Below are 57,671 nucleotides of genomic sequence, written 5' to 3'. Positions count from 1 at the left end.
CGTTGGTCGCTACTACTTCATCGAAAGTCATAATTGTGGTGAAGTAGCTTTCGTTATCAGCGAGCATAAACGTGGTAAAGGAATGGCAAAAACCTTATTAGATGAAATAATAAAAATTGCTACCCTACGTAAGCTAGACAAGCTCATTGCCTGTGTAAGACGAGATAATGCGCCAATGTTAAAGGTCTTTGAAAAAGCAGGATTTCTTCGAAAATATTCTGAAGAGATGGACGAACTCAATTTAGAATTACAATTAACAGCATCAACAATAGCAGAAATAGAGGAACAATCATGACAGTAGGTGTAATTGGTCATCATAAATGTAATGGGCACAGTATGGGGGATTATCATCCAGAAAGCCCAAAAAGACTGGGGGCGATTCAAGATCAGTTGATCCGCAGTGGTCTTGAATATGTTATCCGCCAATATGATGCTACACCTATCGACCGAGATCTCATTTCACTTGCTCACGATGACAAGTATATCCAATATATTTTTGATAATGCTCCAAAAACAAGCGATCAAGATGCCATTTTTCGCCTTGATGATGATACCAGCATGAATGCTGATACCTTACCAGCTGCCTTATTATCGGCTGGTGCAGCGATTAATGCCGTTGATTTAGTGATGGATAAAACCTTAACGGCCGCTTTTTGTGCTACGCGCCCTCCTGGGCATCATGCTGAATATGATAAAGGTATGGGGTTTTGTTTTTTTAATAATATTGCTATCGCAGCCGCTTACGCAAAGAAAAAATATAAACTAGAACGTGTCGCGATCGTAGATTTTGACGTACATCATGGTAATGGCACCGAAGATATTATTAAAAGAGCCACCGCTAATGGCAAAGAACAAGGTTACTTATTTTGTTCAAGCTACCAGTACCCTTTTTATCCTTTTGAAATGCAAGAAAGTGATACGCCACCTATTATCAACACCCCCTTACCTGCCACTTGCAAAGGCCCTGAGTTTAGAGCGGCGATAAGTAAGCATTGGTTGCCGGCTTTAGAGAAATTTAAACCGCAAATTATTTTCATTTCTGCTGGTTTTGACGCTCATATCGAAGATGAAATGTCGCAAATTAGCCTGACTGAGTGTGATTACCGTTGGGTAACGGATGAACTTAAGACCATTGCTGATAAGTACAGCGAAGGTCGAATAATATCAATGCTTGAAGGGGGCTATGCTTTAAGTGCTTTAGGACGAAGTGTCGTTGAACATATGAAAGGTTTAATCAGTAATCAGTAATCAAGCATGTAGCTGAATATTTTTAAACATCAGCTACATTAAACTAACCACAGAAAACATATTAATGGGCTTTTTTAAGTGACTTTACTAATGTTACGACTAATAACACTAAGCCTCCGGCAATAATACCTATGATACCTTCGGTTAATATCGGTACTATAATTTCAGCGATCGCCCCAAAAGTGTTCGCCAGAAATTCAACCAGATGATGTACCTGCTTATGCAACCATGAAAAACTATGGACCAAAATACCACCGCCTACCAAGAACATTGCAATAGTACCAACCACTGTCAGCGTTTTCATTAATGCCGGGGCAAAAATAAGTAAACCGCGCCCTAAAGCTCGTTGAATGGCATTAAAGCGCCCCGAAACAGACTTTCTTAATAAGTATAAGCCTAAGTCGTCAAGTTTAACGATAGCGGCAACAAGCCCATAAACACCAAAGGTTATTGCTAGGGCAAGTCCAGAAACGACCGCAACTTGAACTTCAAAGGCAGCCTCTTGAACTGTGCCTAAAGCAATAACAACAATTTCTGCTGATAATATAAAATCAGTACGGATGGCACCTTTAATTTTTTTCTCTTCAAAGGCGACTAAATCTACTTTTTCATCGGCTAAAGCTAACAACTTTTTTTGATGTGCCTCTTTTTGATCTTGAGATGAATTATCATTATGTTGGAAGAATTTATGGAAGACCTTTTCAAAACCTTCAAAGCATAAAAACAGCCCGCCAATAACAAGCAAGAGAGTAATTAAGGGCGGCGCAAAAGCACTAATAACTAAAGCGGTAGGCACAATGATAAGTTTGTTTAACAGCGACCCTTTAGCAACAGCCCAAACTACCGGTAATTCACGTTCAGCTTTAACTCCTGAGACCTGCTCAGCATTCAGTGCTAAATCATCCCCTAATACGCCAGCTGTTTTCTTTGCTGCGACTTTTGATAAGATAGCGACATCATCAAGTACTGTTGCAATATCATCGAGTAAGGTTAATAAACTTGATCCGGCCAATGGTTTCTCCCTGTTTACGCTGCCAGTTATAGACATCATCGTTATTTACCATCCACAATGGAAGGTCTAAATTTGTCGGCAGCTAAAATAACGTGCAACAAGCACTATTGCAGCAAAGACTAGGATGCCTAAAGCTGTTATCAACATTTTCCTGAACATAAAAAAGGCTGCTCATAGCAACCTTTGTTAAGATAATAAACTAATTCGATTACATTTATTCCACAGGTAAAAATGCATCTGATTGTTCAACTTCATATTTTTTATGTAATTTTGCAGCTAAGACACCTTTGCGGTGAGCGAGGGCTGCTTCCATCTTTTTAGCGGCACTTGCAATAGCAGCGTACAACTCTTTTCCTGATGCCGTTACGGAGATCTCATTACCTTCATAGTGAGTAGAAACTTCTAATTTTTGTTGATGAGGCTCGACGGTAATAATTGCGCTAATAGAAGTGAGACTTGGGTAATGCTTAGCAACTTTTTTAAACTTGTCCTCAATTGACTGCTGGATACCTTCAGTAATTTCAACATGGTGACCGGAAATATTTATTTTCATAATGTTACCTTTTACTAAGAGAAAATTGTCTTCACTTAATATACTCGGGGTTATCTCGGTAAAACACAATGGTAATTTTGTAAAAAAATGAAAAAAAATTGTAACCATATTGAAATATAAATAAATTATTTCTTAAGCATTGATTTCAAGTCAGCAAATGGATTATAGGTTGCCGTATCTTGATTAGTATCACCGGCAATAACTTCTGTTTTATATTTAGCGTGATCTGTATATTTAGCGTGTTCGTTATCGTGACAGTAAATACATAACAGTTCCCAATTACTTCCATCATTTGGATTATTAGTATGGTCGTGATCAACATGATGCACAGTTAACTCCATAAGGTTTGAATAAACAAACTCACGAGCACAGCGGCCACAGACCCAAGGAAATAATTTGAGGGCACGGTCACGATAACCCTTTTCTTTGGCTTTGTAATTGAGGCTTGCGCCTAAGGTATCAGAGGACATAATTAAGCAATATGAAAGTAAACATAAACCATTGTAAAATGCTGCTTAAATATGTTCAATGTCTATTTCAATTCAATTCAATTCAATTCAATCAAGATAACGCTTCAAAGGCTTAACGCATTTAAATGACTTCAATCTTATATTCAATATCCTGCATCATATGTCCATGTACCGAATTATCATGATGGTACTGGGCATTAAACTTTAACGTATGAACACCTTTAGCTAAGGGGCGCAACATTAACCAATAGCCATCAGTAGCAGAAGGATAAACTTTTTCTGTTGCTTGTGTTTTCGCAAGTAATGCGTGTAAATCAAAACACTCTTTTGATTTTATTCGATTATTACGGATATTGGGAATAGATTGGCCATCGAGTTCAGCATAAACAAAATACAACTCTCCATTGTTTAATGCCGCTTCTTGTTTTACTTCATCACAGGTTTTACTGACATTTTGTTCTGGCCAATACGCCATATTAATAATAGGAAAGAAGATATGTTTACCATAAGGAATAATGCAATGCCGCTTTATTTTCGAGGTGCCATAACCACCGGCTAAAAACCAAACATTCCCTTTTTGATTAACACCGCAAAACTCTCCCGTACTATCACGCACCGGAGAGCTTCTATCACTCATTGTTTGGGTCCATTGCCACCAAGTATTCGCATATTGATCAAGTGATTTACCGGCAATGCTCTCATTAACGCCAACAACTATCGGTTGATAATTATTAGCTAAGCCACTGAAGGTGAAAAAACTATAAATAAAACAAATAAAACTTAATGTTTTAATACACATATCAATTCCTTTTTAAATGTAAAACCAGTCACAACTCCACAGTATTGTTTTTAACATTGTTGACACTACTATTACAAGATAATTGCAGTGAAATAGTCATGCTATTGAAATACTTTTTCAGCCCAGCGCGCTAAGCCAACGGTTACACTGCCAAAGTGATCGCCAGCAATCACCGGCGTATTTGGCATTTGCTCACGTAAAAATTGGTTTAACACCGGTGACTTTGCTGAGCCTCCAGTAACAAAAATCACATCAGGTTGGCAATTAGCTTGCACCACACATTCATTCATCAATTGAGCAATTTGCTTCAATTGTGAAGAGCTTGCTTTCAACATCAAGGCACGATTAACTTCTACTTTTAAATTATCAGCTAATTCATCTAGGTATATTGGCTGAGAGTCTTGTTCGGTTAAGCCTATTTTTGCTTGCTCTGCACCATTAACAATAAGATGACTTAATTTTTGCTGGTGAACCTTTAACAAACGTGAGAATACCTCAGGCTGTTTAGCATCGCGTTGCAGCGTTTGCAAATAACGATAATTGGCTTGACTGTAAAAATTAGTTTGCTCGTTAATATTATTAATGGCCACAGCTTGATTAAAACTATTAACAGGCATAGGTTTACCCGTTTTTAACGTATCATTCATCCCTAGGCTTGGCATTATTCCCTTGAGCGCTAATTGAATATCGAAATCATTACCACCAATACGAACACCGGTGTGCGCAAGCAAGTGTTGCTCTCTTGAAGTACTGCTTTTAAATTGTGGTCCCATCAATAACATTGAGCAATCAGTAGTACCACCACCTATATCAACAACCAAAACTTTCGTTTCTTCTTGCAAACTTGCTTCATATTCAAAACCAGCGGCAACTGGCTCATATTGAAATTCTACACTCTTATAACCGACGCGTTTAGCTGCATTAGTTAATATCGTTAACGCTTGACGATTACTTTCTTCACCTTTTAAGCCTTGAAAATTAATCGGTCTGCCAATAACAGTCTGCGTTATTTCTTTTTGCTGGTTTTCTTCAGCCAATGTTTTTATGTTGCTCATCATTGCAGCAACAATATCTTCAAACAAGTTAATTTGGCTATCAACCAAACCACTCGCCCCTAAAAAGGATTTTGGTGACTTAATATAATAACCTTCTTCAGGATCTTCTAAGTATAGATTCAGCGCCGCTTGGCCAAACGATAATTCACTAGGGATGCCATCGAGCTTTAGCTCTCGTAATACATTCTGACCCCTTTGTAACGGACCAACCCGTTGTTGTTTGAACAGGAGCTGTTGCTCTTCACTTAATTGTTGACATAACCAATGAGAAATAATGTCTCGACTTGGTGCGTATAGTGTTGAAGGAATATACTTACCATGTTCGCCTAAAGATAATATCTTCGGCTGGCCACTTTCCATTACTGCGACAGCACAATTTGAAGTACCGTAATCAAAACCTATCATTGTTTATTTATACCACTGAGTCTAAAAGGGGTCGCGTAGCATACTGGGCAAGTGAGTAATTTTCAACTCATTAATAAATTTCAGTGATGTAATCGGTTTAATAACGCGGGTATTTACATTTTATTCAGTTGGTACCAATGACATTAAATAATAATCTTCAGTACAATTAAAAATAACTTTATTTATCTAATACTTTTGTTTAAAAACGCCTTAGTTAATTAACTGTCTCTTTTGAACATGATTATTACGACTATCAAAATATATTTTTCTCAGTGGATATAAATGTGCCACACCGTATGTTTTACCCACTAAGTCCTGCGCATTAGGTGCTCATTTGCAAAATGCGCTACTTAATAAAAAAAATGAGCTTAATAGTACATTTACTTTTTAGTATTTTCATCGGGGTATGCTCTAATAATAAAATGGCTATTAGTTCACTAACTTGCTGATATTTATTTACCCTCGAAAATTTTTAAACGTGAGGATAAAGTGATCATACTCCAAATTTTTGTTTTAGATCATGTGAATACAGACGCTTCTTGTTATAATGCCTTTAAGATTTATGACTCTATTTAATAAGGAAATAAAATGCCTATCTCACGTTCTCGTAATAATCAGCATAAAGTATACATTCCGTCATCTGCGCGTACTAATCACTACTTGTTAGTTAAATTCCCACTGACTGACGAGTTAATCAGCCTAAACAATCAATTAATTGATCGAACTAGTGAGCAGCCCTACCAGCGTCTATATCAACATTTAGCTGACAGTTTCTTTGACGTGAATAATAAATTAGACATAGAAAGTGGACAATTTATTGCTAACGGAAAATTTGCTCGTATCCGTTATAGCCCAGAAAAATTAACCGTACAAACTGATGAAGAAATTCTTTTTTTGTACAGTCCACGCAACCATTACAGCCAAAACACTTACATTAATGGCAAAAAGCGCGTGCGAGTTATTACACTGGTATTTTTAGCTAATGGTGACGATGTTCGCCAAACCTCAGCAGAGTTTCATAAGAATGTTCTGCTCGCTTTAAATGAGTTTATTGACGTTAACCACATTAATAAATCAACAGTAAGAGTCTGTGATCACCAACATTTTACTTATGATTTATTCTCTAAAGATAAAGGCGTTACGGGTACACAAACCCATAAATTACGTACTTTAAAAAATCGCTATGCCGCTGATGATATTAGCTTGCCAGACAAAAGAGATGTACTTACTTATGTAGTGGCTGATTTACCTATTAACCGCCGCATCAAAGAACTACTTAATATTGATAAATCAAAAGAGCAACCTTATCAACCACTCTATGATTTAATCAGCCATGCTTTTATTGAGTCGGCTAATAAGCAACATTTATTCGAAGGTGCTATTTTAGCTAATGGTTTAATACCTATCGTCAGAAGTCGTTTGGAAGAAAAGCATAAAGCTGCAGGTGAGTTACAAAAATTAAGCTTCAACCCATTTGAACCTAATAATAACTTCACCTTACATTTTGCTGGCGATTGCTTAGTTGATTCCATACAATTTGTTATCATAGCAACAGAAGATCATAAAACGAGTCAAGGCTATGGTAAATTCCTTAATTTAGCTGAACAAGCACTGCGTTCAACTGCTGTAAAACTAGGCTATGTTAATTCGAAAGAAGAATTAGTCATCCGCTTACACCAGCACCTAGGTTATGACCTTTAAACCACCCAAGTAAAGATGATGCTATTGACGTTTGTCGTATAACCTTTATATACGACAAACTTATCATTTATTATCATGTGGCATGGCTATAAAGGAAATGTTAAAATGTTAGGGATATTTATTTGTAGAGAAAATTCGTGCCATTAAAACAAAACCTTCATCCAAGCAACCGCCATAACAACGGTTATGATTTTTTAGCACTGTGCCAGTCGTTACCGACATTAAAACCCTTTGTTCATACCAATAAATATCAGAACTTATCTATTGATTTTGCCAATGCAAAGGCGGTAAAAGCACTTAATCAGGCATTATTGAAATATCACTATCAAGTAAATCAATGGGATATACCTACGGGGTATTTATGTCCACCTATCCCTGGCAGAGTCGACTATATTCATTATCTTGCTGATTTATTAGCAATATCACTCCCTGCAACTTCAACCTTAAAGGAAAGCAAAGTATCAGTGCTTGATATAGGCGCTGGGGCAAGTTGCATTTATGCTATTTTAGGTCAACGTGAATATCAATGGCAGTTTACTTGCACCGATATAGATCCGACGTCCATTAAAGTTGCCAAGCAAATAATCGCTGCTGACAAGTCGTTTAAAAAATCGATTACTTGTCGCTTACAGCCGAATTCATCACAAATATTTAATGGCATCATTGAAGAAGATGATCGCTTTGAATTAACCATGTGTAACCCTCCTTTTCATCGTTCATTGGCTGAGGCAACAAAAGGGTCAGCTCGGAAAGTCAAAAATTTAGCGGCAAATAAAAAAACGTTCAACCCCTCGCTAACAACCAGTCCCAGTGTACCGTTAAATTTTGGCGGTCAAAATGCGGAATTATGGTGCGAAGGTGGCGAGCTTGCCTTTATTAATCAGATGATAAAAGAAAGTAAATCTATCCAAAAACAAGTGCTATGGTTTACCTGCTTAGTGTCAAAAAAAGACCACATTAGCCAACTAAAGCAGACGCTTAATAAGTCGAAAGCCAAACAAATAAAAGTTGTAGATATGGCGCAAGGACAAAAAATCAGTCGTTTTATTGCTTGGAGTTTTCTCGATGAAAGCCAGCAAAAAAATTGGTTTAATTTGGTTTAATTTGGTTTAAGCACGCAGATGAGAAACATTAGTCAACGATTGCAAAAAATAGATAATATGGTCAGTACTCACTATCAAAGCATTTGGGATTGTTGCTGTGATCATGGTTTACTGGGACTAACATTATTAAAGCGCCAAACAGCTGACACCGTGCATTTTGTCGATATTGTTCCCTCATTAACCACGCATCTTGAATCATTATTACAAAAGCACTTTAGTGCAGACGACTATATTCAAGCTTGGCAGGTCCATTGTATTGATGTCGCAAAGCTACCGTTGGCAATACAAGATAAACAGTTAGTTATTATTGCTGGCGTTGGTGGAGAGCTACTCATTAGTTTTATTGAAAGTATCATCACTAATTTTCAGCAAAACTCGCTCGTTCCCCCAACAAGCGAAATAGAGTTTATCGTTTGCCCCGTGCATTACAACTACCCTGTAAGACAAACCCTAATAGCTCATAATTTTATTTTACTGGATGAATGTATCGTTACTGAAAACAAACGTTGCTATGAAATTATCCATGTCAAAAAACAGTTTGGTGCATCTGCCGAAATTGATAATCCTTTAAATAAAATATCACCTACCGGTGATAAAATGTGGGATTTGTCGATTAAATCACATCAACAATATTTAGCGAAAACCATTGGCCATTATAAGCGTATGTTACTGGCCGCAAAAGATAATGAGAAACAAACGATTAACCGTATTATTGAACAATACTCTTCCCTTACAACCTAGCTAAGAAAACCTTAAAACAAATCTTGATTAATTTGTATTACATCTAAGTTTATTCGTTAAAAATCAAGTAACTAAGCCACTTAAACAAACGCAAAATAGCAACAAAAAAGGCCTGCATAAGCAGACCTTTAATCATTATACCGCTAATTTATAAAAATTAAACGGTACCTTTTTCCATTTGGTTAAGCTCAATAGATTTAAACAAAGCGGTAAAATTGCCTTCTCCAAAACCTTGGTCGTCAACACGCTGAATCATTTCGATAAAGATTGGACCAAAAATATTTTTAGTGAAAATTTGTAATAAATACGAGTTTTCTTTTTGGCTATCGACAAGAATTTGATGATCTTGAATGCGTTTATGATCTTCTTTAACCCAAGGAATGCGTTTAAATACGTCATCATAATACTCAGGGACGATATCAAGGGTATCAATAATATTTTTATCTAACTTGTCTAAAGAACCAACTAAGTCATCACTGATAAAGGCTAAATGCTGAACACCAGGACCGTTATACTCATCTAAGTACTCATCGATTTGGTTATTCTTCTTACCCTTACCTTCATTAATTGGTAAGCAGAAAGTGCCACAAGGCGATGCTAACGCGTATGAAATTAGTGCAGTTTTCTCACCTTTAATATCAAAGTAGCGCACATCGGTAAAGCCAAAAATATCTTTATAGAAATTAGCCCAATGCTCCATCGTACCTTGATGAACATTGTTCGTTAAATGATCAACACGTAAAAAACCTTTATCTTCGTTAATAACCGGAGCGTCAATCGCTTCAAAGTCATCTTCGTAGATAGAACCCGGATTAGTCGTTGATGCTGCAAATTTCTCAATAAAATAAATTAAACTGTCACCAATACCAAAAATAGCTGGATAGGGTAATTTGTTGTCTTCGTTAGCCGCAGATTTAGCACCACGCTTAATCGCTTCTTCAAAAGCAAAATCAGCATCGTCTACACGCCAGCCCATAGAGCAAATAGCAGGACCATGGCTTTTAGCAAATTCTTTTGAAAAGCCTGCTTTTTCATTGTTTAATAAAAAATGAATATCATTTTGATTAAAGTAATCGATATCACGACCTTTAAACTTTTTCGTTTTTGAAAAACCAAAACCATAAAAAGCGTTTTCCATAAAATCTGAATCGGGTGTCGCATATTCAGTGAATTCTATACCACGAAGGTTAAGTGGATTTTTTACATCAGTCATGTTTATCTCTCTTAAAGAATCAATGGGTGCATTATTACTAGGTTTTCAATGAAGAGATAGCGCAAAGCAAATCTAATAAAACATCGCAGCGTAACAGAAAATGTACGTGCTATCTGTGCGGAATGTATTCGACGTCGAGACAAGCCATATAGTGCTTAGCCAACAGCTGTTCAGTTATGTTTACATGACTAATTAACGCTAAAGTATTCATGCTTTTTGGTAAATTACAGGCATAAAAAAAGGTACGATATACGTACCTTTTTATTATTTATTTATCGACTAGCTAGGACGATTAGAACGCTCTTGACGTTTACGAGGACGATCAGTTGTTGGTGTTGATTCAACCGTTTTAACATCTGAAACCGTAATTTCTAATGATTGACGACGAATTTTAACACGCTTTAATTGCTCAAATGATTTCTCTGGCATGCCTTTTGGTAACTGAACATAAGTATGTTTATCATGTAAGTTAATTGCACCAATGTAGCTACTATCTAACGAAATTTCGTTAGCGATTGCGCCAACGATATCACCAGGACGTGCACCATGCTCTTTACCTACTTCTAAACGGTATGTCTGCCAATCAACGTCGGTACGGTTAACTTTAACTTTACGAGGAGCACGTTCGCCACCACGCTCAGCGCCACGTTCACCACCACGTTCATTTCTGCCGCCACGACTTTCGTTACGACCACCACGCTCACTTCTAGAATCACGGTCACTACGCTCACGCGTTTCACGACGAGGCTTAGGATCTTCTTTTGGTTGTAATGGCTGGTTTAATTGTTTTTGGAACAATAAAGCTGCAGCTAAATCAGTCATAGAAAGCTCTGATTCATTGGCCATTGCTTCAACAATTTCACGCATGTTTACTAAATCTTTATCTGCAACAATTTGTGCCATTTCAACACGTGTACGTTCAATACGTTTTTTACCAATTTCTTCAATATTTGGTAATTCATAAGTGTTAATAACACCTGAAGTTAAACGTTCGTAATGACGTAGAGAGTGCATTTCGCGAGGACGAACAAATGCAATTGACATACCTTCACGACCTGCACGACCTGTACGACCGATACGGTGAACATAAGCTTCATTGTCGCCTGGTAAATCATAGTTAACCACTAATGAAATACGTGGAATATCTAAACCACGAGCAACAACATCAGTTGCCACTAATATAGATGACTTACCTGATTTCATTTGTTCGATACAACGTTCACGCTGTGCTTGGTTCATGTCGCCGTTTAAAGCTAATGCTGGGTAACCAGCTCGCTCTAATTGTTCTGCAACTTCTACCGTGTCGCTACGAGTACGTACGAAAACTATCATCGCATCGTAATCAACGATTTCAGCTATACGCTCTAAAGCGGTAATTTTACGAATGCCACTAACTTTCCAAGCAAATTGAGAAATATTTGCTTTTGACTGTTTAACAGCAGCAATTTTAATATGTTCTGGATCTTTTAAGAAACGGTTAGCAATTTTACGAATTGCTGGTGGCATAGTTGCAGAGAACAAAGCCATTTGCGTCGTTTCTGGTAAATGGTCAAGTATCCACTGAATGTCTTCAAGGAAACCCATGTTAAGCATTTCATCAGCTTCATCAAGTACACAAAAAGATAAGTTACCTAGTTTTAGACTCTTACGACGTAAGTGATCCATTAAACGACCAGGTGTGCCAACAACAACTTGAGCGCCACGCTCTAATTGTTGAAATTGTGGCTGGTATGATTGACCACCGTATAAAGTAGCAACCAATAAACCTTTCATATTTTTACCGAAGCTTTCAATTGCTTCAGCAACTTGCATCGCTAATTCACGTGTTGGTGCTAACACCATTAACTGTGGCTTTTTCAATGAAACATCAATTTTAGCCAATGCAGGTAAACCAAAGGCAGCAGTTTTACCTGTACCTGTTTGTGCTTCACCTAAAACATCTTTACCAGCTAATAATGGCGGAATAGTTTTTGCTTGAATATCAGTTGAGTTTTCGAAACCGATAGATTTTACAGCAGATAATAAAGTTTCAGGCAAGCCTAAAGAGTCAAAGCTCACAGGAGCATCGTTAGAAGTAGTCATAAATTTTGTCTTCTCTTGTGGCGGAATAGGTTAAAAGTAACCAAAACATTCCGCGTTATATACGAGGAAACCACCAGGAAGACTTAAGGCACGTTCACTAAAGAACATAGGGCTAATAAAGAATATTAGCTAAGAAGTCTATTGGGCGGAAAACCCCACTCATTTCGTATAACCAGTGTGAAAGAAAATATTCAAGTCAGAATCACTGTTATCGAGGCGCGCATTATACTGACATTTATTTATTATTCAAGGTATATAAATCATTTTGTTCAAAAAACAATCAGAAAAATGTATTTAATACCAATAAAGATAAATAACAGGGGTAATGAGATTGACCGTGAAAAAGAAACGGCTATGGTTAAATTACAAATACTGACAAGTAATCCTCTGTGGCCTGAGCTATATCGGTCATTTTATGTAGACATTGATATAAAAAAGGCCAGACGCTTATATATGCCTGACCTATATTAAAATCAGTTAAACGTAGATAATATTTTAATTACTCGTCAGCACCCGTTAACAAATCAGAAAAAAGTGAAAGTTTATTTAAAACTAAACCATGAATAGATTTTCTTGGGTAGCGCCCCGTTCGACTAATTTCTCCAGCGGGTTCATTCATCAGCAACTCTAATGCTTGATCAATGTCTTCAACAGCGTGAATGGCAAATTGGTTGTTTTTAACCGCTTCAATAACATCGTCCGCTAACATCAGATTATTAACATTGGTGCGCGGAATAATAACCCCTTGCTTTCCCGTTAAGCCTTCGTCTTTACATAAACGATAAAAACCTTCAATTTTTTCATTAACGCCACCAATTGATTGCACACCTCCGTGCTGATTAATCGAACCAGTAATGGCAAAGCCTTGTTTAATTGGCAGTAAAGAAATAGCAGAAATAAGCGCACAAAGTTCCGCCATAGACGCACTGTCACCATCAATATGTCCGTAAGACTGTTCTATTGCAAGGTTGGCAGAAATTGACACTGGAAAACCTTGCCCGTATTTATGTCCTAAATACCCGGTTAATAACAGCACACCTTTGGAGTGAATAGACTTACCTAAGTCTACTTCTCTTTCTATATCGGTGACGCCTTCACTTCCCGCATAAACGGTTGCTGTGATGCGCGCAGGCGTTCCAAAAACACTGTCCCCTATTTCTAAGACAGTTAAACCATTTACTTTACCGATATGGTGCCCTTGGGTGTCAATCAATACTTGTTTTTCTTTTATTTCACCTAACCATGCCTCACTCATTCGGCCAGTTCTTCGCTGTTTAGCTGCAAGCGCTAAAGCAACATGGCTGGCAGTTAAATGACCTTTGTTGTCTGTTTTCTTCCACAAATAAAAAGCTTCATCAAGTAAGTCGTTTACTTGAACAATATTAGCCGAAATTTTATGTTGATGCTCTGCACGTCTCAATGCATAGCGCACTAGCTCTAATACAGCTTCATTACTGACATGTGGATAGTTGTATTTATGTGCACGCTGGCGAATCAAATGAGCGTAATCATTAAGATTTTCTTCGTTACTTTCAAGATACTGATCAAAGTCTGCTAAGACCCTAAATAATTCGGTGAACTCTTGATCATAGTCTTGCAACATGTAATAAATTTCGGGGTCACCGAGCAATATAACTTTAACGTTTAATGGAATTTTTTCAGGTTGTAAGCTAAATGAGCCCGGTTGACTATATTCAGAGTAAGGATTTTCAATGGTAATTTCTTGTGATTTAAGCGCTAATTTTAAACGTGCCCAGACAAGGGGTTGATTGAGTAGCTTGTCTGCCTCTAAAATTAAATAACCGCCATTAGCCTTATGTAACGCTCCAGGTCTAATTAATCGATAACTGGTATAGGTGCTTCCTTGAAAGCTCGCGAAATCAACATGGCCAAATAAGTTTTGAAAGGTTGGGTTTTGCTCATAAATAACAGGAGCGCCAGCATCAGGTTTTTGAGAAACAAGTAAATTAGGTAAAAATTGTTCAACCATAAGTTTACGCGCATCTTTATCGTTTCTGTTCTCAACACTTTCATCAACAAGAATTTCTAAAACAGTATCAACTACATGGGTTTTTACTTTTGACAAGTATTTTAACACGCCAATATTACTGGCAAACTCATGCTCTAATTCTTCTAGAAATGGCCTAATAGCTTGTTCTGCTGTCTCATTTTTTAATTTACGTAATTTATCAGATGAGATGCGTTTCCATTGTGGTAATTCGATCAATTTTTCAGAGAGGAAATTTTCTAATTTATCTAACAACAGATAAAAGTCAGCACGTTTGCCTTCATCTAAACCGGCAAATTCTTTATCATTTAAAGGTTTTCCCTCAACCAGCGGAGAAAAACCAATCTCTCCATTTTCTTCAAACAATAAAACATTATCTTTTAAAGCACTTTCTTCGACTTCAGCGATGGCTTGATCATATTTTTTATTAAATGCGCGATCAACCGCCGACTTTTGTCGTTGATAACTTGGGTTATCAAAAATCTCAGGAAATAAGTCTAATAATTCATCAATAAAAGTATTGATACGTGCCAATAATTGTTTACCATCTCCGGGACTTAAATAGAGGTTGTGCGGTGCATGAACATCATCAAAATTATTGATATAACACCATTCATAAGGCGTTTCTTGATTGCCAGCGGTTGTCGCTAACATTTGCTTAATTAAGGTTTGTCTACCCGTACCATGCTCTCCCATAGCAAAAACATTAAAACCGGGAGCTTCCATAGACAAACCAAATTCAAGCGCCTCTTTAGCGCGAGCATGACCGATAATAATTTGCTCTACATCAGGAGTGACTTCAGCATTAGAAAACTGCTCAGCAGATAATTGAGCAGTTAATTTTTCAACAGGTAACCGAGTAATTGAAGAAGTTAACTTAACGGATGAAGGCATGCAATATCTCACTGATAACGCTTAAAAAACAAGCGTATAATAATTAATAAATTTAATACTGCCAGTGTACCCTCATTTTAAATAATTAGTAAATTTTAGTGGCGTCCCAGCTTCGTTTTAAGGAGCAAAGGGTAACCTTATAAAAGAACTACCGCCGCAATTAAAACAATCAGCAACATCCGCCGCATGACTGTATGTTATTTTTTCTTGGCAATGCTGGCACTCTAACAAACCAAAACCAATAAAGTCGCCCGTTTTATATAGACCACGATGCTTAATATCTTCATCAAGCTCTGACCACTCCACTTGTGACTTATCAGTGATCGCTTGCATATTTTTCCAGAAAGACTCATTGAGTAAGCCTAAATAGAGGGAATGTTTGGCTTGTGCTTCATTTTGAATAATAAATTCGTTGATATCAAAACGTAAATTATCAACAAACTGCTTAACTTTCTCTTCGGGTAATTTTTCTGCCGCTTGCAAGTAAAGCTTACTTTGCTCTACTTTGTTAACGATATCAGTTATCTCATGCTGGTTAACATCTTCAGCCCATGTAACTAAAGCTTGATAAAGCTCTTGAAAAACACTATTTTTTGATTTCATAACACATTCCTCGACGACTTATAGATTAAGTATAGCTAGTCATAGCTTTATAGAAAAACAAATCAAATAAACTTCTAAAAACTATAACATATCCTTACTTTACTTCAATATGCTCAAAACAGTATCTTGATGTGAGACAGGTATATAAGGTATTCTATCGCCATTATTTTTATGCGTTCATGATCGCGGTCAATTTACTATTGATTGGCTAATGAACACCACATTCTAAAGTGTTTGAGAAATCTTTAATGGAATCCATTTACAATCCCCAAGCTATCGAAGCGCAAGTTCAAAAATTTTGGACTGATAACAATACCTTTAAAGCCGAAGAAAAGCCCGGCCAAGAAAAATATTACTGTCTTGCTATGTTCCCTTATCCAAGTGGACGTTTACATATGGGGCATGTGCGTAATTATAGTTTAGGCGATGTTATCTCTCGCTATCAACGCCTGCAAGGCAAAAATGTTATGCAACCTATGGGTTGGGACGCATTTGGTTTGCCTGCAGAAAATGCGGCAATTAAAAACAAAACAGCGCCGGCTAAATGGACCTATGAAAATATTGATTACATGCGTAACCAATTACAATCACTGGGTTTTGCTTACGACTGGAGCCGTGAATTAGCGACTTGTAAAAAAGACTATTACAAATGGGAACAATGGTTCTTTACGCAACTTTACGAAAAAGGTTTAGTTTATAAGAAAAATGCTACGGTCAACTGGGATCCCGTTGATCAAACAGTATTGGCAAACGAGCAGGTTATTGACGGACGTGGTTGGCGTTCAGGCGCACCGGTTGAACGTAAAGAAATTCCACAGTGGTTTATTAAAATTACTGATTACGCTGAAGAGTTACTTACAGATTTAGACCAACTTACTGAATGGCCTGAACAAGTTAAGACTATGCAACGTAATTGGATTGGCCGCAGCGAAGGTATTGAAATGACCTTCCAAGTTGCAGATTCAGATGAAAGCTTTGACATCTACACCACACGTCCAGATACACTCATGGGAGTTACTTACGTAGCACTTGCTGCGCAGCATCCACTGGCTTTAGCTGCAGCAAAAAACAACCCTGCATTGAACGACTTTATCACTGAATGCAAAACCAATAAATCTACCGAAGCCGATATGGCAACGATGGAGAAAAAAGGTGCCGATACCGGTCTTAAAGCGATTCACCCACTAACCGGTAACATCGTTCCAGTTTGGGCAGCAAACTTTGTCTTAATGGATTACGGTTCAGGTGCGGTAATGTCTGTTCCTGGCCACGACCAACGTGACTTCGAATTTGCCACTAAATACGGCTTGGAGATTACCCAAGTTATTGCTGGTAGCAAAGACGACGATTTCAGTAAGGCAGCAATTACTGAAAAGGGATTATTAATTAATTCAGGCGAATACGACGGTTTAGACTTTGAAGCGGCCTTTAAAGCGATATCAGAAAAATTAATCAGTGAAAATAAAGGCTCTGTAAAAGTTAACTACCGATTGCGTGACTGGGGTGTTTCTCGTCAGCGTTATTGGGGTACTCCCATTCCTATGATGCACCTAGCAAATGGTGAATCTGTCGCGGTACCTCTTGACCAGTTACCCGTTGAATTGCCTGAAGATGTCATCATGAATGGCGTTACATCACCGATTAAAGACAATCCTGAGTGGGCAAAAACCACTTATAACGGTGAAGAAGCATTCCGTGAAACTGATACCTTTGATACGTTTATGGAATCCTCTTGGTATTACGCACGTTACTGTTCACCGAACGATGATACACAAATGATTGACCCCGCCAAAGCAAATTATTGGCTACCGGTTGATCAATACATCGGCGGGATTGAGCATGCTATTTTGCATTTACTTTACGCACGTTTTTTCCACAAGTTATTGCGTGACGCAGGTTTAGTAAACTGTGATGAACCGTTTAAAAAGTTATTATGTCAGGGCATGGTTCTAGCAGATACATATTACCGCGAGGCAGATAATGGTGGTCAAGATTGGATTTCACCAACAGATGTAGACGTTGAGCGTGATGAAAAAGGACAAGTTACTTCGGCTGTTAGCAAGCTTGATGGCAAACCAGTTATTTCTGCTGGTATGAGTAAAATGTCAAAGTCAAAAAATAACGGCATCGACCCACAAGAAGTTATCGGCAAATATGGCGCAGATACTGTACGTTTATTTATTATGTTTACTTCACCACCAGAGCAAACCCTTGAATGGTCTGATTCAGGTGTTGAAGGTGCACACCGTTTCTTAAAGCGTGTTTGGAAACTCGCCTTTGATTTTAGCGAACAAGTAAAAGAACATGGCGAAGTGGCTTTATTGAGCACATTAACCTTGAATGCAGCGCAGAAAACATTACGCCGCGAGTTACACAAAACTATAGCAAAAGTCAGTGATGATATTGGCCGAAGAAACACCTTTAATACAGCTATAGCTTCAATTATGGAATTAATGAACCATTTATCGAAAGCAAGTTTAGTCAGTGTTGAAGACAGAGCGGTTATGCAAGAAGCCGTTCGCGCGGTCATTATAATGTTGACACCAATTACACCACATATGTGTCATGAAATTTGGAAAACATTAGGCGGCGCTAATAACGATAATGCTTCGATTGAAGAAGCATCTTGGCCTATCGTTGATGAGAGTGCTTTGGTTGAAGACCAGAAGTTAATTATCGTGCAAGTTAACGGTAAGGTACGTGCAAAAATTACCGTTTCAGCCAACGCCAACAAAGAAGAAGTTGAAGCCTTAGGTTTAAGTGATGAAACAGTGGTCCGCTTTATTGATGATAAGACAATTCGTAAAGTTATCTATATACCGGGTAAACTTTTAAACATTGTTGCTAACTAATCGCGAAAAAGTCCTACAAAGGTAATAAAAATGAGCCATATGCACAAAAAAACGACAAAACACCAAACACGGGTAGCCGCGGCTACTTTGGTGTTATTCACCTTGTTTTTATCAAGCTGTGGCTTTGCTTTACGCGGTGATTATTTATTATCGCCGCAACTGCAAACTTTGCACTTAAGTTCCGCTGATAAATTTGGGGAGCTTACTCGCCAAGTTAAGCAGCACTTAACGATAAATAAAATAAAGTTGCTGAGCCAAGCTACAGAGAATGTCCCGCAACTTAAACTTTCAAAAGACAGCCTAAACCGTCGCACCTTATCCGTATTTCCAAATGGGCAAGTGGCAGAATACGAATTGATTTATACCGTTAGATATCAGCTAGTACTTTCACAAAAGGATGTTCGCTCTTTTGTTTTTGAACTTAATCGCGATTATCAAGATGATCCCAATATTGCGCTTGCTAAAAGTCGGGAACTGGAATTAATGTTAAGCGAAATGCGCAAAGAAGCGGCTAATAAAATCTTACGCGACCTCTCTACGATTAAAATCTAATGCGGATCTATCATAACCAGCTATCTAATACCCTCAATCAGGGCTTTAAGCCTGTTTGGTTAGTTTTTGGTGATGAGCCTTGGCAAAAGAACAACAGCTTAACCACAATAAAACAGCACTGTCAGCAACAGGGATTTAGTGAAGTTATCCGTTTTAGTGCTGACGATAAATTTGACTGGAACCTTTTGGTTGAAGAGTATCAAGCGATGAGCTTATTTTCAGCACAGCGCATCATTGAAATAGAACTAGTCACCGGAAAAATAGCTGACGCCGGCAGTAAAATACTACTTAAACTCAGTGAAAACTTTCATCCTGATGTACAGCTAATCTTTCATGGTCCTAAAATTGACAGTGCGGGTCAAAAACGAAAATGGTTTAAATCATTAGAACAGTTAGGTTGTTTTGTCCCCCTTTATGATATTGAAGGTCGTCAATTACAACAGTGGTTAAATCAACAAATCAAACAGCATAAATTAAATATTCATCACGATGTTACCCCATTGATGATAGAGCTTTTTGAAGGTAACTTACCGGCTTTAGAGCAAGAGTTACAAAAATTTTCATTGCTGTTTGGTACACAACTAATTATTGCTGAAGACGCAGAAAAATTACTGATTAAACAAGCAAAATTCAATCCTTTTCAGGTGGTTGATACCTTACTTAGTGGTGACCTGCCAAAGTGCATTGGCATGTTAGATCAACTGCAACACGAAGGGGCTGCAATCGGTCAGCTTATTTGGTTTATTCACAAAGAGATAACGCAATTATCAACTATGCTAGAGCAAATTGAACAAGGTGAGAGTATCGATAGTATTTATAAAAAATACCGGATTTGGGATAAAAAGAAACCTCTGTATCAGTATGCCCTTAACCATATTAGTCGTGACAATATTTATCAAGCTCAAGCGCGTTTAGCACAAACTGATTTGATCAGTAAAACCAGTAGTGACTTTAACCCTTTTATATTATTGGCAGATGTTTGTATAAGTCTCTATCACGGACAAACCACCAAAAAATTCAATTTAGATTATGAATTCGGCTAAACGAGTAAGCGAAATTAAGAAAAATATTGCCATAATGGGGGGAACGTTTGACCCTATTCATAATGGTCATATTGAAACAGCTAAAGAAACAGCAGCATGGCTTAATGTTGAACAACTCTTCTTTTTACCTGCGCATTTGCCACCTCATAAAAACACCACAACAGCCAGCGCTATGCACCGAACAGCTATGGTGAACCTTGTTTGCCAACAGCAGCCATTATTTAAGCTTGATAATCGCGAACTAAAACGACATAGCGCTTCTTATACCGTAACAAGTCTACGTGAAATAAAACAAGAACAACCCAACAGTCGGGTTTTCTTTATCATAGGTATGGACTCGTTCCTTAACTTTACCCTATGGCATCAATGGCAAACTATTTTGTCACTATGCCATATTGTCGTCAATATTCGACCTGGCTATCAATTAAATCAAATTAATACCGCCACCCAAGAACTATTAAAAAACCATCAAATAGATGACCTAGCAGAAATAAAGCAACAAGATGCCGGCGGCATTATTTTCCATCAAAACCAGTCGCTTAATATTTCTTCAAGTGAAATACGCCAACAACTTTTAAGCAATAATAAACACAATAATCACTTAACAGAATGCGTACATCATTACATTATTGAAAAAAAACTCTATCAAAAATAATTTGCTAGTTAACCTGCAGAAAAAATGATGATATTATAGCGCATTATTATTTACACTAAGAGTAATTCCCTTGCAAGTTGAAGCGTTAAACGCATTTGTTATTGAAAAAATCGAAGAAATGAAAGGTCGTGACATCACGACTTTAGACATCGGAAAAAAATCAGGCTTTGCTGATTATATGGTTGTCTGTTCAGGTAACTCGAATCGCCATGTTAAATCTATTGCACAATCAGTTGCCATCGAATGCCGCGCTAAAGGTATTGAGCCGTTAGGTATTGAAGGTAATGATGTTGGCGAATGGGCGTTAGTTGATTTAGGCAATTTAATTGTTCACGTAATGACAGACGAAATTCGTGACCGTTACCAGTTAGAAGAATTGTGGAACTAAGCTAATAGTGAAGGTTAACTAAACTATTATGCGACTTACCTTATATGCTGTTGGCAATAAAATGCCAGCATGGGTTACTCAAGGCTTTAACGAATATTGTCGTCGATTTCCGCGCGACATGTCGTTTCATTTAGTAGAAATCCCGCCAGGTAAGCGTGGTAAAAACGCCGATATAGCTCGCATTCTAGAAAAAGAAGGCGAATTATTACTAAACGCAATTCCAAAAGGTAACCGTATTGTTACGCTTGAAGTGGAAGGTAAACCGTGGACAACACCACAGCTTGCCCAACAACTTAAGCGTTGGCAATTAGACAGCCGCGATGTTGCTTTACTTATTGGTGGCCCCGAAGGTTTAGCCCCCGCTTGTATTAAAGCTTCAGAACAAAAATGGTCTTTATCGCCATTAACCTTGCCACATCCATTGGTGCGTATTGTTGTTGCTGAAAGTCTGTATCGAGCTTGGAGCATTAACAATAATCACCCGTATCACCGAGAGTAATAATGGCATCGAACAAACGTGTTGCTATTCGAAACCATTCGGCAGAAGCTAATTTATTTGCGCGCAGAACATTTATTGCCTTTATCGGCATACTCGCTTTATTGTTAACCTTAATTAGCAATATCTACGAGTTAGAAATTAATTCTTATGAAAAATATCAAACTCGCTCTAATTCCAATCGAATAAAACTCCTTCCAGTTGCACCTAATCGCGGACTAATTTACGATCGTAATGGCATTCTACTTGCTGATAACAAACCCGTATATTCGCTTGAGGTTATTGCTGAGCAAACGGTTGATTTGAAGAAACACATTGTAGAAGTCAGTGAGTTGCTTGATATCAGTGAAGAAAAGCAGCAAAAACTTTTTGAAGCACTAAAAAGCAAACGACGCTTTAAACCAGTAGAACTGCACTCGCGGTTAAGCGCACAACAAGTTGCATTATTTTCTGTCAACCAACACAAATTCCCTGGTTTTTTTATTGATGCTCGTCTTAAAAGATATTACCCATTTGGTGATTTAACGACCCACTCTTTGGGTTATGTTGCCCGCATTAACCTTAAAGATTCAATTCGTTTGGCCGAAGAAAATTTAGATGAAGATTATGCAGCAACGCGTAATATAGGTAAGCTTGGTTTAGAAAAATATTATGAAAATATACTTCATGGCACTATTGGTCATCAAGAAGTTGAAATAAATAATCAAGGTCGCATTATAAGAACGCTTGATTATGCGCCCCCAATATCAGGAAAAAACTTAACCCTGAGTATTGATATTGAATTACAAATGATTGCTAAACGTGCCTTAGCAGGCAAGCGTGGCGCTGTAGTAGCAATTGATCCACGAAGTGGTGAAATATTGGCCATGTATTCAAACCCAAGTTATGATGGAAACTTATTTGTTCATGGCATTAGTAGTAAAAACTATCGTAAATTACTTAATCCTAAAAACGACAGACCATTACTTAATCGAAGTGTACAAGGTTACCCACCCGCCTCGACAGTCAAACCTTTGCTCGGATTAACAGGATTAGAAGCAGGTGTAATTACCAATGAATCACGCTTCTACGACCCTGGCTGGTTTCAGCTAAAAGGTCTTGAACGTAAATACCGCGATTGGTGGGCCCCCGGCCATGGCTGGGTAGATCTTAATCAAGCCATTGAACACTCATGTAATGTTTTCTTTTATAATTTAGCGTATCAATTAGATATTGATACGATTACCGACATGATGGAAAAATTTGGTTTTGGCGATCTTACGGGTGTTGATATCTGGGAAGATAAACGCGCTATTTTGCCTGGTAGAGAAACCAAGCGTAGTCGATACAATAAACCTTGGTATACCGGCGATACAATCGCTGTTGGTATTGGTCAAGGCTACTGGACAGTAACACCGTTACAGCTAGCTCAAGCTTTTTCTATTTTAACGAATAAAGGCGACATAAAAATCCCACATTTTTTACGTGCTACTGCAGAGTTAGTCGCGGAAGAAGTTAAAATCAATGAGGAAATCACCACCGCTGAGACTGAGGGTAATGTTAATATTATCAATAAAATGGTCACTAAAATGGCAGAATATGATGATAAACCCCCTATTGTTTTAAAAGACAGTAAGCACTGGAGTTTAGTGCTTGATGCTATGCATAACACGGCACAAAAGAAATATCCTGCATTTAAAGGTGCTCGCTATGACGCCGCAGGAAAGTCGGGTACAGCACAACTTATTGCAAAAAAACAAGATGAGAAATATGATGCAGAAGCCACTAAAGAAAAGCAGCGAAACAATGCTATGTTTGTGGCTTTTGCTCCTTATGAGAATCCAGAAATAGTGGTTGCGGTTGTCGTTGAAAATGTTTTGGAAGGTGGTGGTGGTTTTAATGCTGCGCCGGTAGCACGCCAAGTTATGGATCAATATTTTGGTGATAGAGTCATTATTAGTACCGATAAAAGTAAGCATCCACAACACAATAATGTTTATGGTGTTGACAAAAACACAGGACGTAACTAGTGCGTAATATTGGTCATGACCAACAAAAACAGCGAAGTTTCTGGCAAAGAATTCATATTGACTTGCCTCTTTTGTTGGGTATTTTAGCATTAATGACCTTAGGGCTATTTGTTGTTTATAGTGCAGGTGGTCAAGAAGCAGCCATTGTTTACCGTCAAATAACCCGCTTAGGTATAGCATTATTGGTGATGTTCGCCGTTGCTCAAATCCCGCCCCTTTCCTATCAAAAATGGGCGGTACCCGTATTTATTTTAGGTTTGCTGCTCTTAATCGCCGTACTCTTATTCGGTCATATAGGTAAAGGCGCACAGCGTTGGTTAGACTTGGGTTTTATGAAATTTCAGCCTTCTGAAATAATGAAACTGATTGTCCCCATTATGATCGCTTGGTACGTTAGCCAATATGACTTACCCGCTAAAATATCTACCATCACCATTGCATTTATTTTAGTGTTATTGCCAACCTTATTAATTGCTAAGCAACCTGATTTAGGTACGTCACTGTTAATCGCCAGTTCAGGTATTTTTGTGATTTTTCTTGCCGGAGCAAGCTGGAAGCTAATTATCGCTTGTATTGGCTTAGCATCGGCATTTGCACCCGTTCTTTGGATGTTTTTGATGAAGCCCTATCAGAAGCAGCGTGTATTAACTTTTCTTGACCCAGAGCAAGACCCACTTGGCTCTGGATATCATATTATTCAATCAAAAATAGCCATTGGTTCAGGTGGTTTGCATGGCAAAGGTTGGTTACAAGGTACACAGTCACAACTGGAATTTTTACCTGAACGCCATACCGACTTTATTTTTGCGGTGTTTAGTGAAGAATTTGGCTTTGTAGGTGTCGCAGTACTGCTCAGTGTCTATTTAATGATAGTGATGCGAGGCTTATGGATTGCTGTCCATGCCGACCATGCCTTCACAAAACTATTAGCCGGTAGTATAACTTTAACCTTTTTCGTTTATGTCTTTGTGAACATAGGTATGGTGTCAGGCTTATTGCCTGTTGTTGGCGTTCCTTTGCCCTTAGTCAGTTACGGCGGAACATCAATGGTGACATTACTTGCAGGTTTTGGCATGCTGATGGCGATTAGCACCCATAAGCGTTTTATTGCTTAAATTGATTAACAACATAAAAAGAATCTGCCAGTGAAAATACAACTATTAATGATGACGCTTTTAGTCTCGATTTCTGCCTGCAGTGTCAATACCGGACGCTATCAACAACACAAAGATAGTATGCCCAGCCGAGCGCCTACGGCAAGTGAGCTTATTAATATTACGCCAAGAGCAGAGCCCCATAGTAGAGGGGGGAATAAAAGCCAATATCAGGTGCGTGGTAAAACTTATTCAGTATTAAAAAGTGCTGAAAATTTTAGCCAAACGGGTATTGCTTCTTGGTATGGCGAAAAATTCCATGGTCATTTAACCTCAAATGGTGAAATTTATAATATGTACGCTATGAGTGCGGCTCATAAAAATTTACCCCTACCCACTTACTTAAAAGTAACTAACAACGCCAATAGTCAATCAGTAATTGTTAGAGTAAATGACCGCGGACCCTTTCATCAAAACCGTATTATTGATTTATCTTACAGCGCGGCTTATAAACTAGGTATGATGAAAACAGGCGTGGCTAATGTCACGATCACTGCCATTACTGATTTTGCTGTTACTGAGATAAAACAAAAACTGACTGAAAATAACTTACCTACAGATAGCGAACAACGTAAATATATTCAAGTTTTCGCCACTAAGAATGAAGTACTTGCCAATAAAACAGCCCAAGCCCTAGAGAATTTATATCAAATAAATACCATAATCCCAATGAACGATGGCCTTTTTCGTGTACAAATCGGCCCAATCAACGATGAAGAGGCGTTAAACACCCTATTGACCAGTTTAAAAAAATCAGGTTATCCAAAAGCATTCAGTCTGAAGTAATCATTCGTAACAATTTGCCACGATAGCACCATAGCAATCAGTAACAAAGATGGTATACTGCTGAAAAATTCTTCTTTTATCATTCAGTTTCGTAGGAATATTATGACTTACCCATTAGCTAAAAAAACGGCTAAAACCTCAACAAAACTTCTCTGCCTTTTAGGCGCAATTTCTTTAACTTTTTCATCTTTTTCCCAAGCGTTAACCATTATTCCATCACCACCAGAAGTTAAAGCAAAAGGTCATATACTTATTGACTTCAATACCGGTAAAGTTCTTGCAGAGAGTAATGCCGATGCTTTGTTAGCGCCAGCCAGCTTAACAAAGATGATGACCAGTTATATCATAGGTAAAGAATTAGCAAGTGGTAATATCAACAACACTGACTTAGTCAAAGTCAGTGAAAAAGCTTGGGCAAAGAACTTCCCTGGTTCATCGCTTATGTTTATTGAAGTTGGTACCGAAGTTTCTGTAGAGTTATTAAATCAAGGGATTATTGTCGCTTCAGGTAATGATGCTTGTGTTGCTATGGCTGAACATATTGCCGGTAGCGAAGGTGCATTTGCTCAGTTAATGAATGGTCATGCCGCACAACTAGGGATGAGTAGTAGTTACTTTGAAAACAGTCACGGTTTAGACAGCCAAGAACACAAGACAACACCTCGTGATATGGCAACACTAGCAATGGCACTTATTCGAGATGTACCTGAAGAATATAAAATTTACAGCCAAAAAGTCTTTAGTTATAACAATATTAAACAATACAACCGTAATAATTTATTATGGGATAAAAGCATGAATGTTGACGGTTTAAAAACCGGTCATACCGCTCAGGCAGGTTACAGTTTAGTTTCATCCGCTACTAAAGGTGGAATGCGCTTAGTCAGTGTTGTTATGGGTACGGAAAGCGAACGAGCAAGAAAAGTTGAGAGTAAAAAGTTACTTAATTATGGCTTTCGTTTCTTCGAAACCTATACCCCTTATAAAGCGGGTGATAAGTTTGCTACCAATCGTGTTTGGATGGGCGATGTAAAAGAAGTCGACTTGGGTATTTTACTCGATACCCCTATTACAGTCCCGCGTGGTCAACGTAAAAATTTAGCCGCCAGTATTGAACTTGACCAACAATTAAAAGCGCCGTTAGCCAAGGGAACCGTTGTTGGTAAACTATTTTTACGCTTAGACGGTGAAGACATCGCAGAATACCCGTTAGTAACTTTGCAAGAAGTTAATGAAGGCGGCATGTTTAGCAAGTTAGTCGACTATGTGAAACTACAATTTGTGAACTAGTTAGCAAATAAAAAACCTTGTAATTTTAAACTCGGCTCATGCCGAGTTTTTTATTATTAAGACAAAATTGTGATTAATAATAAAAGCGGTAAATACAATGATCACATTTTATTTGATTAATGATAAAATACCCCCAGATTGACTATTGACCAAGTACTATTTAGAGAGAGAAAATGAAAACCAAGTTTGATGAATTATTAGAATTTCCGACCGTACTTAACTTTAAAGTTATGGGCGTTGCTTGCGACGAATTACCTGATTTAGTGATTAATGAACTACAAAAGCATGCACCCGGTGATTACTCTCCTAAAATTAAAGCCAGTTCGAAAGGGACTTACCATTCGCTTTCAATTGCGGTGACGGTTACCAGTAAAGAGCATATAGAAACAATTTATACAGAATTAACGGCTATTGATATCGTCCGCTACGTTCTTTAAAAAAATTACGCTTTAGCGTAGCGATAATAACCTTAGTATTTGTCCGGTGTATTCCTATTATTATTTGGATATAATCGGCATCAATAGAATTAAGTGAAGTATAAACTTGAAAAATTCGTTAATCATTCGACAACTTGCCACTATGGACTACACCAAGGTTTGGCAAGGGATGCAAAAATTTACCGATGATCGTAACGAAGACACTCAAGATGAACTTTGGTTAGTCGAGCATCCAGCCGTTTTCACACAAGGGCAAGCAGGTAAAGAAGAACACTTGCTAATGCCGGGTGATATAGAAGTAGTAAAAGTAGATCGTGGCGGACAAGTGACTTATCACGGCCCTGGTCAACAAGTTATCTACTTTATGATCAATTTACGTCGCCGAAAAATGGGCGTGCGTGATTTAGTAACGCTACTTGAAAATGGCTTAATTGCCGCATTAGCTGATTTTAACATTATCGCCAAAGCTAGACCTGACGCACCAGGGGTTTATGTTGGCGAAAAGAAAATTGCATCGTTAGGTTTACGAGTGCGTAAAGGTTGCTCTTTTCACGGTTTGGCACTGAATGTAAATATGGACTTATCGCCCTTTCTTCGGATAAATCCTTGTGGTTATCAAGGACTAGAAATGGTGCAAACAGCCGATATCAGTCAATTAACAGATACTGCTCAAGCAGGTGAATCCTTAGTAAAACACCTCGCTAAATTATTAAATACCAATAATATCAGTTATAAAACTGGTTGGGACGAAATGAATGACCACTAAAACAACTCGAGTTATCCCTGGCACAAAAATGCGTGATGCAGAAAAAATGGCGCATATCCCTATTCAAATTGTGCCCTCAGAGCGTGAAACCATGCTTAGAAAGCCTAAATGGTTACGTATTAAACTACCTCGTACGACAGAACGGATTGACAGTATAAAAGCAGCGCTTCGTAAACATGACTTACATTCAGTCTGTGAAGAGGCTTCTTGCCCAAACTTATCCGAGTGTTTTAACCACGGTACCGCCACTTTTATGATCTTAGGTGATATCTGTACACGCCGTTGCCCTTTTTGTGATGTTGGCCACGGTCGTCCTTTAGCCCCTAAAGTTGATGAGGCTAAAAAGTTAGCACTAACACTTAAAGATATGAAACTGAAATACGTGGTGATCACTTCGGTTGACCGTGATGATTTACGTGATGGTGGCGCTCAACAGTTTGCTGATTGTATTAGTGAAATAGCCATACATGCACCAAATACTAAAGTTGAGATTTTAGTCCCTGATTTTCGTGGTCGCATGGACCGTGCCTTAGAAATTTTAAATGCTAATCCGCCACATGTCTTTAATCATAATTTAGAAACCGCACCGCGTCTTTATACCAAAGCGCGTCCAGGCGCTAACTACCAATGGTCGTTAGATTTACTGAAAAAATTTGGTGAAGCCAATCCTGCAGTACCGACAAAGTCAGGTTTAATGGTTGGCCTAGGTGAAACAGACGAAGAAATTTTACAAGTTATGCGCGACCTCAGAAGCCATGGCGTGACTATGCTTACAATTGGTCAGTATTTACAACCGAGTAAACATCATTTACCGGTAGAACGCTACGTTCACCCTGATGTTTTCGATATGTATCAAGCTGAAGCGATTAAGATGGGCTTTAACCATGCAGCCTGTGGGCCTTTAGTGCGTTCAAGCTACCATGCTGATAAACAAGCCGCAGGAGAAGAAGTTAAGTAATCCTCCTTGCAAATAACCTAAAGCCTGAATATCTCGATATCACTCATATCATCGAAATATTCAGGCTTTATTGTATGCGACCTCTGTACCAACACATCCACGCAAGAATTTGATTTTATTAAAATAAATCACAACCACTTTTATTAATACCTCAATAGTTCAAAAAACAAACTATTTTTACTTGCTTTGATCCAGGTTATAGTTGTACCATTACCACACACGGAACAACTGGAGCAGACAAAGAAATATGGAAATTACCATTAATATAGAAGATCCGATGCCGTTATTTACACAACTCGTTGAACAAATAAAATCAGCGGTTATTAGCGATAAGGTTAGACCAGGAGACCCACTTCCTTCGATTAGACAATTGGCTAATGATTTAGAGCTCAACAGTAAAACTGTTGCTAAAGCTTACAAATTATTAGAACGAGACTTAGTCATTCAAAGCAAAGGTTATCGAGGTACCTTTGTTCACCCTGATGCAATCGTAAATAGTAAGATGGATTTAAATGCTGATGTTTTAGCACAGTTAGATAATGCTATTTCTGCCTGTAAAACGGCAGGGGTAACCGACTCAGAAATACGTATTGCTTTTAGTAGTGCAATGAACAGTAAAAACAATTAAGGAGCAGAAGATGTCTATTAACATTCTATTTTACACATTATTTTTAAGCCAAATTATACTCATTTCATACTATTACCCTAAGCAAATAATTAAAAAAATTGATGGGGTTTTAACAAATTTTCCGCCGGAGAGTTATCCAAAACTTTACCCTGAGTCAACTGAACAACTAAATGTAGCTAAGGTTCGTTATCGATTCCTTAATCAAATAATACTGGTTATTGGTCTGATATTACTGGGGTTCTATGTTTTGATGTCAAAAGATTATAGTGATAAGCAAAAATTTGCAGAAGGATTACCCTTAATGTTTGGTATGGTGCAGTTTATCCCCTATATGTTATTAGAAGTCTCTGGGTGTAGACAATTTAAACTGATGAGAAAAGCCAATAAGCGTACCAACCGCACCGCAGATTTGACACCACGTCACTTGTTCAATTATGTTTCACCTTTATTGGTTATTTCAGCTGTGGTGTTATTATTTTCTTATATTTTATTTGATTTATATATTCATAATTTTGCGATTACCAGCGACTTAATTATTAAAATAGTGACACTGAGTTTGGTACATGCACTCTTTATTGGTTTAGCCATTTGGCACCTTACCGGCAAACGTTTAGATCCCCACCAAGCAGTGAAGGACAGAAGTAGCCAAACTCAATTTGCTTTACAATCAATGGGCTCTGTGAGTATTTTCTTAAGCTTATTTTTAATGGCAAACACAGCAGTTGATGTTTATGAACTAGGTTATATGGAGATTATTATTAACAGTATCTACTTTCAAGTTATCGCCTTTGTTGGTATTGGCGGTATGCTTAGAACGATTAAAATAGAGACGATTAATTTTGATGTTTATAAGGCCGATAATTCGATAGTTTAGCGATTGATTAACCGGTAACTTTATTACGGCCAGTTCAATGACAAATAACACATTTGCAAATGAGCTGGCCAATTTATGCTATTGTGGGTTACCTTCAAAATTTTGTTCTGATTTCATCCCTTCAATATTAATGATTTTCGAACGATTCATTGTTATTTTAAAACGCTGAATGTATTGTTTAGTTTTATTACCCGGTATTTTTTGCTCTTGCACAACCGCTAAATTTATCTGATAACGTCGTTCAACACCTTGATTAGATATCTTGCTCCCATCAAGAGCATATAAACGCCCTTCTCCTTTTTTCAAAAAACGCACAAAAGGCGTTAAATTAAAAAACATCTGGTGCTGAATCTCTTTAAAGCCAGGGATAAACTCTTTAGCAATAACTTTTGAATTACAGCGAAAATGTAAGAGTTGTGCCGCTTGCTTATTTTGTTGACGGCGTTGTTGAAAATGTTTATTAACAATATCAGGTAAGTCTTTGTTCTTAATATAATCAAGCCATAGGGTTTGCATAGACATTTTATTTTTAGACAAACTATCGGTAAATACATGCTGCCACTTGGGTCGTCCTCGCTGAATTTTTCGCCAAAGATAGCGTGTAAGATCATCCTTAAATATTTCACGGACACCATAAATCACCCCTAAAAAAGTGATCAGTACTAAAGTTACTTCGTTAAATGCTGAGCGAGCATTGAGCACAATTGACATAACGAACGCCATAACGACAGCGGTAATACTTCCACGAACTAAGCGTCTTAGATTATTGTCTAGGTCATGAGTGGTTCTTTTAAAGACCACACCAAATTCACTTAATCGCTGCAACAAGCGCATTTTGTTAGTGATACGATTTGGGTCTGCTAGCGTAATTTTTGAATTATACTGGCGCTCTGTTCGGTAATTATTTTCTTGGCGACACAAGGCAAACAACACATCTCGGGTTTCTGCATGTTCCGAGCTTTTTGGTCCATTGGCAAGCAAATTAAGAAATGACTGCTCGGTATACCAGCTTAGGTAATTATCTACATTTTCAAAGTAAGAACTTAGTTTTTGATCTAAAGGGGTATAGCGGCGCAGTTTTTTTAACAAGCTTTGTGTTTGATCAACCAATTCAAGTGCATATTGATAAAAAATTTCGATATCTTTTTCTTGTAGGGCTTGCTTGATATCTGTTTCGAGTGCGACCCTAAATTGATAAGAAAATAAATTTAAGTTACTGCGATAGTCGCCCTGATCACCCTTTTTTTGACTTATAAATCGGCTGCGAACTAAAGGTAAATGCACTTGGCGAGAAAAGTAAGCACTATGGCTTCGGATACTGCTGTGAAAGTAATTATCTTCACTGAGGGTAATAGCATTAATGCCCATTTCTTCGGGAATAGAAAAATAAAGATCAAAACGTTGTGATTCTTGTGGTGATAATTGCTGGCTAACTTTAAATGATAAATTTTCATCTTGCGTTAAGCTGATTTTTTTCACTTAATGATCCTCTCCTATTAACAACAACTGAGGGGTAAGTATCTGTCAATTTTACTCTTTTTACCATAATTGCTTTAATAAAAAAGGCCGAGAAATAATTTCTCAGCCTTTTTTATTAAAACTATGACTCATTTATCCACAGCATTTTTTATATTTTTTAGTACTTCCACAAGAACAAGGATCGTTTCTGTTCGGTGTTTTATCAAAACGCTGTGTTTTAGGGACATTTAATGCCGCTTCTAGCTCAACAATATTTTCTTTTACATCAGCATTAATTTCAATGTTAGCAATAAAATTGTGCTCAGTAACAATAGCGATAACTTCTTGCTGCCTTTCTTTTGATGCAACAACGAGCATTAATGGTTTTGCTGCACTACCGAGCTTAACGCCGCGATTAGGTTTATAACCTGCACTGCCGTGAGTGCCCATAACATCAGGAGTACCGCGATAAAAAAATTTAGACATAAAAGCACCTTAATTGAATGTGAGTGCCGAATAATCAGCCATTAAAAAATTCGCGCGAATTCTAACAGCTAAACGTAATTTTAGCTAAATTTATATGTTTCTATAGAGCTAATCTTATTAACAATATAACCAACAACTTCACATGATAATGATTATCATTTACAATGCGACTATACTTAAGCTGTTGGACAGGTTAGTCCTATGGCAACCTGATCATTTATGAAAACTAAAACTCATCTTCCACCCTCCACTTTGATAGATCTGATGGAAAGTCAGCGCTATGGCGTTGAATATCAGCCTATTGTTTGCATCAAAAGCCAAGAAATATTTGCCTATGAATGTTTATCACGGTTTTTTACTAAAGATAACTTAGCGATACGACCTGATCTTGTTTATTCTTCTTTACATGACAGTCCACTCAGTTTGTTTCAAGTAGAATACCAACAAAAAAAATTACAACTCGCCTATGCTCCCAGTAAGGTAGACATTTTTGTTAATTTAGACCAAGACTCTTATTTTTCAACGGGGACTTTAAAGGATGACAATCCATTTTTGAAATTATTTAAAGATTTTAAAGATTTTAAAAAATCTAAAATCATTGTTGAGCTCATCGAAAATTCAGAAATAAATGACGCTATTATGAGCTTAGCGATGATTGATAACCTATCAAAAAATAACATTCATACCGCTATAGACGATCTCTGTAATCCACAGTCTATGGTGTCGATGGCTGTGATTCAGCTTGTTGAATATATCAAACTTGACAGATATGTCGTCACTAATAGGTCTAACCGTAACTTTATGTTACTCGTTGAGTCGATGATCAACTATGCGCGAAATACCGGTAAAAAGGTTATCTTAGAAGGCGTAGAAACCGCAGAAGATTTATGCTTCGCAAAACAGTTAAATGTTGATTTTGTTCAAGGCTTCTTTTACCGAAAACAATTTAAAAAGGTAAGTTAATCCATAAGAATCGTCTTGTATTATTTTCAATAAAAATATAAATAAACACAATAAAAACTATTACTGTTTATAAATATCACCGATAAAATCGCTGTGATTTTACAAAAATAAAGCCAGCACTGATGATGGCTTTATTTTTATCAAGTAAATTAATATGATTATCTGATAAAGTCTAAAAATAAAAACATCGGTAAGACGTTTAACCAATGACTATTTTCTGATGCCTTCTATATGTAATTCTAATTCAACATGTGATGAAGCAGGTCCTAACGTGTCTGGAATACCAAAATCAGCTAAACCAATTTTTGTTGTTCCACTAAAGCCAACACGGTAACCACCCCAAGGATCTTTACCCTCACCAATTTTTATCGCGTCAATAATAATGGCTTTACTAACACCGTGTAAGGTTAAAGTGCCGTTAATTGCTAATTTATTTTGACCATTATCAGTAATGCTAGTGCTAACGAATTTTGCACTACCAAACTTATCCACATCAAGAAAGTCATCACTACGGACATGCTTATCACGTTCGCCATGGTTAGTATTTAAGCTGGTGGTATCCACCAACATTTCAATTTTAGCCGTAGATAAATCAGCTGCATCATAACTAAAACTGCCACTAAATTTATCAAAACGTCCCGTTAACCAACTGTAACCCAAATGCTTAATTTTGAAGTTAACGGAGGCATGCGCGCCTTTGTAATCTACGATGTAGTCTGCTGCATTAACTGTTGGAGTGAAAGCAGATGTCATAAGTAGCGTTGGCAATATTGAGGCAAGTAATAATTTTTTCATGTGAGTCCTTTTTTATTTAATCGTATGAATAAAGTCTATTTATTGTTTAAACGCTGATAACCAAGCATTCTTGTTAAGGTGTTATCTTTATCGATAAAATGATGCTTTAGCGCTGCTAATGCATGTAAAACAACAGAACACATCAATAGGTAAGCAAGATATTTATGCACCGCACCGGCAAGATCTTCTTGATTAGTAAACAGCTCACCAAAACTCATTATTGATATCAACTGAAAAACTTCGATTGCACGTCCATCAGCCGTAGAAATTAAATAACCACAGATCATTAAAATAAACAGTGCAGTATACAAAAATAAATGCATAAAATGTCCAAGTTTTTTTTCTGTATCGCTATGTGTTTTAAGCGCTTTTGGTTTTATCTGAGCGCTGCGCCAAATCAAACGAAAAATCATTACAAAGAACAAAAGTATACCAATACTTTTATGAAGATCAGGCCCTTGTTTATTCCAAGGATTGTAATAATCGAGATCAACCATCCAGTAGCCTAAAGCAAAGAGTCCAATAACGGTTAACGCTACGAACCAGTGTAAAAAGATACTGACCCAGCCATAGTGCTTTGTGGTGTTTTTGATGTTAATTTCGATGTTCATTAGCATATTACTATTTAGTTTACTGTTAATAATACTACAGGGGTTTCGTGAACAGATTAAGTCGCTAAAGCGTGATTCATTGTTTCCATATAGCTTCTAATTGAGTCGATAATATAACGAAACCCGTGATTTTAGTAGATTACCTACTTTACCAGTCAAGTCCTTTTTGTGCTTTAACGCCAGCTTTAAAAGCGTGTTTAATTGGTTGAACTTCAGATACGGTATCAGCCAACTCGATTAAACGGCGATGGCAAGCACGTCCGGTAATAAGTACATGCTGCATTTTAGGTCTATTATTCAATGCCTCAATAACTTCGTCTAGTTCAATATAGCCATAAGTCACCATGTAGGTCATTTCATCAAGTAAAACAATATCAAGCGTTTCATCACTCAACATTTCTTTACTTTTTTGCCAAGCGACTTTTGCTGCTGCTACATCAGTTTCGGTACTTTGTGTTTCCCAGGTAAAGCCGGTTCCCATAACATGGTGCTTAACAGCAAATTGCTTGAGAATATTCATCTCGCCACATTCCCATTGAGTGCCTTTAATAAACTGCACCACGCCAGCTTTTTGGCCGTGACCAATAGCACGCAATACCGTACCAAAACCAGAGGTACTTTTACCTTTGCCATTACCCGTTATTACTACAAAAACACCGCGTTCTTCTGTTGCTTGAGCAATTCGTTGATCAACGCTGGCTTTAATTTTCTTTTGGCGTTCAATATGTTTTTTTTCTTTAGCCGCTGCTTTATCAGCCGCCGAGGGTAAATCACTCATATTACTTCCTATTTAACGGTATCTATTGAAAGAACTCGGCGCTTTAATCTTTTTATAAATTATTTATAATTGCAAAGAGGTTTAAAATTAGGGTATTTTAATTTAACAACAAACTTTCTTTTATGGCTTAACATCGTTTAACTAGTGGATGATGATTAGCACATAAACCTTAGCTTACTCTGTTTAAGAAGAAGCGTTTAAAGTCGCTCTCAAGTAATGGCTTAGCAATATGATATCCTTGCCCTAAATCGCAACCAATTTCTTTAAGCTTCTGATATTGTTCCGCAGTTTCAATTCCCTCTGCGGTAGTTTTAATCTTTAACGATTTAGCTAAATTAACCACAGCTTCCAGTATCAAGACCTTACTATTGACTGCATTTAAGTCGTCAACAAAGCTTTTATCTATTTTTAAAAAGTCTAAAGAAAATTGGTGTAAATAACTTAGCGATGAAAAGCCGGTTCCAAAATCATCTAAGGCGACTGGGATATTAATACTTTTCAAAATGTCTAAATGGTTTTTGACCGCGTCAACGTTTAGGATAAGGCTTTCTTCAGTGATTTCTACACATAACCGATCAGTAATATCTGCAGATTTTAGGTGCTGGTCTTGTAAATAGCCAATAAAGTCTTTAGATGCAAATCCTGATGTTGAAACGTTAACACTCAACTTAAATTGTTTTGGTAACCAGTCAGCCCATAGATTTAATTTACTGACCGCAAGCTTGAGCATATACAGATCAAGCTGTACTATCTGACCTGATTTTTCTAAAATTGGAATAAAAAAATCGGGATACAAAAGCCCTAATTTAGGATGCTGCCAACGTACGAGTATTTCAGCACCAATAACCTTGCCACTGTCAAAATCAATCAAGGGTTGGTAATTACCAATAAACTCTGAATTTTTTACCGCATTATCAAAATCATACTCAACTTTGACATTGGTTGATTTATTTTGTTCTTCGAGCGCTTCGAAGAAAACATACTGATTACGCCCTTTTAACTTAGCTTGATACATAGCATGATCGGCATCAATCAATAATTGTTCTGCGCTTTCACTCGAATTGTTATAAGTCGCTATACCGATACTAACACTGCTAAAGATATTCAAACCGTCGATATTGAAGGCAGAAGCCGTAGCAACAAGAATACTTTCAGTTATACGACAGATAGTCTCATAATCAATTTTTCCATCAAGTAGTATGGCAAATTCATCGCCGCCTAAGCGAGCTAACGTATCCGTATTTCTCAACCTAGTCATTATTGCATGCGCTATACCAATCAGTAATTTGTCGCCAACGTGATGACCATAGGTATCATTAATTTGCTTAAACCTGTCTACATCAATAAATAATATCGCTATATTGTCTTGGCGATTATTCTGGCAATGTAAAAATGCGTGTTGGGTTCTGTCTTTGAATAGCGAACGGTTCGGTAAATTGGTTAAAGGATCATGTAAGGCTAAAAATTGTAACTTTTGTTTGGCTTCCATTCTTTCGATGGCATTATTGATATGCTTAGCCACAAACATTAACAATTGTTTGTCTTTTTCTTGAAATAAGAATTCAGTACTATAACTTTGTACGACAACTATGCCTTTATTTATCCCACTACCAAAAGGCACTCCTAACCAAGCTTTGGGGATGTTACCACGAATATAAATGGCTTTTTCATCAAGCATCTTTTGAATATCTGCTTCATATAATAAAAAAGGCTGGTCTTTAGCTAACGCATAACCAGTAATACTTAAAAAATTAGGATCGATGTTAATACTAGTAAACGTTGATCTATCATCAAACTCATCAATAGCATAAGGAAAATCTATTGTTTGCCCATCATCTTTTAATAGCGCAACAAAAAAATTTTTCGCCAAGGTCAGTCTGCCAATACACTGGTGTAAATATTGATAAAACTCATCAATATTTTTAGTTTTAAAGATAATTTCTGCTATTTCAAACAGTGCATCTTGAATTTTATTAGCATACTCTAAGTTTTCTATTACCTGTTCTAGGCCATCGACCTTTATAATTTGTGAAATTTTCATTGCGGTAATTGTTGCTAACGCAGTGAGTGTTTTCAGATGAAACTCAGTGTAAAAATTAACACTGGCATGTTCCGAATCAATAACACCTAATAATTGCTGCTTAAATAAAATAGGAACTGCTAACTCAGATAAGGTCGTTTCATCCTCAACAATATAGCTTTCAAACTCACGGGTATCTTTTACCAATATTGGTTGTTTGGTCGCAGCAACTTTCCCTATAACGCCTTCATTAAAAGGTATGGTCATAGAATTAGACGAAGTATCTCTTATGGAACTAGTCGTGATTACACCATCATCGAAGGATTTTTTTTTGTCAAAGCCCGACATTCGACTTAGCGTCATCCCCCCTGAATCTAAGGTGTAAATAACGGCATCTTCAAAACCTAATTTTTCGACAATATTTTGAGCTAAATATTGCCAAATTTCACTTGGGGTATTTAATAATAATATATCAGTCGCAAACTGATTAGTGATGGTTAAGCTTTTTATCGTTTCTGATTTAGATAGTTCGGACAAATTCATTATGCCTAAAGTTATTTTTAAAATATATTCACTATTATTAAGCGATTACAACACATAAATATTCATGGTGAGTAGAGCAAATTTTTAATGTCCTGTCTATTTATCTAAGTAATACAGTTGATTTAGCCGTACGGAAAGGTTGACTAAAGCCCTCCTCTAAAAAAATAGTTCTAGCGGTGCTACAACAAAAAAGGGCAGTAACATTAACATGTTACTGCCCTATCTATCAAATTGACAAAAAATGACTAGTGGTTTTCTGAAACCATATTGACCGTATATTTTGGGATTTCAACAACTAAGTCTTCATCGCCAACCAGCGCTTGACAGCCTAAACGAGATTCAGGTTCTAATCCCCAAGCTCTATCTAGCATGTCATCTTCAAGTTCATCACTTTCTGCAATTGAATCAAAACCTTCACGTATGATCATATGACAAGTGGTACAAGCACATACTTTTTCACAAGCATGCTCAACGCCAATATCATTACGCAGTGCAACGTTAAGTACACTTTCGCCCTTTTCTGCCTCAACCACTGCACCATCTGGGCATAAGTCTTCGTTAGGAAGGAATATAATTTTCGCCATTTTCTTAGCTCCTAAAAGTTTTTAAACTTCGTCTACTGAATGTCCTGCTAGTGCTGTTTTTATCGAAGAATCCATACGACGTTCAGCAAAAATAGCGGTACTTTCATTTAATATTTCAATAGCTGCTTCAATATCATCGGCAACCGTGCTTTGGGCAATCTTCGCTAAAGCGGTTATTGCGTTATTTATTGTGGTAATTTCGTCATGATTTAGTAATGCGCTGTCATTAATCAGTGCCGATTGTACTGATTCAATAACTCGTGAGGCTTCAACTTGTTGTTCTTTCAACATACGCGCTTGTATATCTTGCTGAGCATTGCTCATTGAATCTCTGAGCATTTGAGTAATTTCTTGCTCTTCTAAACCAAATGAGGGCTTCACCGTGATACCTGTTTCAATACCTGTTGACTTTTCCATGGCTGACACTTCTAATAAACCGTCAGCGTCAACTTTAAACGTAACACGAATGTGAGCAGCACCGGCAGTCATCGCTGGAATGCCACGCAATTCAAATCGAGCTAACGAACGACAATCTTCAACAAGCTCACGCTCACCTTGCAACACGTGAACAGCCATTGCCGTTTGCCCATCTTTAAAGGTCGTAAACTCTTGTGCTTTAGCAACGGGAATTGTCGTATTTCTAGGAATAACTTTTTCAACCAATCCGCCCATCGTTTCTAGGCCGAGTGATAGAGGAATAACATCAAGTAACAAAATATCGCTGTCGGGCTTATTACCCGCCAAAATATCGGCTTGAATCGCAGCGCCAATGGCAACCACTTTATCGGGATCAATAGACGTTAACGGTAAGCGATTAAAATATTTTTCAACCTGTTGGCGAACCATAGGAACACGCGTTGAACCACCAACCATCACCACTTCAATGACTTCATCAACGCTAATATCGGCATCTTTTAATGCGCGTCGACAAGCACGTAATGTTTTAGTTACTAGAGTATTGATTAAAGACTCAAACATCACACGATTAACTTCGCCATGTTTTTCATCACCATTTTCTAGCGTTAATGAGAAACTAATAACTTCATTTTCTGTCAGTTGTTCTTTCACGTAACAGGCTTGCTGTAACAATTGACGCTCTATGGTTGCTGACAATGGTCGTTGCAAACCCGTCTGTTCGATAATGTGGTCAACAAGAAGATTGTCAAAGTCATCACCACCTAGCGCTGAATCACCACCGGTCGCTAATACTTCAAAGACACCTTTATTGAGACGTAATACTGAAATATCAAAGGTACCCCCACCTAAATCATAAACAGCAATAATACCTTCTTTGCCACTGTCTAAACCATAAGCGACCGCAGCGGCTGTAGGCTCATTAAGTAAACGTAAAACTTTTAGATCAGCAAGTTTTGCCGCATCTTTGGTGCTATGGCGCTGGGCATCATCAAAGTAAGCAGGCACGGTGATAACAACACCGGTCAACTCACCACCTAATGCATGTTCTGCACGTTGTTTTAAACTTTTTAATATCTCTGCCGATACTTGCACTGGGTTTACTTCACCAGTACGTGTAGTGATGCTTGGATGACTTTCATCACCTGAAAAAGAATATGGCAGTGAAGGGTATTTTTTACTGATATCAGCTAATGAACGACCAATAAGGCGCTTAGCTGAAACAATAGTATTTTCTGGATCACTCACCGAATGTGCTTTAGCGGCATGGCCTACTAATACTTCATTCGCTTGGTAACTCACCACTGAGGGTAATATATCTCGACCTTCGCCATCAACTAAGGTTTCAGATAAACCACTTTTAACGCTGGCGATAAGAGAGTTAGTTGTACCTAAATCAATACCTGCGGCGAGGCGATGTTCATGAGGAACCGTGCTTTGGCCAGGTTCAGCTATTTGTAATAACGCCATTTTTAGACTCTTTTATATTCGATTACGATTAACGGGCGGTATGATATTTCATTGTAAATAAAAAAACATCGATTTGCTGTTATTTTATTAAACTAAAATTCATATGAACTAACGATCAGTCGTCATTGAAAAGTTGATCTTCTAATTTATCGAGATCGACGCGTAACTTTTGATAAAACTTTAACTTTCGTAATTTATCACCTGCCAATAAGTTTGACTGGATGGAGTTTTCATCAAGCAAGGTATGCATCTCTAAAGCGAGTTCTTCAAAGCCGGTATTTAATACTGCAGCATAATTTAGAATGGCAGCTTCATGGTCGTCAGCATGCTTAACATCGTCAAGCATTTCATGTAATTCCATTTGGCGCATTAAAAAACTGTTATCACTAAATGAAGCTTGTTCATTTGGCTGATCACTTTCTCGTAATGTTAATAGATATTGTGCACGTTTCAAGGGGTGTTTTAGTGTTTGATAGGCATCATTAATTAAGGTTGATCTTTTAACCGCGACTAATTGCTCTTGACTAGAAGCATGAGCGAACTTGTCTGGATGTACTTTTTTTTGTAGTGTTTGGTAAATATCAGCTAATTTATGAACATCGAGTTCATATTGCTCTGTAAAACCGAAAATCTGAAAATAATTCACAAAAACTCCAGCGAACGACTTAACATTAAGTCGTTCACAAAATATATACCACTGCGACTAAGTTACTTGCTACTCAGCAATATTTAAAAGGCTTAGAGACTTGGTATTAAACGTTAAAGCTTTCACCACAACCACACTCGCCTTTGGCATTCGGGTTTGTGAATTTAAAACCTTCGTTTAGACCTTCCTTAACAAAATCAACTTCAATACCATCAAGGTAAACTAAACTTTTTCCATCGATAATGATATTCACATCAGAGATTGAAAACAACGTATCATCTTCATTTAACTCATCAACAAATTCCATCACATAAGCTAAACCAGAACATCCCGTTGTTTTAATACCAAGACGTAAACCGAGACCTTTGCCTCGATTGGTAATAAATGACTGAACACGGTCTGCTGCGTCTTTCGTCATTGTAACACTCATAAATAACTCCGATGTTTAAGCAGTTTTACTGCGGTAATCTTCAATCGCTGCTTTAATAGCATCTTCAGCTAAAATAGAGCAATGAATTTTTACAGGCGGTAAAGCAAGCTCTTCGGCAATAGCAGTATTTTTAATTTTCCCTGCTTCGTCAATTGACTTACCTTTTACCCATTCAGTCACTAATGAACTTGAGGCAATCGCAGAACCACAACCATAAGTTTTAAACTTAGCGTCTTCAATAATACCGTCAGCGTTGATTTTTAGTTGTAACTTCATTACGTCACCACATGCCGGTGCGCCAACCATTCCTGTTGCTACTTGTGGATCATTTTTATCCATTGAGCCAACATTACGTGGGTTTTCATAGTGATCAATTACTTTTTCTGAATAAGCCATGATTTCTCTCCTAATAACGATGAACGAAACAAAATGCCCGCTCATCAGTAAAATTTTTAGTGGGGATGCTTAGTGAGCAGCCCATTCAATTGAGTCTAGATCAATACCGTCTTGGAACATTTCCCAAAGTGGTGACATATCACGTAAATGCCCAATTGATTTTTGAATAAGTGTAATCGCGTAGTCTACTTCTTCAGTCGTGGTAAAACGGCCAAAGCTAAAACGAATTGAACTATGTGCCATTTCGTCATTTAAACCTAAAGCACGAAGAACATACGAAGGCTCTAAACTAGCTGAAGTACATGCAGAGCCAGAAGAAACCGCTAAATCTTTAAGCGCCATAATCAAAGACTCACCTTCAACAAAATTAAAACTTACGTTTAAGTTACCCGGATAGCGATTATCAAAATCTCCGTTAACAAAAACTTGTTCCATGGTGTTCAAGCCAGCCCATAAACGATCGCGCATTTCAGTTACGTGAGCGATGTCTTGAGTAATTTCTTCTTTGGCAATGCGACAAGCTTCACCTAAACCAACGATTTGATGCGTTGGTAATGTTCCACTACGCATACCGCGTTCGTGTCCGCCGCCATGCATTTGAGCTTCAAGACGAATACGAGGCTTACGACGCACATACATAGCGCCCATACCTTTTGGACCATAGAATTTATGTGCTGAAATTGACATTAAATCAATTTTCAACTTTTCCATGTCTACTTCGATTTTGCCAACACTTTGTGCGCCATCAACATGGAAAACAATTTTACGTGCACGACACATTTCGCCGATTGCTGCAACATCTTGAATAACACCAATTTCGTTATTAACATGCATGATGCTAACTAATACAGTGTCATCACGCATAGCTGCTGCTAATTTATCAAGGTCAATCAAGCCATTGCTCTCAGGATCTAAATAAGTCACCTCAAAGCCTTGGCGCTCTAGTTCGCGACAAGTATCTAAAACAGCCTTATGCTCTGTTTTACAGGTGATAACGTGCTTACCTTTTTTACGATAAAAGTTGGCAGCGCCTTTAATGGCTAAGTTATTTGACTCGGTAGCTCCTGAGGTAAAAACAATCTCACGAGGGTCGGCATTAAGAAGCTCTGCGACTTGATTTCGTGCAATATCAACCGCTTCTTCAGCTTGCCAGCCAAATTTGTGTGAACGAGATGCAGGGTTACCGTAAAAACCGTCAGTAGTCATATACTGCATCATTTTTTCTGCAACACGTTTATCTACAGGTGTTGTAGCTGAGTAATCAAAATAAATAGGAAGCTTCATTCGCTAACGTTCTCCAGTTTGACAACACGCATTTAGTGCATGTCGTGCATAATATTCTTGGTTTTAATTAATGTTTCTAATGACGGCATAACTTTGTTTGCTCGCGCATGCGCTTTGTCTTGTCGTCTAGACACTAATTTCACATTGCGTTGCTCGACAAGTTCGGCCAACGTTATGTTTTTTAAAAAATCTTCGATTCGGTCACTTAAACCTTCCCACAATGTATGGGTTAAGCATTCGTCACCGTTTTGGCAATTACCTTTACCGTCACATCTCGTCGCTTTAATAGATTCATCAACAGCATTGATAACATCAGCAATCGAAATTTTTGCAGAACACATCCCTAAGCGATAACCTCCGCCAGGACCTCTAATACTATTTACTAAGCCATATTTTCTTAACCGAGAGAATAGTTGTTCTAAATATGACAACGAGATCCCCTGTCGCTCTGAAATATCGGCTAAAGGTACGGGTCCAGTTACTGCATGTATTGCTACATCTAACATAGCAGTTACGGCGTAACGCCCTTTTGAAGTCAGTTTCATTGTGTGCCCCTATCGAATCGTTAGCAATTCTACATAACCTTATAAAATAGTCAACTAAATACCCGACTGTTTTACTCAAGTATTCTACACCTGTTGTAAAAATAAGCAATTAATAGCCAATACCTTAGTTTGATAGGGATCAAACATCGGGTAACTCATCAATTATTTTCTATTAAATTTCGGGATCAAATGACTCCACACGTTTTTCTCGACGTTTAGCTGCCGCTATTTCATCGTCAATAAATTCGCCAACTCGAAGTTCAGGTAGATCCTCTTGACACACTTCACCACCAAGATGATTGACTTCTTTACATAAGTCAGCGACTTTTTTATCCATTAAGTGCATATGATCAAGGACTCGACCAATAGCTTTAGCGACAGGATCAGGATTATCCGCAGATACCGCATAGGCATCGAACCCAAACTTTTTAGCCACTTGGTCACGTTGTTCTTTTTCTGACTGGCTTTTTTCATTAACAATACGTGCCGGAATACCAACAGCTGTTGCATTAGCAGGCACATCTTTCACCACCACAGAGTTTGAGCCAACTTTACCGCCTTTACCGATAGTAATGGGGCCAAGGACTTGAGCTCCTGCACCGATAACCACGTTGTCTTCTAATGTTGGATGACGTTTACCGGCATTCCAGCTTGTGCCTCCTAGAGTAACACCGTGATACAAGGTAACATCGTTACCAATCTCAGCGGTTTCACCAATAACAATCCCCATGCCATGGTCAATAAAAAAGCGACGTCCAAGTGTTGCTCCTGGATGAATTTCAACACCAGTTAACCAACGTGAAAATGTTGATAAGCTACGCGCAAGTAAATACCAGTTATTTTTCCACAACTTATGGCTCAAGCGATGGATCCAAATGGCATGCATACCAGGATAATTGGTGAGAACTTCTAGCGTATTTCGAGCGGCGGGATCTCTATCAAAGACACTTTTAATATCTTCTCTGATACGGCTGAACATATTTCTATCCTTCTATATATTGGTTAAGGCAAGTACCAATATATACCCGTTATCGGTCAAAATGCAGAATTTAGAAGGCACTTTGCATCGAAACGGGTACGATTGCTTACTTTTATTATTCTTTGTTTGCTTCTTTATCATTAGCTTTAGCGGCTCTTTGCACTGAAGCTAAGATTCCACGCATCATTTTGACTTCTTTAACATCGGGACGGGCACGATTAAATAAGCGTCGTAACTTAGTCATCACTAGGCCTGGATGACTCGGCGTTATAAAGCCAGTTTCTTTTAAAGCATCTTCAAAATGTTGATAAAAGCGCTCAGTTTCGTCCATAATCGGATATTCGTCTTCATCAAGCGTCTTTTTGGGTAAATTTTTACTTAAATTTTCGCCTTTTGTTTGAAATGCTTTTTGTTGATCAATTAAAAAACTGGTCCGCACTTCATAACTTAAGGTTTGAACCGCCATCGCTAAGTTCAATGAACTGTAATCAGGATTGGCTGGGATCTGCACATGAAAATGACAAAGTTGTAATTCGTCGTTAGTTAAACCACTGCTTTCACGACCAAAAACTAAAGCAACTGGAAAGTTATAGGCTTCTTCGACAAGTTTTTCTCCACAGCCCCTTGGCTCCAACATTGGCCAAGGTAAAGTACGAGAACGTGCGCTGGTGCCAACAACTAAACCACAATCACTAATAGCTTCCGCTAAAGTAGCAACTACCTTGGCATTTTTTAATACATCAGTAGCCCCTGCAGCTAAAGCTTGTGCTTGACCATTTGGCATTTCAATAGGATCAACTAATATAAGTTCACTTAACCCCATTGTTTTCATAGCGCGTGCGGCTGAACCAATATTACGACAATCGGAAGTATTAACTAATACAATCCGAACATTACTTAAAAGTGATGATTGCTCTGACATTATCTTAAATTACTCAATTTATAGTTAATTTATAAAATAAATTATACCTACTGGTATTAACTATCTAGATGGCTAAAATTAACAATAATATTATCATAGAACATTAACCTTGTGCTGAGAAAAAATCATCAAATTTATTGAAAATGGTTAGTGCGAAAAATTATGTGTTAGTTATTAAACATCTATGAAATTTTTTCTTTGATATTTTATATAAAAAACAATGTCGCTAATTACTGATAACTTTGCTATAATTTTCGCGCTTGAAAATCCGCTCGGCGGCAAGCCTCGTTCTTTATAAAAGTTGTTATACTGTTTAATTCTATTTACAAATATGTAAAAGGTAGTCTCTATATGCATCCTATGCTTAATATTGGTATTCGCGCTGCGCGTAACGCAGGTAAAGTTATTGTTCGTGCCATCGAACAGTTAGATAAAGTTGAAGTTCAAGCAAAAGGGACAAATGATTTTGTCACTAGTGCTGACCTAAGCGCTGAAGAAGCCATTATTGAAACATTAAAAAAATCATACCCTAACCATACAATTATTGGTGAAGAATGTGGTGTGATTAAAGGAAAAGATGACGACTTCCAGTGGGTTATTGATCCAATAAACGGTACAACGAACTTTATTAAAGGCATTCCACATTTTTCAGTGTCTATTGCTTTGAAAGTCAAAGGTAAATTAGATCAAGCTATCATCTTTGATCCTTCTCGCGGTGAACTTTTTACTGCTAGTCGTGGTAAAGGCGCACAACTCAATGGCTTTCGTATTCGCGTAAAACAACATAAAGAACTCTCTGGTGCAATTGTTGCCACAGGTTTCCCATTTAAGCACAAGCAACACAGCAACGCTTACTTAGAAATGTTTAAAACATTATTTACTAAATCATCAGATCTTCGCAGCTCGGGCTCTCCAGCTTTAGATTTAGCTTATGTCGCTGCCGGACGTGTTGATGGATATTTCCAAATTGGTTTAAAACCTTGGGAATCTGCTGCTGGTGAATTATTAATTATTGAAGCCGGTGGTTTAGTCACTGATTTCGTTGGCGATCACAACCATACTGTTTCAGGTAATATTGTTGCTGCTTGTCCTCGTTTATTAAAAACTATTCTAAAAGATATCCGCCCTCACTTAGGTGAAGCGTTAAATAAATAGTCACAGTTTACATAAACAGATTTGAAAGAAGCGCTTACGGCGCTTTTTTTATACCTTGGTAATATTTATTAACATTAAATTTACTTTATATCGTTACTTTTATTGGTGTTTGGATAAATAAAAGGCACAATATCAGCAATATTATTAATCATTAAAATAAGGTTTCACTCATGAAGTGGGCAGCGCTAAGCTTTTCATTATTAACCGTTCTTGCGAACACTGGCTGTAATACAGCAGAAAAATCAATTAACTCAGTAACAATCAGCCAACAATCTGATCAGACGAATGTGGTTGATAGCGCTATAAATATTGAATATAGCAAGTTCGTCTTAGCTAACGGTTTAGAAGTTGTATTTCATATAGACCGTTCAGACCCAGTTGTTGCTGTTGCATTAACGGCACATGTTGGATCTGCTCGTGAAACACAAGGACGAACAGGCTTTGCTCATTTATTTGAACATTTGCTCTTTCTCGAGTCTGAAAACCTGGGTAAAGGTGGATTAGACAAAATGAGTGCCCGTATTGGCGGCTCAGGTGCAAACGGCTCGACTAGCCGCGATAGAACAAATTATTATCAAACTGTCCCCAATGACGCTTTAGAAAAAATGATCTGGGCAGAAGCTGACAAACTAGGTTTTTTTATCAATACGGTGACCGAAGAAGTACTCGCTAAAGAAAAACAAGTGGTTAAAAATGAAAAAAGACAAAGTTATGACAACCGCCCTTATGGTCATACACAGTATGTTATTGATAAAAATCTTTATCCAGAGAGTCACCCTTACAACTGGCAAGTGATTGGTTCATTATCTGATTTACAAAACTCAACACTTCAAGATGTTAAAGATTTCTTTAAAAGCTGGTATGTACCCAATAATGTTACCTTGGTTATTGCCGGTGACTTTGATGAAGCACAAGCAAAAGCTTGGGTACATAAGTATTTTGATGAGATTAAGGCGGGTAATGAAATATCGCCCCTCGCCAAGCAAGCTGCAAATCTAACAACAACCAAGAAAATTTATCATGAAGATAATTTTGCTAAGTTACCCGAACTCAGCCTAACTTGGCCGACAGTCCCACAATATCACTCAGACAGTTACGCATTAAATGTTTTAGTTGAATTGCTCAGTGATGGTAAGAAAGCCTTACTCAATAAAAAGCTAATTGATGAATTAACCTTAACCTCTCGAGTAACCATGTATCACTACCAATCAGAGTTGGCTGGCCAATTAATGGTAAAGGTACGAGGCTTTGAGAACACTGACTTAAACCAGATTGACCAAGCAATTAGTCAAGCACTTAGCGAGTTTGAAAAAAAAGGTTTTAGTGATGAAGATCTTGCTACGATTAAGGCAGGTCAAGAAACAGCCTTCTATCGTGGGCTTTCAAGTGTATTAGGTAAGGGCTTTAAATTAGCACAATATAATATTTTCACTCAGGATCCTGGTTTTATTAACCAAGAAGCTAAAAATATTTTAGCCGTCAACAAAGCAGATGTTTTACGTGTTTATCATCAATATATTAAAGACAAAAGTTTTGTTGCCACCAGTTTTGTACCGAAAGGCCAAAAAGACTTAGCATTAGAAAACTCTATAAAAGCACAAATTATTGAAGAAAAAATTGTCGCTAATGCAGAGCAAAGTTTTGATGCTGGCCAGCAATCACGTTATGTAAATACGCCTTCAAGTTTCGATCGAGCGAGTGAACCTAAATATGGTGAAGCCCCAACGCTATCGGTACCTACCGTTTGGCAAAGTCAGTTAAGCAATGGGCTACATTTTTACGGGATAAAAAATAGCGAAGTCCCTTTAGTACAGCTTGAGATAACGGTTGCTGGTGGCTTATTATTTGATGATATACAAAAAGTCGGTGTCGCCAACTTAGTCGCTGAAATGATGAATAAAGGGACCAAGTATAAAAGCCCTCAACAACTAGAAGAAGCGATTAATAAACTTGGCGCTACCATTAGTATTTATGCAACTCAAGAATCAATAAAGCTATCAGCCAGTACTTTAGCAAGAAACTATCAAGCAACTGTCGACTTGATCACAGAGATGCTCTTAGCACCTCGTTGGGATGAAAAAGAGTTTACTCTCACCAAGCAAGATATTATTAGTCAAATAATACAACAGCAAACCAACCCCAACCAATTGGCTAATAACCAAATGAATAAATTACTTTATGGTAAAACTCATATTTTATCGAATAACTTATTAGGGACATTATTGTCTGTTGAGGAAATCACTTTAGCTGATTTAAAAATATTTTATCAAACAAAACTGTCGCCAAATTTAACGGATATTCATATTGTTGGCGATATCGATGAAACAAGCGTATTAACGGCTTTTAAAAAATTAGAAAATAATTGGCTTAATACTAAAGCTGTTTTGCCTAAGATGTTACCAGCAGCGCTACCCACATCATCAACCCTATATTTTTATGATGTGCCCGATGCTAAGCAATCGCAGTTGAGAATTGGCTTCCCAGCCTTAAATGCTATGCATAAAGATTTCTATAGTGCTCAAGTGATGAATTATATTCTAGGCGGCGGTAGTTTCGCTTCAAAACTCACCCAAGAATTACGTGAAGGAAAAGGTTATACCTACGGCGTGCGTTCAAGTTTTAGCGGCAGTAAATCAAGTGGCGAGTTTATCATTAGCAGTGGTGTGCGCACCAATGTCACATTAGAGGCTACAGCATTAATAAAATCGCTGGTAGAAAATTATCAAACTGATTTTACTGACCAAGATTTAGCAACTACTCAAAGCTATTATTTAAAGAGTAATGCGAGAAAATTCGAAACATATAACGCTAAACTGACCATGTTAGAAAATATTAGCCAGTACAACTTGCCGATAAACTATGTATTAGCACGAGCAAAATCAGTTGAAAGCTTAACTTTGGCTAACGTCAAGTCTTTAGCCAATCAACATTTACACCATCAACAAATGATTTACTTAGTGGTAGGTGATGCAAAATCGCAACTACCACGTCTAAAAGCATTAGGTTTAGGAGAACCTATTCTTATAAATGCTAATTAATTAGAAAGATGAATGTCAGCCTAGTGATTAACCACTAGGCTGAAAAATATATTGAGTATAAAAGGATGAGAACGCGGATAAGTATTAGCCACTGACATTAACTTGTTGCCTATCTTGCATGAATAACACTAACACAAAGCCAATAAATGCTGCAGATGCCGCTAGGTTATAGGCAAGTTCACTGCCTTGCCCTCCTTGCCAAACGATACCAGCAATATAAGCGCCAATCGCGCCACCTAGACCATAAACACCACCGATATAAATAGCTTGGCCACGATTTTGTTGGTCGTGATTAAAATGTTGATGGATAAATTGGATAGAAACACTATGGTACAAACCAAAACTCAGCGCATGTATGCACTGTACTAAAACAAGTACCCAAATGACATCGGCAAAACTACCCGTCATAAACCAACGTAACGAGGTGAGTAATATACTGATGGCCAGCAAGGTTTTTAGTCGGAAGTATCGAAAGAATATACTCGCATAGATAAAAATAAGAATTTCAGCCAATACCGAGATGGTAATGAAGATACCAACCGCAAATCCTGGATAAGCGAGCTCACGAAGGTAAAGCGCAAAAAAACCATAATAAGGACCAAAACTCATTTGTAACATCAGGCCAGCAAGAAAAAAGAATATAAATGAGCGACTGAATATTTTATCGCTGATTTTTTCGATTTGCTGCACAGGATTTTTAGTCTTTTTTGCAGGGTGGAGTTTCATGCTTGAAAGAAATAGTCCCGCCAGCACAATGACACCTAAATAAGTAAAAGCATCTGCGGAATACCGTTCAATTAAATCCCCGGCTATCACAGCCAAGAAAATAAAACCGATACTGCCCCATAAGCGTATACGCGCATAAATTTTAGCACTACGTCTAATAGAATTAAGAGTAAGCACTTCAAGCTGAGGTAAAACAGCGGTCCAGAACAAGCTAAAAATCGCTAAACAAAAAACAACAGGCCAATAACCATTTAGCCAAAAAAGTAATGAAAAGCTCAATAATGCCAACAAGGCACCGCTGCGAATAATGGTTAATTGTTTACCTGATTTATCGGCGGCAAAAGCCCAAAAGGTTGGACCGATGATTTTAGTGGCTGTAATAATAGCCAGAATCTCACCTATTTCAATTGAGCTGAAGCTTTTGGCATCAAGAAAAACAGGTAGAAAAGGAATGATCAAGCCTAAGATAGCAAAATACCAAAAGTAACTCGAAGACAGTCTGACGAACTTAACTGATGTCATCACTTTTGGTATTTAATAATAAAGACGACTTAGGCTTCTATATCAGGTGTTACACAAACGACATCAGCATTTTGTCCACGATGACGTAAAAAATGATCCATCAAGGTTAGTGCTAACATAGCTTCAGCAATAGGAACCGCACGAATACCCACACAAGGGTCGTGGCGACCTTTAGTCACTAAGTCAGTCGCTTTACCATCTAAATCAATGGTTTTACCACTAACACCAATACTTGAAGTTGGTTTCATCGCAATATTTGCAACAATACTTTGTCCTGATGAAATTCCGCCTAAAATGCCTCCACTGTGGTTACTTGCAAAACCCTCAGGCGTTAACTCATCGCGGTGCTCAGAGCCTCTTTGATTGACGACAGCAAAACCATCACCAATCTCAACACCTTTAACAGCATTTATGCCCATAAGCGCATGAGCGATATCTGCGTCCATTCGATCAAAGATAGGTTCACCTAAACCAACAGGAACGTTAGTGGCTCGCACCATAATTTTAGCGCCAATAGAATCCTTTTCACGAATAATACCACGCAATAATTCGTCTAAGGCTTCAAGTTTAGTTTCGTCAGGAAAGAAAAATGGATTATTTTCTACAATATCCCAATCAATATTAGTTGCGCAAACATCACCTATTTGGGTAACACACCCTTGAATTTCAACGTTAAATTTTTCTTTTAAGTACTTTTTAGCTACGGCGCCTGCGGCGACTCGCATAGCGGTTTCACGTGCTGACGATCTTCCGCCGCCACGATAGTCACGAATACCATATTTTTGCCAATAGGTATAATCGGCATGACCTGGACGAAAGCTTTGCGCGATATTTCCATAATCTTTTGAACGTTGATCGGTATTTTCAATTAACAGCCCAATAGGCGTTCCTGTGGTTTTGCCTTCAAAAACACCCGACATTATTTTAACCTGATCGGCTTCACGACGTGCCGTAGTATAACGAGAAGTGCCAGGACGACGACGGTCAAGATCATCTTGTAAGTCAGCTTCTGATAAGGCGAGTCCTGGCGGACAACCATCAATAATTGCACCTAAGCCTAAACCATGGCTTTCACCAAATGATGTTACGGTAAATAATTTTCCAAAGGTATTGCCTGACATGAATATATCTTCTCTCTATTATTTGAATACACGATTACGGTAAATAAGCTAAATTACTTTTGTTCAAATGCTTGCGTTAAACTGTTCTGATGGCTTGTTAACTGTTCTTTAGTCAACATAAACACACCATGACCACCATTTTTAAAGGTTAACCACGTAAAAGGCACCTGTGGATAAACATGCTCAACATGAATTTGAGAGTTACCTACTTCACAAATTAACACACCGTTCTCATTTAAATGACTCGCCGCTTGAGCAAGAATTTCACGAACAATATCTAAGCCATCGACACCCGAACCTAAGCCCATTTCAGGTTCATGCAAGTATTCTTGCGGTAATGCGTCAACGTCTTCTTGATCAACATAAGGTGGGTTGGTTACGATTAAATCATAACTTAGCCCCTCAACCCCAGAAAAAACGTCAGATTGAATTGGAATAACTTGTTCTGTTAAACCATGATTTTCAATATTAATTTGTGCAACATTTAATGCATCAATTGATAAGTCGAGCGCATCAACCTCGGATTCAGGGAACGCTACCGCACAAGCAATGGCAATACAGCCGCTTCCCGTACATAAATCAAGAATACGTTTAGGTGGATTTTCGGGTGAAAAATTTGGCGAAAAGTGTTGCTCTATTAATTCACCAATAGGGGAGCGTGGCACTAAAACCCGCTCATCGACATAAAAGGGTAAGCCAACAAACTGGGCATGATTGGTTAAATATGCAGCCGGCAGTTGTTCGACGATACGTCGTTCAATTAAGGCCAATACCGCTGATTTTTCAGTTGATGTTAAACGACAATTAAACACTTGTTCATTTAACTCTACTGGCAAGTTTAAAGCGAACATCACTAAAGTTATAGCTTCATGCCACGCATTATTAGTACCGTGACCAAAAAAAAGCTCGGCTTGATTAAATTCACTGGTGGCAAACCGTAGATAATCACCTATGGTAAACAGTTCATCCTTAATCGGTGAAAAATCAACTTCGTTCACATTTACTCTCTTTATTTAACAAGTTTTATAAGGGGTACTATAACAATTAAATTAATTCATGGTGCAAATTTAAATGAAGATAAATTTTCAAGAACAAGACGATTGATTGACTAATAGCTGGCTATTGGGATTAAAAGCAACGCTGTTTTTGGATATTTAGAGCATTAACATTGATCATTGAGTTAATTTACTGGGTATTATAACCTTTTGCTTGTTATTGCCCACAGATGTTTTTAGAATTTGAATTGTTTTCCCTCTTAAAGTAAGAATGTAGTTTCCAAGATGAAATTTAAAGACGCATTGACACCCGATGAGAAAGATTTATTTATGCAGGCTATTGGTAAAGTAAAGCCAATTGTGCAAGATAAAATTGCGCCTATAAAAAAGCAAAGCCAAAATCAATCTTTACATCTTGGAAAAAACAAAGCAGATGCGAAGAAAAAACAACATGCTGAGTTCTACTTTTCTGATGAGTTTGAACCAAATCTGAATCAGCAAGGGCCGATGAAATATGTGCGTGAAGATGTTGACAGCTTTGAGGCTAAAAATTTAAGACGCGGTCAGTACGCACCCGATTTAATTTTAGATTTACATGGTTTAGATCAGAAAACAGCCAAGTTAGAAATTGCCGCGCTAATGTTTGCTTGTAAAAAAGAACATGCGAAGTGTGTCTGTATTGTACATGGCTTAGGTTCACAGGTACTAAAGAATAAAGTCCCACATTGGCTAGTGCAACACCCTGACGTAATGGCTTTTCATCAAGCACCACTTGAGTGGGGTGGTAATGGCGCATTATTGGTTTTAGTTGAACTTAATGATCGCTTCGCTGATATTATCTAACCAAAGCGCTAAAGACTGTTGGGTGTCGTATGCGAAACTAACTGCCCTTTCGCGGTACTTATATCATAATCAATAACCGCAATAGAGGCAGTTTCAAATAACGGCGCATGTTGACCACAGGTAAACTCTTCCACTAAATAACAGACCAAAGGCATATGTGAAACAATAAGTACATTTGCCTGGGCATTATCGATGAAAGTGACATCAATATAATTATGCATTTGTTGAGCTGAGTCTTCTGGCGTTATAAATTCAAGCGTGGTTAGAGTTGTTGTTGTTGCTAAGATGTTTTTTACAATTTTTGCGGTTTGTTGAGCGCGAACATAAGGGCTAACAAAAATAGCATCAAAATGCTCTTTTTGATGGACCAATTTCTTTGCCATCATTTCAGCTTCACGTTGACCAACGGCAGTTAATTCACGACCTTTATCAGAAGGAGCCATTGCTTGAGCTTGACCATGTCGCATTACAAATATTCGCATAAATTTTCCAAATAACATCATTTTTTCAAATCGATGGCATTTTAGCGCTTATTTCAGTCTATAGTATAGATAATTAATAGATAAATTAAGAATACAATAGACTCTAGTTGGTGCTTCAGGTAATTTAACTAGATAATTAAAATAATCTTAGAAACAAACGCTTACCTTTCCAGTGTTCGTCACAAATGAGGTTGCTGCAGTGTTTGCCGGAGCCGATATTGAAAAAAAGCCCAAATGACAACAAGCAATATAAAACCTTAACATTAGCTAATGGCTTGCGTGTTCTATTAGTTCACAACGAACAAACCAATAAATCAGCTGCAGCATTGGCAGTAAATATTGGCCACTTTAGTGACCCCAGCAACCGTGAAGGTTTAGCCCATTTTCTAGAACACATGCTATTTTTAGGCACTAAGTCTTATCCAGACGGCAGTGAATATCAAAAATATATTAGTCAACATGGCGGCAGTAATAATGCATGGACAGCAACTGAGCACACCTGTTTTTTCTTTGATATCCAACATCAACATTTTACTTTCGCTTTAGATCGTTTTAGCCAATTTTTTATCAGTCCGTTACTCTCACAAGAGTTTGTTGAAAAAGAACGCCAGAATGTTGATGCTGAATTTAAACTTAAACTTAAAGACGATATTCGTCGTCTATACGATGTTCACAAAGAGACTATTAATCAAGCCCATCCTTTTTCAAAATTCTCGGTTGGTTCAATTGATACACTAGCCGACAGAAAAGAAAGCGATCTGACAACCGAAATACGTGATTTTTTTCAACAGCATTATCGTGCCAACATAATGACACTTGTATTAGAGGGCCCACAGTCACTTGATGAGTTATCACAATTAGCAAAGAATAAATTTACCGATATAAAAGCCGCAACCTCAAGCCCCAAAATAATAGATATACCGCTTTATTTACCTGAACACCAACAAATAAAAATTAATGTAAAACCGGTAAAGAATGACAGGCAACTTATTGTTAGTTTTGCAATGCCCAGCATTGATCCCTACTACCGTAACAAACCAGAATCTATTTTGACCTATTTACTGGGTCATGAGGGTAAAGGCAGTATATTGTCTTATCTTAAAAAACAGCGTTGGGCACTTAGCTTAACCGCTGGTTCAGGAGTAAATGGTTCAAACTTTAAAGATTTCAATTTAAGTATTTCGCTTACTGAATTAGGTGAGCAACATATTAACGAAATCATTAGCAGTATTTTTTCTTACCTAAATTTAATGAAGAGCAAACCTGTTGATGAGTTTTATTATCAAGAAAAGCAGGCAATCGCTAATTTAGCGTTCAAGCACCAAGAAAAACTAAAACCATTAGATTCTGTTTGTCAGTTAGTTATTAACATGCAGCATTACGGATCCGAAGATTATATTTACGGTGACTACATAATGGATGGTATGCAACAACAAGAAATCAATGTCTTGTTGGGCTATTTATCAGCAAGCAATATGCGCATTATTCATATTAGTGCGCAAAATGAATTTGATAAAAATAGTTTTTGGTACCAAGTCCCTTTCAGTATTGAAAAAATAACTCAACTGCAAATTAACACTTGGGAAAATGAAGCATTAACAGCTAATTTTTCTTTGCCGCTAAGTAATCCTTATATTGTCGAAGAGCCCAAAATATATCCGTGTCAACCTGTTGCTAAGCAGGGTAATAAAACCCCCAAATTAATTGAAAAAATTGATGGTTTATCTGTATGGTTTAAACAAGACAGTACTTTTATTGTCCCCAAGGGCTATATTTACATAGGTATTGATGCCCCCCTAACGATAAAAGACAGCAAACATATTGCAATGACACGGTTATTTGTTGATTTGTATAGCGATGCTGTTATTGAACAGCATTATGATGCTGAATTAGCTGGAATTCATTACCATTTATTTTCGCACCAAGGTGGTATTACTCTACAACTATCAGGGGTTAGTACTAAACAAGACAAGTTACTCGAACAGTTATTGATAAGTCTAGTCACTGAGAACTTCATTGAAGAAAAGTTTGAGTTATTTAAAAAACAATTGATTAACCACTGGCATAACGCGCAAACCAGTAAATCTATTTCACAATTATTTTCGATTCTTAGCTCAACAATGCAACCTAAAAACCCAACCAGTAGTTCTCTCGCTAACGCGCTAGAAAACACTTCTTTTGAAGAGTTTGTCTCCTTTAGAGAACGCTTGTTTGATGAGATAACTATTGAGGCGTTAATGCATGGCAATTGGTTACCTGAACATGCGTTGAAATTTAGTGAACAATTAAAGGCAGCATTTAGTCATCATTATTCAGATAAGTATGCCGTTAATGTACCTGTTCTTGATATTGAAGACCAAGGTGACATTCACCTTCCTTTGCATTTACCAGAACATGATCATGCTGCCGTGGTGTATTACCCGTTCGTAGGAAAAGATTTAACAACAATAGCGATAACGATGATCGCCAGCCAAATATTGTCACCCCTATTTTTTCAAGAAATGCGCACTGAAAAACAATTTGGTTATCTGGTAGGGGTTGGCTTCATTCCTATTAATCGTTATCCAGGTATCGCTTTCTATATACAGTCACCGCACGTTGACGCCATTGTTTTAGTAAAAGAAATAAACGAGTTTATTAATAGAGCACAGGACAGTTTAACACTGTTATCTGAGCAAGATTGGCAACAT

53 protein-coding genes (2 of these 53 cut by a window edge) are annotated in these 57,671 nt (G+C 37.7%); 25 read left to right on the top strand and 28 right to left on the bottom strand.

All coding sequences use genetic code 11. From position 1 onward, the window contains the following. Window positions 1–295, top strand: partial view of a GNAT family N-acetyltransferase gene (locus tag H4J75_RS10600; protein ID WP_070376122.1) — the 3' end only. 1,577 nt of this gene lie to the left of the window's left edge; only the last 295 of its 1,872 coding nucleotides appear in the window; the start codon falls outside the window, past its left edge; it ends in the stop codon at window positions 293–295. Then, a complete protein-coding gene (locus H4J75_RS10595) occupies window positions 292–1,248 on the top strand; it encodes a histone deacetylase family protein (RefSeq protein ID WP_070376121.1) in 957 nt (318 codons plus the stop codon). The genes H4J75_RS10600 and H4J75_RS10595 overlap by 4 nt, the downstream gene beginning before the upstream one ends. Before the next feature lie 61 nt (window positions 1,249–1,309). Here the strand turns inward: H4J75_RS10595 and H4J75_RS10590 are convergent, their stop codons facing one another. From H4J75_RS10590 to yegD, 5 genes are all read right to left on the bottom strand, one after another. Then, on the bottom strand, window positions 1,310–2,260 hold the full coding sequence (locus tag H4J75_RS10590; RefSeq protein ID WP_182222099.1) for a DUF808 domain-containing protein: 951 nt from the start codon (window positions 2,258–2,260) through the stop codon (window positions 1,310–1,312). Between the two features lie 214 nt (window positions 2,261–2,474). Next, window positions 2,475–2,813: a ribosome hibernation-promoting factor, HPF/YfiA family gene (hpf, locus tag H4J75_RS10585; RefSeq protein ID WP_070377205.1), complete on the bottom strand. Its 339-nt coding sequence runs from the start codon at window positions 2,811–2,813 to the stop codon at window positions 2,475–2,477. A 125-nt stretch (window positions 2,814–2,938) separates the two neighbouring features. Continuing rightward, window positions 2,939–3,283 carry a YajD family HNH nuclease gene (locus tag H4J75_RS10580; protein WP_070376120.1) on the bottom strand — a complete coding sequence of 115 codons (345 nt, stop codon included), beginning with the start codon at window positions 3,281–3,283 and terminating at the stop codon, window positions 2,939–2,941. 121 nt (window positions 3,284–3,404) lie between these two features. Then, window positions 3,405–4,082, bottom strand: coding sequence for a hypothetical protein (locus tag H4J75_RS10575; RefSeq protein ID WP_182171239.1), 678 nt, complete (start codon window positions 4,080–4,082; stop codon window positions 3,405–3,407). Between the two features lie 101 nt (window positions 4,083–4,183). Continuing rightward, window positions 4,184–5,542, bottom strand: coding sequence for a molecular chaperone (yegD, locus tag H4J75_RS10570; protein WP_182214996.1), 1,359 nt, complete (start codon window positions 5,540–5,542; stop codon window positions 4,184–4,186). Window positions 5,543–6,130: 588 nt separating this feature from the next. Between yegD and H4J75_RS10565 the strand changes: the two genes are divergently transcribed. From H4J75_RS10565 to H4J75_RS10555, 3 genes are all read left to right on the top strand, one after another. Then, entirely contained in the window at window positions 6,131–7,243 is a 1,113-nt protein-coding gene (locus H4J75_RS10565) for a DUF3083 family protein (RefSeq protein WP_182222098.1), read from the top strand. 137 nt (window positions 7,244–7,380) lie between these two features. Beyond that, entirely contained in the window at window positions 7,381–8,346 is a 966-nt protein-coding gene (gene rlmF / locus H4J75_RS10560) for a 23S rRNA (adenine(1618)-N(6))-methyltransferase RlmF (protein WP_182222097.1), read from the top strand. 18 nt (window positions 8,347–8,364) lie between these two features. Then, a complete protein-coding gene (locus H4J75_RS10555; protein ID WP_182222096.1) occupies window positions 8,365–9,087 on the top strand; it encodes a tRNA (adenine(22)-N(1))-methyltransferase TrmK in 723 nt (240 codons plus the stop codon). 157 nt (window positions 9,088–9,244) lie between these two features. On the opposite strand, the gene hppD is transcribed toward H4J75_RS10555, so the two are convergent. From hppD to H4J75_RS10535, 4 genes are all read right to left on the bottom strand, one after another. Beyond that, on the bottom strand, window positions 9,245–10,300 hold the full coding sequence (gene hppD / locus H4J75_RS10550) for a 4-hydroxyphenylpyruvate dioxygenase (RefSeq protein ID WP_070376113.1): 1,056 nt from the start codon (window positions 10,298–10,300) through the stop codon (window positions 9,245–9,247). A gap of 279 nt (window positions 10,301–10,579) precedes the next feature. Continuing rightward, entirely contained in the window at window positions 10,580–12,382 is a 1,803-nt protein-coding gene (locus tag H4J75_RS10545; protein ID WP_070376112.1) for a DEAD/DEAH box helicase, read from the bottom strand. Window positions 12,383–12,881: 499 nt separating this feature from the next. Beyond that, window positions 12,882–15,284 (bottom strand): ATP-binding protein, encoded by a 2,403-nt coding sequence (locus tag H4J75_RS10540; RefSeq protein ID WP_182215003.1) that lies wholly within the window; start codon window positions 15,282–15,284, stop codon window positions 12,882–12,884. Between the two features lie 117 nt (window positions 15,285–15,401). Beyond that, complete coding sequence (locus H4J75_RS10535; RefSeq protein WP_182215005.1) at window positions 15,402–15,887, bottom strand: zinc ribbon-containing protein; 486 nt, start codon at window positions 15,885–15,887, stop codon at window positions 15,402–15,404. A 248-nt stretch (window positions 15,888–16,135) separates the two neighbouring features. Here H4J75_RS10535 and leuS point away from each other — a divergent pair, with 248 nt between their 5' ends. The 15 genes from leuS (at window position 16,136) to H4J75_RS10460 (ending at window position 30,775) form a co-directional block, all read left to right on the top strand. Further along, on the top strand, window positions 16,136–18,739 hold the full coding sequence (leuS, locus tag H4J75_RS10530; RefSeq protein ID WP_182222095.1) for a leucine--tRNA ligase: 2,604 nt from the start codon (window positions 16,136–16,138) through the stop codon (window positions 18,737–18,739). 30 nt (window positions 18,740–18,769) lie between these two features. After that, window positions 18,770–19,291, top strand: coding sequence for an LPS assembly lipoprotein LptE (gene lptE, locus H4J75_RS10525; RefSeq protein ID WP_259364662.1), 522 nt, complete (start codon window positions 18,770–18,772; stop codon window positions 19,289–19,291). Continuing rightward, complete coding sequence (gene holA / locus H4J75_RS10520; RefSeq protein ID WP_182222094.1) at window positions 19,291–20,334, top strand: DNA polymerase III subunit delta; 1,044 nt, start codon at window positions 19,291–19,293, stop codon at window positions 20,332–20,334. The genes lptE and holA overlap by 1 nt, the downstream gene beginning before the upstream one ends. Then, entirely contained in the window at window positions 20,321–20,989 is a 669-nt protein-coding gene (gene nadD, locus H4J75_RS10515) for a nicotinate-nucleotide adenylyltransferase (RefSeq protein WP_182222093.1), read from the top strand. Before holA ends, nadD begins: the two co-directional genes overlap by 14 nt. 70 nt (window positions 20,990–21,059) lie before the next feature. Next, window positions 21,060–21,377, top strand: a complete 318-nt coding sequence (rsfS, locus tag H4J75_RS10510) for a ribosome silencing factor (protein WP_070376106.1) — start codon at window positions 21,060–21,062, stop codon at window positions 21,375–21,377. 28 nt (window positions 21,378–21,405) lie between these two features. Continuing rightward, window positions 21,406–21,876 carry a 23S rRNA (pseudouridine(1915)-N(3))-methyltransferase RlmH gene (gene rlmH, locus H4J75_RS10505; RefSeq protein ID WP_182222092.1) on the top strand — a complete coding sequence of 157 codons (471 nt, stop codon included), beginning with the start codon at window positions 21,406–21,408 and terminating at the stop codon, window positions 21,874–21,876. A 2-nt stretch (window positions 21,877–21,878) separates the two neighbouring features. Beyond that, window positions 21,879–23,882: a penicillin-binding protein 2 gene (mrdA, locus tag H4J75_RS10500; RefSeq protein WP_182215013.1), complete on the top strand. Its 2,004-nt coding sequence runs from the start codon at window positions 21,879–21,881 to the stop codon at window positions 23,880–23,882. Beyond that, complete coding sequence (rodA, locus tag H4J75_RS10495) at window positions 23,882–24,997, top strand: rod shape-determining protein RodA (protein ID WP_182222091.1); 1,116 nt, start codon at window positions 23,882–23,884, stop codon at window positions 24,995–24,997. Before mrdA ends, rodA begins: the two co-directional genes overlap by 1 nt. 30 nt (window positions 24,998–25,027) lie before the next feature. After that, window positions 25,028–25,822: a septal ring lytic transglycosylase RlpA family protein gene (locus H4J75_RS10490; RefSeq protein ID WP_310733545.1), complete on the top strand. Its 795-nt coding sequence runs from the start codon at window positions 25,028–25,030 to the stop codon at window positions 25,820–25,822. Window positions 25,823–25,924: 102 nt separating this feature from the next. Then, window positions 25,925–27,112, top strand: a complete 1,188-nt coding sequence (locus H4J75_RS10485) for a serine hydrolase (RefSeq protein ID WP_182215016.1) — start codon at window positions 25,925–25,927, stop codon at window positions 27,110–27,112. A 173-nt stretch (window positions 27,113–27,285) separates the two neighbouring features. After that, window positions 27,286–27,549, top strand: a complete 264-nt coding sequence (gene ybeD, locus H4J75_RS10480; RefSeq protein ID WP_070376102.1) for a DUF493 family protein YbeD — start codon at window positions 27,286–27,288, stop codon at window positions 27,547–27,549. 142 nt (window positions 27,550–27,691) lie between these two features. Then, window positions 27,692–28,315, top strand: a complete 624-nt coding sequence (gene lipB, locus H4J75_RS10475) for a lipoyl(octanoyl) transferase LipB (protein WP_220463210.1) — start codon at window positions 27,692–27,694, stop codon at window positions 28,313–28,315. Then, window positions 28,305–29,273 carry a lipoyl synthase gene (gene lipA, locus H4J75_RS10470; RefSeq protein WP_182215017.1) on the top strand — a complete coding sequence of 323 codons (969 nt, stop codon included), beginning with the start codon at window positions 28,305–28,307 and terminating at the stop codon, window positions 29,271–29,273. Before lipB ends, lipA begins: the two co-directional genes overlap by 11 nt. A 247-nt stretch (window positions 29,274–29,520) precedes the next feature. Beyond that, window positions 29,521–29,901: a GntR family transcriptional regulator gene (locus tag H4J75_RS10465; RefSeq protein ID WP_070376099.1), complete on the top strand. Its 381-nt coding sequence runs from the start codon at window positions 29,521–29,523 to the stop codon at window positions 29,899–29,901. 10 nt (window positions 29,902–29,911) lie between these two features. Beyond that, window positions 29,912–30,775, top strand: coding sequence for a hypothetical protein (locus tag H4J75_RS10460; protein ID WP_182222090.1), 864 nt, complete (start codon window positions 29,912–29,914; stop codon window positions 30,773–30,775). A gap of 78 nt (window positions 30,776–30,853) precedes the next feature. Here H4J75_RS10460 and H4J75_RS10455 read toward each other — a convergent pair whose 3' ends face one another. Then, a complete protein-coding gene (locus H4J75_RS10455; protein ID WP_182222089.1) occupies window positions 30,854–32,254 on the bottom strand; it encodes a hypothetical protein in 1,401 nt (466 codons plus the stop codon). Window positions 32,255–32,386: 132 nt separating this feature from the next. Then, window positions 32,387–32,719 (bottom strand): PBPRA1643 family SWIM/SEC-C metal-binding motif protein, encoded by a 333-nt coding sequence (locus H4J75_RS10450; RefSeq protein WP_182171187.1) that lies wholly within the window; start codon window positions 32,717–32,719, stop codon window positions 32,387–32,389. Between the two features lie 219 nt (window positions 32,720–32,938). Between H4J75_RS10450 and H4J75_RS10445 the strand changes: the two genes are divergently transcribed. Continuing rightward, the gene (locus H4J75_RS10445; protein WP_182222088.1) at window positions 32,939–33,682 is read left to right on the top strand and encodes an EAL domain-containing protein; all 744 of its coding nucleotides are present in this window, start codon (window positions 32,939–32,941) and stop codon (window positions 33,680–33,682) included. Between the two features lie 210 nt (window positions 33,683–33,892). Here H4J75_RS10445 and H4J75_RS10440 read toward each other — a convergent pair whose 3' ends face one another. The 13 genes from H4J75_RS10440 to trmJ all read right to left on the bottom strand — a co-directional run bounded on the left by H4J75_RS10440 (window position 33,893) and on the right by trmJ (window position 46,099). After that, a complete protein-coding gene (locus tag H4J75_RS10440; RefSeq protein WP_182222087.1) occupies window positions 33,893–34,477 on the bottom strand; it encodes a YceI family protein in 585 nt (194 codons plus the stop codon). A gap of 35 nt (window positions 34,478–34,512) precedes the next feature. Further along, window positions 34,513–35,076 carry a cytochrome b gene (locus H4J75_RS10435; protein WP_182222114.1) on the bottom strand — a complete coding sequence of 188 codons (564 nt, stop codon included), beginning with the start codon at window positions 35,074–35,076 and terminating at the stop codon, window positions 34,513–34,515. 160 nt (window positions 35,077–35,236) lie between these two features. Further along, window positions 35,237–35,866, bottom strand: coding sequence for a cob(I)yrinic acid a,c-diamide adenosyltransferase (cobO, locus tag H4J75_RS10430; protein ID WP_182222086.1), 630 nt, complete (start codon window positions 35,864–35,866; stop codon window positions 35,237–35,239). Window positions 35,867–36,035: 169 nt separating this feature from the next. Then, the gene (locus H4J75_RS10425) at window positions 36,036–38,429 is read right to left on the bottom strand and encodes an EAL domain-containing protein (RefSeq protein ID WP_182222085.1); all 2,394 of its coding nucleotides are present in this window, start codon (window positions 38,427–38,429) and stop codon (window positions 36,036–36,038) included. Window positions 38,430–38,674: 245 nt separating this feature from the next. Beyond that, window positions 38,675–39,013 carry an ISC system 2Fe-2S type ferredoxin gene (fdx, locus tag H4J75_RS10420; protein ID WP_070376092.1) on the bottom strand — a complete coding sequence of 113 codons (339 nt, stop codon included), beginning with the start codon at window positions 39,011–39,013 and terminating at the stop codon, window positions 38,675–38,677. A gap of 21 nt (window positions 39,014–39,034) precedes the next feature. Further along, window positions 39,035–40,897, bottom strand: a complete 1,863-nt coding sequence (gene hscA / locus H4J75_RS10415; protein ID WP_182222084.1) for a Fe-S protein assembly chaperone HscA — start codon at window positions 40,895–40,897, stop codon at window positions 39,035–39,037. A gap of 115 nt (window positions 40,898–41,012) precedes the next feature. Then, window positions 41,013–41,543 carry a co-chaperone HscB gene (gene hscB / locus H4J75_RS10410; protein ID WP_182215029.1) on the bottom strand — a complete coding sequence of 177 codons (531 nt, stop codon included), beginning with the start codon at window positions 41,541–41,543 and terminating at the stop codon, window positions 41,013–41,015. A gap of 106 nt (window positions 41,544–41,649) precedes the next feature. Beyond that, window positions 41,650–41,973: an iron-sulfur cluster assembly protein IscA gene (gene iscA / locus H4J75_RS10405; RefSeq protein ID WP_070376089.1), complete on the bottom strand. Its 324-nt coding sequence runs from the start codon at window positions 41,971–41,973 to the stop codon at window positions 41,650–41,652. 15 nt (window positions 41,974–41,988) lie between these two features. Further along, entirely contained in the window at window positions 41,989–42,369 is a 381-nt protein-coding gene (iscU, locus tag H4J75_RS10400) for a Fe-S cluster assembly scaffold IscU (RefSeq protein WP_070376088.1), read from the bottom strand. 69 nt (window positions 42,370–42,438) lie between these two features. Further along, window positions 42,439–43,653 (bottom strand): IscS subfamily cysteine desulfurase, encoded by a 1,215-nt coding sequence (locus tag H4J75_RS10395; RefSeq protein ID WP_070376087.1) that lies wholly within the window; start codon window positions 43,651–43,653, stop codon window positions 42,439–42,441. Between the two features lie 32 nt (window positions 43,654–43,685). Further along, window positions 43,686–44,198 (bottom strand): Fe-S cluster assembly transcriptional regulator IscR, encoded by a 513-nt coding sequence (iscR, locus tag H4J75_RS10390; protein ID WP_070376086.1) that lies wholly within the window; start codon window positions 44,196–44,198, stop codon window positions 43,686–43,688. Between the two features lie 172 nt (window positions 44,199–44,370). Beyond that, a complete protein-coding gene (gene cysE, locus H4J75_RS10385) occupies window positions 44,371–45,177 on the bottom strand; it encodes a serine O-acetyltransferase (RefSeq protein WP_182215031.1) in 807 nt (268 codons plus the stop codon). Between the two features lie 115 nt (window positions 45,178–45,292). Then, window positions 45,293–46,099: a tRNA (cytosine(32)/uridine(32)-2'-O)-methyltransferase TrmJ gene (gene trmJ / locus H4J75_RS10380; RefSeq protein WP_182215033.1), complete on the bottom strand. Its 807-nt coding sequence runs from the start codon at window positions 46,097–46,099 to the stop codon at window positions 45,293–45,295. 351 nt (window positions 46,100–46,450) lie between these two features. Between trmJ and suhB the strand changes: the two genes are divergently transcribed. Together suhB and H4J75_RS10370 are read left to right on the top strand one after the other, a co-directional pair. Continuing rightward, window positions 46,451–47,254: an inositol-1-monophosphatase gene (gene suhB / locus H4J75_RS10375; RefSeq protein WP_070376083.1), complete on the top strand. Its 804-nt coding sequence runs from the start codon at window positions 46,451–46,453 to the stop codon at window positions 47,252–47,254. A gap of 170 nt (window positions 47,255–47,424) precedes the next feature. Next, window positions 47,425–50,292 carry a pitrilysin family protein gene (locus H4J75_RS10370; protein ID WP_182222083.1) on the top strand — a complete coding sequence of 956 codons (2,868 nt, stop codon included), beginning with the start codon at window positions 47,425–47,427 and terminating at the stop codon, window positions 50,290–50,292. A gap of 84 nt (window positions 50,293–50,376) precedes the next feature. Here the strand turns inward: H4J75_RS10370 and H4J75_RS10365 are convergent, their stop codons facing one another. Genes H4J75_RS10365 through prmB form a run of 3 tightly spaced genes read right to left on the bottom strand, consistent with a single transcriptional unit; the run spans window position 50,377 to window position 53,659 of the window. Continuing rightward, on the bottom strand, window positions 50,377–51,540 hold the full coding sequence (locus H4J75_RS10365) for an MFS transporter (RefSeq protein ID WP_182222082.1): 1,164 nt from the start codon (window positions 51,538–51,540) through the stop codon (window positions 50,377–50,379). A gap of 29 nt (window positions 51,541–51,569) precedes the next feature. Continuing rightward, window positions 51,570–52,661 (bottom strand): chorismate synthase, encoded by a 1,092-nt coding sequence (gene aroC, locus H4J75_RS10360; RefSeq protein ID WP_070376082.1) that lies wholly within the window; start codon window positions 52,659–52,661, stop codon window positions 51,570–51,572. A 53-nt stretch (window positions 52,662–52,714) separates the two neighbouring features. Next, complete coding sequence (gene prmB / locus H4J75_RS10355) at window positions 52,715–53,659, bottom strand: 50S ribosomal protein L3 N(5)-glutamine methyltransferase (protein WP_182215039.1); 945 nt, start codon at window positions 53,657–53,659, stop codon at window positions 52,715–52,717. A 282-nt stretch (window positions 53,660–53,941) separates the two neighbouring features. Between prmB and smrB the strand changes: the two genes are divergently transcribed. After that, a complete protein-coding gene (gene smrB / locus H4J75_RS10350; RefSeq protein ID WP_182215041.1) occupies window positions 53,942–54,499 on the top strand; it encodes an endonuclease SmrB in 558 nt (185 codons plus the stop codon). Window positions 54,500–54,507: 8 nt separating this feature from the next. Here the strand turns inward: smrB and sixA are convergent, their stop codons facing one another. Further along, complete coding sequence (gene sixA, locus H4J75_RS10345) at window positions 54,508–54,981, bottom strand: phosphohistidine phosphatase SixA (protein ID WP_182222081.1); 474 nt, start codon at window positions 54,979–54,981, stop codon at window positions 54,508–54,510. A 218-nt stretch (window positions 54,982–55,199) separates the two neighbouring features. Between sixA and H4J75_RS10340 the strand changes: the two genes are divergently transcribed. Beyond that, a protein-coding gene (locus tag H4J75_RS10340) for an insulinase family protein (RefSeq protein ID WP_182222080.1) crosses the window boundary here: on the top strand, window positions 55,200–57,671 show its 5' portion. It continues 312 nt past the right edge of the window; 2,472 of the gene's 2,784 nt are visible here — the first part of the coding sequence; the start codon lies at window positions 55,200–55,202; its stop codon lies off the right edge, out of view.

The sequence above is a fragment of the Colwellia sp. BRX10-1 genome (assembly GCF_014077545.1).
GTDB lineage: Bacteria > Pseudomonadota > Gammaproteobacteria > Enterobacterales > Alteromonadaceae > Colwellia_A.
Note: the sequence above shows the minus strand (reverse complement) of the source record. Positions and strands in the feature narration are given on the sequence as shown.

What these genes read in the sequence shown, in the direction of transcription:
- H4J75_RS10370 (WP_182222083.1), top strand. Translation starts at nt 47,425, where the DNA reads ATGAAGTGGGCAGCGCTAAGCTTTTCATTATTAACCGTTCTTGCGAAC.
- H4J75_RS10440 (WP_182222087.1), bottom strand. Translation starts at nt 34,477, where the DNA reads ATGAAAAAATTATTACTTGCCTCAATATTGCCAACGCTACTTATGACA.
- lptE (WP_259364662.1), top strand. Translation starts at nt 18,770, where the DNA reads ATGAGCCATATGCACAAAAAAACGACAAAACACCAAACACGGGTAGCC.
- H4J75_RS10565 (WP_182222098.1), top strand. Translation starts at nt 6,131, where the DNA reads ATGCCTATCTCACGTTCTCGTAATAATCAGCATAAAGTATACATTCCG.
- yegD (WP_182214996.1), bottom strand. Translation starts at nt 5,542, where the DNA reads ATGATAGGTTTTGATTACGGTACTTCAAATTGTGCTGTCGCAGTAATG.
- iscR (WP_070376086.1), bottom strand. Translation starts at nt 44,198, where the DNA reads ATGAAACTGACTTCAAAAGGGCGTTACGCCGTAACTGCTATGTTAGAT.
- iscU (WP_070376088.1), bottom strand. Translation starts at nt 42,369, where the DNA reads ATGGCTTATTCAGAAAAAGTAATTGATCACTATGAAAACCCACGTAAT.
- hscA (WP_182222084.1), bottom strand. Translation starts at nt 40,897, where the DNA reads ATGGCGTTATTACAAATAGCTGAACCTGGCCAAAGCACGGTTCCTCAT.
- sixA (WP_182222081.1), bottom strand. Translation starts at nt 54,981, where the DNA reads ATGCGAATATTTGTAATGCGACATGGTCAAGCTCAAGCAATGGCTCCT.
- rlmH (WP_182222092.1), top strand. Translation starts at nt 21,406, where the DNA reads ATGCGACTTACCTTATATGCTGTTGGCAATAAAATGCCAGCATGGGTT.
- suhB (WP_070376083.1), top strand. Translation starts at nt 46,451, where the DNA reads ATGCATCCTATGCTTAATATTGGTATTCGCGCTGCGCGTAACGCAGGT.
- H4J75_RS10555 (WP_182222096.1), top strand. Translation starts at nt 8,365, where the DNA reads ATGAGAAACATTAGTCAACGATTGCAAAAAATAGATAATATGGTCAGT.
- hppD (WP_070376113.1), bottom strand. Translation starts at nt 10,300, where the DNA reads ATGACTGATGTAAAAAATCCACTTAACCTTCGTGGTATAGAATTCACT.
- H4J75_RS10365 (WP_182222082.1), bottom strand. Translation starts at nt 51,540, where the DNA reads ATGACATCAGTTAAGTTCGTCAGACTGTCTTCGAGTTACTTTTGGTAT.
- H4J75_RS10445 (WP_182222088.1), top strand. Translation starts at nt 32,939, where the DNA reads ATGAAAACTAAAACTCATCTTCCACCCTCCACTTTGATAGATCTGATG.
- H4J75_RS10425 (WP_182222085.1), bottom strand. Translation starts at nt 38,429, where the DNA reads ATGAATTTGTCCGAACTATCTAAATCAGAAACGATAAAAAGCTTAACC.
- lipA (WP_182215017.1), top strand. Translation starts at nt 28,305, where the DNA reads ATGACCACTAAAACAACTCGAGTTATCCCTGGCACAAAAATGCGTGAT.
- H4J75_RS10580 (WP_070376120.1), bottom strand. Translation starts at nt 3,283, where the DNA reads ATGTCCTCTGATACCTTAGGCGCAAGCCTCAATTACAAAGCCAAAGAA.
- lipB (WP_220463210.1), top strand. Translation starts at nt 27,692, where the DNA reads ATGGACTACACCAAGGTTTGGCAAGGGATGCAAAAATTTACCGATGAT.
- fdx (WP_070376092.1), bottom strand. Translation starts at nt 39,013, where the DNA reads ATGGCGAAAATTATATTCCTTCCTAACGAAGACTTATGCCCAGATGGT.
- mrdA (WP_182215013.1), top strand. Translation starts at nt 21,879, where the DNA reads ATGGCATCGAACAAACGTGTTGCTATTCGAAACCATTCGGCAGAAGCT.
- H4J75_RS10575 (WP_182171239.1), bottom strand. Translation starts at nt 4,082, where the DNA reads ATGTGTATTAAAACATTAAGTTTTATTTGTTTTATTTATAGTTTTTTC.
- holA (WP_182222094.1), top strand. Translation starts at nt 19,291, where the DNA reads ATGCGGATCTATCATAACCAGCTATCTAATACCCTCAATCAGGGCTTT.
- hpf (WP_070377205.1), bottom strand. Translation starts at nt 2,813, where the DNA reads ATGAAAATAAATATTTCCGGTCACCATGTTGAAATTACTGAAGGTATC.
- aroC (WP_070376082.1), bottom strand. Translation starts at nt 52,661, where the DNA reads ATGTCAGGCAATACCTTTGGAAAATTATTTACCGTAACATCATTTGGT.
- leuS (WP_182222095.1), top strand. Translation starts at nt 16,136, where the DNA reads ATGGAATCCATTTACAATCCCCAAGCTATCGAAGCGCAAGTTCAAAAA.
- cysE (WP_182215031.1), bottom strand. Translation starts at nt 45,177, where the DNA reads ATGTTCAGCCGTATCAGAGAAGATATTAAAAGTGTCTTTGATAGAGAT.
- H4J75_RS10395 (WP_070376087.1), bottom strand. Translation starts at nt 43,653, where the DNA reads ATGAAGCTTCCTATTTATTTTGATTACTCAGCTACAACACCTGTAGAT.
- ybeD (WP_070376102.1), top strand. Translation starts at nt 27,286, where the DNA reads ATGAAAACCAAGTTTGATGAATTATTAGAATTTCCGACCGTACTTAAC.
- iscA (WP_070376089.1), bottom strand. Translation starts at nt 41,973, where the DNA reads ATGAGTGTTACAATGACGAAAGACGCAGCAGACCGTGTTCAGTCATTT.
- cobO (WP_182222086.1), bottom strand. Translation starts at nt 35,866, where the DNA reads ATGAGTGATTTACCCTCGGCGGCTGATAAAGCAGCGGCTAAAGAAAAA.
- H4J75_RS10465 (WP_070376099.1), top strand. Translation starts at nt 29,521, where the DNA reads ATGGAAATTACCATTAATATAGAAGATCCGATGCCGTTATTTACACAA.
- H4J75_RS10545 (WP_070376112.1), bottom strand. Translation starts at nt 12,382, where the DNA reads ATGACTACTTCTAACGATGCTCCTGTGAGCTTTGACTCTTTAGGCTTG.
- H4J75_RS10595 (WP_070376121.1), top strand. Translation starts at nt 292, where the DNA reads ATGACAGTAGGTGTAATTGGTCATCATAAATGTAATGGGCACAGTATG.
- H4J75_RS10535 (WP_182215005.1), bottom strand. Translation starts at nt 15,887, where the DNA reads ATGAAATCAAAAAATAGTGTTTTTCAAGAGCTTTATCAAGCTTTAGTT.
- H4J75_RS10460 (WP_182222090.1), top strand. Translation starts at nt 29,912, where the DNA reads ATGTCTATTAACATTCTATTTTACACATTATTTTTAAGCCAAATTATA.
- H4J75_RS10540 (WP_182215003.1), bottom strand. Translation starts at nt 15,284, where the DNA reads ATGCCTTCATCCGTTAAGTTAACTTCTTCAATTACTCGGTTACCTGTT.
- H4J75_RS10450 (WP_182171187.1), bottom strand. Translation starts at nt 32,719, where the DNA reads ATGTCTAAATTTTTTTATCGCGGTACTCCTGATGTTATGGGCACTCAC.
- trmJ (WP_182215033.1), bottom strand. Translation starts at nt 46,099, where the DNA reads ATGTCAGAGCAATCATCACTTTTAAGTAATGTTCGGATTGTATTAGTT.
- H4J75_RS10485 (WP_182215016.1), top strand. Translation starts at nt 25,925, where the DNA reads ATGACTTACCCATTAGCTAAAAAAACGGCTAAAACCTCAACAAAACTT.
- nadD (WP_182222093.1), top strand. Translation starts at nt 20,321, where the DNA reads ATGAATTCGGCTAAACGAGTAAGCGAAATTAAGAAAAATATTGCCATA.
- smrB (WP_182215041.1), top strand. Translation starts at nt 53,942, where the DNA reads ATGAAATTTAAAGACGCATTGACACCCGATGAGAAAGATTTATTTATG.